Annotated in this window: 54 protein-coding genes, 4 tRNA genes, 1 other RNA gene and 1 pseudogene; 31 read left to right on the top strand and 29 right to left on the bottom strand. The window is 73.2% G+C overall.

Annotated elements, in window-relative coordinates; all coding sequences use genetic code 11:
* The first annotated feature begins 718 nt into the window (after positions 1-718).
* Positions 719-1,054, top strand: coding sequence for a cyclic-phosphate processing receiver domain-containing protein (locus ADL34_RS23340; RefSeq protein WP_062665785.1), 336 nt, complete (start codon positions 719-721; stop codon positions 1,052-1,054).
* Here the strand turns inward: ADL34_RS23340 and ADL34_RS37135 are convergent.
* From ADL34_RS37135 to ADL34_RS23325, 4 genes are all read right to left on the bottom strand, one after another.
* Positions 1,051-1,242 (bottom strand): DUF6578 domain-containing protein, encoded by a 192-nt coding sequence (locus ADL34_RS37135; protein ID WP_324610555.1) that lies wholly within the window; start codon positions 1,240-1,242, stop codon positions 1,051-1,053. The genes ADL34_RS23340 and ADL34_RS37135 overlap by 4 nt on opposite strands.
* Positions 1,243-1,280: 38 nt before the next feature.
* Complete coding sequence (locus ADL34_RS23335; RefSeq protein ID WP_062665783.1) at positions 1,281-1,628, bottom strand: MerR family transcriptional regulator; 348 nt, start codon at positions 1,626-1,628, stop codon at positions 1,281-1,283.
* Positions 1,629-1,651: 23 nt separating this feature from the next.
* Positions 1,652-2,602, bottom strand: a complete 951-nt coding sequence (locus ADL34_RS23330) for an aldo/keto reductase (RefSeq protein ID WP_199835618.1) — start codon at positions 2,600-2,602, stop codon at positions 1,652-1,654.
* A gap of 535 nt (positions 2,603-3,137) precedes the next feature.
* The gene (locus ADL34_RS23325; RefSeq protein WP_062665781.1) at positions 3,138-4,004 is read right to left on the bottom strand and encodes a bifunctional DNA primase/polymerase; all 867 of its coding nucleotides are present in this window, start codon (positions 4,002-4,004) and stop codon (positions 3,138-3,140) included.
* 375 nt (positions 4,005-4,379) lie between these two features.
* Here ADL34_RS23325 and ADL34_RS23320 point away from each other — a divergent pair, with 375 nt between their 5' ends.
* The 6 genes and pseudogenes from ADL34_RS23320 (at position 4,380) to ADL34_RS23295 (ending at position 10,334) form a co-directional block, all read left to right on the top strand.
* Positions 4,380-4,706: a hypothetical protein gene (locus tag ADL34_RS23320; protein WP_062665779.1), complete on the top strand. Its 327-nt coding sequence runs from the start codon at positions 4,380-4,382 to the stop codon at positions 4,704-4,706.
* Between the two features lie 257 nt (positions 4,707-4,963).
* A pseudogene (locus ADL34_RS36790) lies at positions 4,964-5,872 on the top strand (bifunctional MaoC family dehydratase N-terminal/OB-fold nucleic acid binding domain-containing protein); the annotation flags it as partial.
* Positions 5,873-5,947: 75 nt separating this feature from the next.
* Positions 5,948-6,388, top strand: coding sequence for a MaoC/PaaZ C-terminal domain-containing protein (locus tag ADL34_RS36785; protein ID WP_234375086.1), 441 nt, complete (start codon positions 5,948-5,950; stop codon positions 6,386-6,388).
* The gene (locus tag ADL34_RS23310) at positions 6,385-7,551 is read left to right on the top strand and encodes a lipid-transfer protein (protein WP_062665777.1); all 1,167 of its coding nucleotides are present in this window, start codon (positions 6,385-6,387) and stop codon (positions 7,549-7,551) included. Before ADL34_RS36785 ends, ADL34_RS23310 begins: the two co-directional genes overlap by 4 nt.
* 191 nt (positions 7,552-7,742) lie before the next feature.
* Positions 7,743-8,303, top strand: coding sequence for a SigE family RNA polymerase sigma factor (locus tag ADL34_RS23305; RefSeq protein ID WP_062665775.1), 561 nt, complete (start codon positions 7,743-7,745; stop codon positions 8,301-8,303).
* Positions 8,304-8,690: 387 nt separating this feature from the next.
* A complete protein-coding gene (locus ADL34_RS23295) occupies positions 8,691-10,334 on the top strand; it encodes a long-chain fatty acid--CoA ligase (RefSeq protein ID WP_062665797.1) in 1,644 nt (547 codons plus the stop codon).
* Positions 10,335-10,496: 162 nt separating this feature from the next.
* Here ADL34_RS23295 and ADL34_RS23290 read toward each other — a convergent pair whose 3' ends face one another.
* Both ADL34_RS23290 and ADL34_RS23285 read right to left on the bottom strand, forming a co-directional pair.
* Entirely contained in the window at positions 10,497-14,642 is a 4,146-nt protein-coding gene (locus tag ADL34_RS23290; RefSeq protein ID WP_079034048.1) for a PAS domain-containing protein, read from the bottom strand.
* 302 nt (positions 14,643-14,944) lie between these two features.
* A complete protein-coding gene (locus ADL34_RS23285) occupies positions 14,945-15,409 on the bottom strand; it encodes an SSI family serine proteinase inhibitor (protein WP_062665770.1) in 465 nt (154 codons plus the stop codon).
* Positions 15,410-15,575: 166 nt separating this feature from the next.
* On the opposite strand from ADL34_RS23285, the gene ADL34_RS23280 reads away from it, so the two are divergent.
* The 4 genes from ADL34_RS23280 (at position 15,576) to ADL34_RS23265 (ending at position 17,204) form a co-directional block, all read left to right on the top strand.
* A tRNA-Ser gene (locus ADL34_RS23280) sits at positions 15,576-15,666 on the top strand.
* Positions 15,667-15,873: 207 nt separating this feature from the next.
* Positions 15,874-15,946, top strand: a tRNA-Arg gene (locus ADL34_RS23275).
* Between the two features lie 123 nt (positions 15,947-16,069).
* Positions 16,070-16,486, top strand: a complete 417-nt coding sequence (locus tag ADL34_RS23270) for a DUF6234 family protein (protein WP_062665768.1) — start codon at positions 16,070-16,072, stop codon at positions 16,484-16,486.
* 49 nt (positions 16,487-16,535) lie between these two features.
* The gene (locus ADL34_RS23265; RefSeq protein ID WP_062665766.1) at positions 16,536-17,204 is read left to right on the top strand and encodes a Type 1 glutamine amidotransferase-like domain-containing protein; all 669 of its coding nucleotides are present in this window, start codon (positions 16,536-16,538) and stop codon (positions 17,202-17,204) included.
* A 50-nt stretch (positions 17,205-17,254) separates the two neighbouring features.
* On the opposite strand, the gene ADL34_RS23260 is transcribed toward ADL34_RS23265, so the two are convergent.
* Complete coding sequence (locus ADL34_RS23260; protein WP_062665764.1) at positions 17,255-18,499, bottom strand: MFS transporter; 1,245 nt, start codon at positions 18,497-18,499, stop codon at positions 17,255-17,257.
* Between the two features lie 91 nt (positions 18,500-18,590).
* Here ADL34_RS23260 and ADL34_RS23255 point away from each other — a divergent pair, with 91 nt between their 5' ends.
* A complete protein-coding gene (locus ADL34_RS23255) occupies positions 18,591-19,352 on the top strand; it encodes a DeoR/GlpR family DNA-binding transcription regulator (protein ID WP_062665762.1) in 762 nt (253 codons plus the stop codon).
* A gap of 39 nt (positions 19,353-19,391) precedes the next feature.
* Here ADL34_RS23255 and ADL34_RS23250 read toward each other — a convergent pair whose 3' ends face one another.
* Positions 19,392-19,898: a hypothetical protein gene (locus tag ADL34_RS23250; protein WP_062665760.1), complete on the bottom strand. Its 507-nt coding sequence runs from the start codon at positions 19,896-19,898 to the stop codon at positions 19,392-19,394.
* A gap of 109 nt (positions 19,899-20,007) precedes the next feature.
* Positions 20,008-20,490, bottom strand: a complete 483-nt coding sequence (locus ADL34_RS23245; protein WP_062665758.1) for a MarR family transcriptional regulator — start codon at positions 20,488-20,490, stop codon at positions 20,008-20,010.
* 140 nt (positions 20,491-20,630) lie between these two features.
* On the opposite strand from ADL34_RS23245, the gene ADL34_RS23240 reads away from it, so the two are divergent.
* From ADL34_RS23240 to ADL34_RS23220, 5 genes are all read left to right on the top strand, one after another.
* Complete coding sequence (locus ADL34_RS23240; protein ID WP_062665751.1) at positions 20,631-21,050, top strand: HGxxPAAW family protein; 420 nt, start codon at positions 20,631-20,633, stop codon at positions 21,048-21,050.
* A 73-nt stretch (positions 21,051-21,123) separates the two neighbouring features.
* The gene (locus ADL34_RS23235) at positions 21,124-22,002 is read left to right on the top strand and encodes a DUF2797 domain-containing protein (protein ID WP_062665749.1); all 879 of its coding nucleotides are present in this window, start codon (positions 21,124-21,126) and stop codon (positions 22,000-22,002) included.
* A gap of 197 nt (positions 22,003-22,199) precedes the next feature.
* Positions 22,200-22,940, top strand: coding sequence for a response regulator transcription factor (locus tag ADL34_RS23230; protein WP_062665747.1), 741 nt, complete (start codon positions 22,200-22,202; stop codon positions 22,938-22,940).
* Positions 22,941-23,118: 178 nt separating this feature from the next.
* Positions 23,119-24,627, top strand: a complete 1,509-nt coding sequence (locus ADL34_RS23225) for an MFS transporter (RefSeq protein WP_062665745.1) — start codon at positions 23,119-23,121, stop codon at positions 24,625-24,627.
* An 82-nt stretch (positions 24,628-24,709) separates the two neighbouring features.
* Positions 24,710-25,510, top strand: coding sequence for a TetR/AcrR family transcriptional regulator (locus tag ADL34_RS23220; RefSeq protein WP_062739813.1), 801 nt, complete (start codon positions 24,710-24,712; stop codon positions 25,508-25,510).
* Between the two features lie 133 nt (positions 25,511-25,643).
* Here the strand turns inward: ADL34_RS23220 and ADL34_RS23215 are convergent, their stop codons facing one another.
* From ADL34_RS23215 to ADL34_RS23200, 4 genes are all read right to left on the bottom strand, one after another.
* A complete protein-coding gene (locus tag ADL34_RS23215) occupies positions 25,644-26,114 on the bottom strand; it encodes a PPOX class F420-dependent oxidoreductase (RefSeq protein WP_062665741.1) in 471 nt (156 codons plus the stop codon).
* Between the two features lie 49 nt (positions 26,115-26,163).
* On the bottom strand, positions 26,164-26,988 hold the full coding sequence (locus tag ADL34_RS23210) for a YceI family protein (protein WP_062665740.1): 825 nt from the start codon (positions 26,986-26,988) through the stop codon (positions 26,164-26,166).
* Positions 26,989-27,082: 94 nt separating this feature from the next.
* The gene (locus tag ADL34_RS23205) at positions 27,083-29,596 is read right to left on the bottom strand and encodes an MFS transporter (protein ID WP_107115578.1); all 2,514 of its coding nucleotides are present in this window, start codon (positions 29,594-29,596) and stop codon (positions 27,083-27,085) included.
* 13 nt (positions 29,597-29,609) lie between these two features.
* On the bottom strand, positions 29,610-30,059 hold the full coding sequence (locus tag ADL34_RS23200; RefSeq protein ID WP_062665735.1) for a MarR family winged helix-turn-helix transcriptional regulator: 450 nt from the start codon (positions 30,057-30,059) through the stop codon (positions 29,610-29,612).
* 206 nt (positions 30,060-30,265) lie between these two features.
* Here ADL34_RS23200 and ADL34_RS34425 point away from each other — a divergent pair, with 206 nt between their 5' ends.
* Positions 30,266-30,463 (top strand): hypothetical protein, encoded by a 198-nt coding sequence (locus tag ADL34_RS34425; RefSeq protein ID WP_063892356.1) that lies wholly within the window; start codon positions 30,266-30,268, stop codon positions 30,461-30,463.
* A gap of 591 nt (positions 30,464-31,054) precedes the next feature.
* On the opposite strand, the gene ADL34_RS23195 is transcribed toward ADL34_RS34425, so the two are convergent.
* From ADL34_RS23195 to ADL34_RS23160, 8 genes are all read right to left on the bottom strand, one after another.
* Entirely contained in the window at positions 31,055-31,960 is a 906-nt protein-coding gene (locus ADL34_RS23195) for an RNA polymerase sigma factor SigF (RefSeq protein WP_062665734.1), read from the bottom strand.
* Between the two features lie 268 nt (positions 31,961-32,228).
* On the bottom strand, positions 32,229-33,080 hold the full coding sequence (locus ADL34_RS23190) for an RNA polymerase sigma factor SigF (protein ID WP_179199572.1): 852 nt from the start codon (positions 33,078-33,080) through the stop codon (positions 32,229-32,231).
* 164 nt (positions 33,081-33,244) lie between these two features.
* Positions 33,245-33,538 carry a Dabb family protein gene (locus ADL34_RS23185; protein WP_062665732.1) on the bottom strand — a complete coding sequence of 98 codons (294 nt, stop codon included), beginning with the start codon at positions 33,536-33,538 and terminating at the stop codon, positions 33,245-33,247.
* Positions 33,535-33,714 carry a hypothetical protein gene (locus ADL34_RS23180; protein ID WP_055625257.1) on the bottom strand — a complete coding sequence of 60 codons (180 nt, stop codon included), beginning with the start codon at positions 33,712-33,714 and terminating at the stop codon, positions 33,535-33,537. Before ADL34_RS23180 ends, ADL34_RS23185 begins: the two co-directional genes overlap by 4 nt.
* Before the next feature lie 162 nt (positions 33,715-33,876).
* A tRNA-Ser gene (locus ADL34_RS23175) sits at positions 33,877-33,961 on the bottom strand.
* 56 nt (positions 33,962-34,017) lie between these two features.
* Positions 34,018-34,449, bottom strand: coding sequence for a tRNA adenosine(34) deaminase TadA (tadA, locus tag ADL34_RS23170; protein ID WP_062665729.1), 432 nt, complete (start codon positions 34,447-34,449; stop codon positions 34,018-34,020).
* Between the two features lie 38 nt (positions 34,450-34,487).
* Entirely contained in the window at positions 34,488-35,015 is a 528-nt protein-coding gene (locus ADL34_RS23165; protein WP_062665727.1) for a hypothetical protein, read from the bottom strand.
* A 312-nt stretch (positions 35,016-35,327) separates the two neighbouring features.
* Positions 35,328-35,522 (bottom strand): hypothetical protein, encoded by a 195-nt coding sequence (locus tag ADL34_RS23160; RefSeq protein ID WP_062665725.1) that lies wholly within the window; start codon positions 35,520-35,522, stop codon positions 35,328-35,330.
* A gap of 137 nt (positions 35,523-35,659) precedes the next feature.
* Between ADL34_RS23160 and upp the strand changes: the two genes are divergently transcribed.
* On the top strand, positions 35,660-36,295 hold the full coding sequence (gene upp / locus ADL34_RS23155) for a uracil phosphoribosyltransferase (protein WP_062665723.1): 636 nt from the start codon (positions 35,660-35,662) through the stop codon (positions 36,293-36,295).
* A 15-nt stretch (positions 36,296-36,310) separates the two neighbouring features.
* Here the strand turns inward: upp and ADL34_RS23150 are convergent, their stop codons facing one another.
* Positions 36,311-36,934, bottom strand: coding sequence for a LytR C-terminal domain-containing protein (locus ADL34_RS23150; protein WP_062665721.1), 624 nt, complete (start codon positions 36,932-36,934; stop codon positions 36,311-36,313).
* Positions 36,935-37,070: 136 nt separating this feature from the next.
* Positions 37,071-37,367 carry a type II toxin-antitoxin system VapB family antitoxin gene (locus ADL34_RS23145; protein WP_003999914.1) on the bottom strand — a complete coding sequence of 99 codons (297 nt, stop codon included), beginning with the start codon at positions 37,365-37,367 and terminating at the stop codon, positions 37,071-37,073.
* 113 nt (positions 37,368-37,480) lie between these two features.
* On the opposite strand from ADL34_RS23145, the gene ADL34_RS23140 reads away from it, so the two are divergent.
* Complete coding sequence (locus tag ADL34_RS23140) at positions 37,481-39,169, top strand: helicase HerA-like domain-containing protein (protein WP_062665719.1); 1,689 nt, start codon at positions 37,481-37,483, stop codon at positions 39,167-39,169.
* A 31-nt stretch (positions 39,170-39,200) separates the two neighbouring features.
* On the opposite strand, the gene ADL34_RS37060 is transcribed toward ADL34_RS23140, so the two are convergent.
* The 4 genes from ADL34_RS37060 to ADL34_RS23125 all read right to left on the bottom strand — a co-directional run bounded on the left by ADL34_RS37060 (position 39,201) and on the right by ADL34_RS23125 (position 41,172).
* Positions 39,201-39,326 (bottom strand): hypothetical protein, encoded by a 126-nt coding sequence (locus ADL34_RS37060; protein ID WP_267891470.1) that lies wholly within the window; start codon positions 39,324-39,326, stop codon positions 39,201-39,203.
* A 47-nt stretch (positions 39,327-39,373) separates the two neighbouring features.
* Positions 39,374-39,706 carry a hypothetical protein gene (locus tag ADL34_RS35780; protein ID WP_063892355.1) on the bottom strand — a complete coding sequence of 111 codons (333 nt, stop codon included), beginning with the start codon at positions 39,704-39,706 and terminating at the stop codon, positions 39,374-39,376.
* A 97-nt stretch (positions 39,707-39,803) separates the two neighbouring features.
* Positions 39,804-40,397 carry an HhH-GPD-type base excision DNA repair protein gene (locus tag ADL34_RS23130; protein WP_062665718.1) on the bottom strand — a complete coding sequence of 198 codons (594 nt, stop codon included), beginning with the start codon at positions 40,395-40,397 and terminating at the stop codon, positions 39,804-39,806.
* A gap of 55 nt (positions 40,398-40,452) precedes the next feature.
* Positions 40,453-41,172 (bottom strand): siderophore-interacting protein, encoded by a 720-nt coding sequence (locus ADL34_RS23125; RefSeq protein ID WP_062665716.1) that lies wholly within the window; start codon positions 41,170-41,172, stop codon positions 40,453-40,455.
* Positions 41,173-41,252: 80 nt separating this feature from the next.
* On the opposite strand from ADL34_RS23125, the gene ADL34_RS23120 reads away from it, so the two are divergent.
* From ADL34_RS23120 to ADL34_RS23080, 9 genes are all read left to right on the top strand, one after another.
* Complete coding sequence (locus tag ADL34_RS23120) at positions 41,253-43,355, top strand: penicillin acylase family protein (RefSeq protein WP_062665794.1); 2,103 nt, start codon at positions 41,253-41,255, stop codon at positions 43,353-43,355.
* A complete protein-coding gene (locus ADL34_RS23115) occupies positions 43,348-43,962 on the top strand; it encodes a GNAT family N-acetyltransferase (protein ID WP_062665714.1) in 615 nt (204 codons plus the stop codon). The genes ADL34_RS23120 and ADL34_RS23115 overlap by 8 nt, the downstream gene beginning before the upstream one ends.
* Entirely contained in the window at positions 43,959-44,432 is a 474-nt protein-coding gene (locus tag ADL34_RS23110) for a cupin domain-containing protein (RefSeq protein ID WP_062665713.1), read from the top strand. The genes ADL34_RS23115 and ADL34_RS23110 overlap by 4 nt, the downstream gene beginning before the upstream one ends.
* Entirely contained in the window at positions 44,429-45,187 is a 759-nt protein-coding gene (locus ADL34_RS23105; protein ID WP_062665711.1) for an SDR family NAD(P)-dependent oxidoreductase, read from the top strand. Before ADL34_RS23110 ends, ADL34_RS23105 begins: the two co-directional genes overlap by 4 nt.
* A gap of 63 nt (positions 45,188-45,250) precedes the next feature.
* Entirely contained in the window at positions 45,251-47,113 is a 1,863-nt protein-coding gene (locus ADL34_RS23100) for a copper resistance CopC/CopD family protein (protein ID WP_234375084.1), read from the top strand.
* 90 nt (positions 47,114-47,203) lie between these two features.
* Positions 47,204-48,016, top strand: a complete 813-nt coding sequence (locus ADL34_RS23095; RefSeq protein WP_062665709.1) for an Fpg/Nei family DNA glycosylase — start codon at positions 47,204-47,206, stop codon at positions 48,014-48,016.
* Positions 48,017-48,102: 86 nt separating this feature from the next.
* Positions 48,103-50,574: an ATP-binding SpoIIE family protein phosphatase gene (locus ADL34_RS23090; RefSeq protein ID WP_062665707.1), complete on the top strand. Its 2,472-nt coding sequence runs from the start codon at positions 48,103-48,105 to the stop codon at positions 50,572-50,574.
* Positions 50,575-50,849: 275 nt separating this feature from the next.
* On the top strand, positions 50,850-52,136 hold the full coding sequence (locus ADL34_RS23085; RefSeq protein ID WP_079034045.1) for a phosphatase PAP2 family protein: 1,287 nt from the start codon (positions 50,850-50,852) through the stop codon (positions 52,134-52,136).
* 135 nt (positions 52,137-52,271) lie between these two features.
* The gene (locus ADL34_RS23080; RefSeq protein WP_234375083.1) at positions 52,272-52,775 is read left to right on the top strand and encodes a hypothetical protein; all 504 of its coding nucleotides are present in this window, start codon (positions 52,272-52,274) and stop codon (positions 52,773-52,775) included.
* 9 nt (positions 52,776-52,784) lie between these two features.
* Here ADL34_RS23080 and ADL34_RS23075 read toward each other — a convergent pair whose 3' ends face one another.
* Positions 52,785-53,360: a DUF6529 family protein gene (locus ADL34_RS23075; protein ID WP_062665704.1), complete on the bottom strand. Its 576-nt coding sequence runs from the start codon at positions 53,358-53,360 to the stop codon at positions 52,785-52,787.
* A gap of 217 nt (positions 53,361-53,577) precedes the next feature.
* Positions 53,578-53,665 (bottom strand) — tRNA-Ser (locus ADL34_RS23070).
* Positions 53,666-53,738: 73 nt separating this feature from the next.
* On the opposite strand from ADL34_RS23070, the gene ffs reads away from it, so the two are divergent.
* Positions 53,739-53,833: signal recognition particle sRNA small type (ffs, locus tag ADL34_RS23065), an RNA gene on the top strand.
* 51 nt (positions 53,834-53,884) lie between these two features.
* Positions 53,885-55,271, top strand: a 1,387-nt coding sequence (locus tag ADL34_RS23060; RefSeq protein WP_159038970.1) for a DNA polymerase III subunit gamma and tau, incomplete at its 3' end; no start/stop codon positions are given.

The raw sequence follows: 55,271 nt of genomic DNA, 5'->3' as shown, positions 1-55,271 counted from the left end.
CAACCTGTCCCCTCACGCGCCGATTTGTATTCGCCGTAGGCCGCCTTCCCGACCCCCCGTGGGTTCAGATCCCACACCTGTCGTGGCTGCTCAGGGGCGGGCGGAGCGGGGAGCGGGCCCGGCGGAGGGGAGACGCGACCGGAGCCCGATTGCGTACCCCAGTGAAGGCCCTCACTGTCCTGGTCTTTGTCGAGCGCGCGGATGGCCGTTGGCGTTCATTGCTGTACGGGCACCCCGTCTGATGCCGCGTGAAAGCCTACGACCGATCCCGAACGGCCATGCGGACAGTTGGAAAGCGTATCGGGGACAACCGCTTTGCCTCTCCCTTGATCAAACAAGAGGCGCTGCCACCGACTCGCAGGAGGCCGAAGGGCGGCACCCTGAATGTATGTGGGCCATGTGTGGGCCAGCAAGCTGGAGTTCCGGAGCATCTTCGACATCTGTGCAGGTCAGGCTAGATGCCGACAGTGATGGCGCGACGCTCTTGAAAACCGTCGTGGCGGCGACGTCACCGTGGGTTCAAATCCCACACCCACCGCGCTGGAAGCAGTACGAACGGCCCCTGACCTGTGTTGATCGGTCGGGGGCCGTTCGCATGTCGCCGCGGGCGCCGGAACCGGTCAGCAGTCGAAGGGAGCGGCCGTCTGGTTGGCCCAGAACGCGAGCTGGCCGCTAGCGCAGCTCTGACCCTTGTTCGGTCAGCGGTGATGATGGCCCCATGACAGAACAGTCGCGTGTCCCGCCGGTCATCCTCGGTATAGACGATCTCCGGCCACTGCCGTGGACCACGCGGATCGCGCGCAGCAGCGCCGAAGGTGTCAGGCTCCTGCAGGAGCACCGCGACACGGCGATCGATGAACTCTGGCTCGACCACGACCTCGGCGGCGACGACAGCATCCTGCCCGTGGTGACCCTCCTGGAAGAGGCGGCTTTCGACGGGCGGCCCTTCCAGATCGGCACGGTCTACGTGCACAGCGCCAACCCCATCGGCGCCGAGACCGTCGTCCGGTCGCTCACACGCTGGAACTACCAGGTCCGGCGGGCGACCATCTAGGACTCCGTCCGCTTCGACGGCGGAACGTCCTGTGCTGTGGCAGCGCTGTCGCCGGGACGAAGATTCCGAAGAGCGTGATCGGTGCCGGTCCGACCGGCTTCACGCAGGAGCGGCCACGAGACCGCGTCGCCCGGGGCGAAGCTCTCGCCGCAGCACTGCACCTGCCAGCCGTCGACCCAGATCGTCACCGTCGTCACGCCGCCAGTGTCCTACAACTGGCCCGCGCTCAGCTGTAGTAGGCGATCTTGTCGTCCAGGACGTCGATGGCCCGGCGCAGGGCGTCCACGCGTTGTTCCAGGGCCGCGCGGCGGTCGCGGAGGAAGGTGACGCGGTGGTGCGGGGGGTGGTCGGCGCGGAGCATCGCGACGAACTCCCGCAGGTCCGCGATGCCGAGGCCCGCGTCGCGGAAGCAGGTGACCATGCCGATCCAGAACAGGTCGTCCTCGGTGTACTCCCGGTGCCCGCCTGCGGAGCGCCGGATCGGTCCGATGAGTCCTTCGCGCTCGTAGTACCGGAGGGTGTCGAGGGAGACGCCGGTGCGTTCGGCGGCCGTCGCCGGGCTGACGGTGGTCATGGGGGGCTGGCTCCTCGGGTGGGTTACCGGGCTTCCTCGAAGCGCGTCATGTGTGCGTCGGTGAGGCTTACTTGGCGGGCCGTCAGAGCTTCCTCGAGCTGTTCCACCCGGCTCACGCCGACGATCGGATCGATGCCCTGCCGCATCAGCCACGCCAGGACGACCTGGTTCCGCGTGGCCCGCAGATCCGCGGCGACCTCGTCCAGGACGGCCAGCACCCGGGCCGTGCCGGGGTGATCGTAGGCGGTCGGCAGCGGCTTGTCCGGGCGTACGTAGGACCCCCAGATCAGCGCGCTGTACGCCCACACGGCAAGCCCTTCGGAGCGCGCGAGGTCCAGGTCCTCGGCGGTGAGCAGGCGGTGGCCCGCCTCCGGGAGCGGGGTGTAGGGGCGGGGCTGCACGAGGGAGTGGCGCAGTTGCAGGGCCGTGTACGGCTCCACGCGCTGTTCCCGCGCCAGGGACCGGGCGCGTTCGACCCGCCAGGCGGCGTGGTTCGCGGCCCCGACCCGCAGGGCGGCCCCCTTGGCGACGAGCTCGCCGAAGGCGCCCACCGTCTCCTCCAGCGGTACGTCGCGGTCCTCGGCGTGCGCCCACAGCAGGTCGACGTGGTCGACGCCCAGCCGCGCCAGGCTCTCCTCCACCCCGGCGTGGACGGCCCGTGCGGACAGCCCTTCGGCGCTCTGCGGCCAGGAGTGCGGGACGAGCGGATTCTGTCGGACCTTGGTCGCGATACGCACCGCGTCGCGTGTGCCCGGGCGGGCCCGCAGCCACGCCCCGATCACCCGCTCGCTCGCGCCGCCGACACCGCTGGGGTCGTTCCAGAAGGAGTAGCAGTTCGCCGTGTCCAGCCAGACGCCACCGCCGGCGACGAAGCAGTCGAGGATCGCGAAGGCCCTGCCGGTGTCGACGCGGGTGCCGAAGTCCATGGTGCCCAGAATGAGTTGGCGGTCACTGGTCGTCGTCATGCCGTTCATGCTGGTATCTGGAGCGCGCTCCAGGTCAAGAGCGTTCCCGCCCGTCCTACAACTCGAAGTCCTCCGCCAGCCCTCCCAGTCGATCCCCCGCAACGCCTCCTCGCCGTCCTCGCCGGACGGCACCCGGGGCGTCGGCTGGAACCAGACGACCGTGAGGGACGAGCGGTGCAGAACCGGGTCGTGGGCGGGGTCGAGGGCTGTCGAGCGGAACGAGCCGACGCAGGCCACGGGCGGCAGGATCTCGACCGGGCCGAAGGGGCCCGCCTGCTGGTCGGGGCGGTCCAGGTGAGGGGGGACGAGGTGGACCGGCGATGAAGGGCGGGTCTGCCGGGCGGTGTTCAGGAGGCCGTGGATCGCCATGTCGTTGACGAGCTTGCAGGGGTAGCCCTCGAGCATGCCGCCGTATGTCGACGTCATCCGGAGTTCGGTGAGGTCGAGGGCGCGGCCGGACGTGAGGATCACACGGGTCAGGGACATGGCGGCACTGTAGGGCGGGCGTGCGGGGCGGGTCGCCCGGGTTTTCCCGGTGACGGTGTCAGGGGTGGTGGCCCGTGAGGCGGGCCGCCGAGGCCAGCGTGGCGCGGGCCTCCCGTTCGGTCAGGCCGGTGTCGAGAGCCGCCTCGACGAGGGGTTCGACCAGGGCGGGCCCGATGCCGTCCTCGTAGGCCCGGCAGGCCGCCCAGAACAGGCGGGTGTTGCGCTGGCCCTCGTGGGCAGCCAGCACGAACTGGACGAGGCCCTGCCCGTGGCCGCCGGCCGACGAGGGCGTGGGGTGGTGTGTGCGCGGCGGCGGGAGCAGCAGGCGCAGCAGCGCGCGCGGGCAGGGTGCCGGGCCGATGTGGGCGGTGCCCGGGGCGGTGCGGTAGACGCCGTGCTCGGTGCGGGAGCCGGGGCCGACCAGGTAGCCGCCGGCGCCGCGGATGTCGATGCCGGGCGCGAGCCGGCCCGCGGAGTTCGGCACGATCACGTCCGGCGGGCCGGTCAGCCACAGGTGCCGGCCGCCGCTCGGCGTCAGGACGACGACGGTGGGCGGGATCGTGAACAGGTGCCGCAGCGCCAGTTCGCGCAGGGCGGCCGAGGAGTCCGCGTCGGACTTGGTGTCCAGGTCGACGCCGATCAGATGGTGCGGCGGCAGTCCGCAGGCAATGCCGTAGCCGGTGGCCCAGGGGGCGGCGGCGAAGAGCTCGCGGATGCGGGCGGGGTCGGTGGAGGCGTCGTAGACGCCGTGGCCGGGGCGGCCGCACTCGCCGTGGCAGGGCGTGGGCGCGGGGTCGTCGCGGTGCGGGGAGCGCAGGGCCGGGAGCTTCGTCCGGGACAGGGGGATGACGGCCAGTCCGCGTTCGGCGGCTGACAGGGCGTGTGCGAGGGCCAGCGTCGTGGCCTGCCGGTCGGTGGTGGCCATGCCTCTATGTTCGTACGAGTGTTCGAAAAAGGGAAGAGGGGGCGGTGGGTGCCGGCGGGTGACACGCCGGTCGTGGCGAGTGGTCCGAGCGACTGATGGAACCTTTCGTCCCTTGCGGGGCTTGAGGCCGGACTGTCCTGACTGTCCCGAGTGGTGGCTAAGTGTGGCGAAAGGGGTTTATCGACTTGTCATCACGCTTGAGGGCGAATAGGGCCGTCCGGGGTGGTTCGCCGGGGTTCCGGTGGGCAACTCTGATCTCGCGACGTCGTGCAGGACTCCGGGGCGGTCGGCCAACTGCCTGGAGAGAAGCAGTACTTCTCGCACCACCAATGCGTCCGGCGGGGAGCCTGGGCGCACCTGTTCTGGAGGAACAACATGGCAAGCATCCGTACCGCCCGCGTCGTCGCGGCCCTCACCGCACTCCCGCTCGCCGCCGCCCTGTTCGCCGGGGTGGCCAGCGCGGACAACGGCGCATTCGCGGACGACGGATCCAGCGCGGCCGTCTCGACCGCCGTCCAGGGCCTCCTCGGCAGCGGGGTCGGGGGCGACAACTTCGGCACCTCGTCGACCACCCAGCAGCAGGCGACCGGGTCCGGGGCCTCGAACCAGAGCAACACCGCCCAGGTCAACGGCTCCGCGTTCACCTCGGTCAACCAGGGCAACGACAACACGTCCGTCGCCTTCACCCCGCTCTGGTGGTGAGCTGAGAAGGCCGGTGCCCAGGTGCTCAGGCACCGGCCCTCTCTGTCCGTGGGTGTGCTTGTGGGGTTTCACATGGCTGCGCGGCGGTGCTCCGGCATCGCCGCGCAGGCGTGTCCGCACCCCGACGCATGTCGCGCAGTCGCGTGTCCGCACCCTCCGGCGCATCGCCCTGCCCTTGACGGCTCCCGCAATCTGACGGACAGTCAGAAACCGGCGGAAGCCTCGGCGGAGGACCAGGAGGCGCGGTGGGCGGCGACGTGACGGCGCGGCTGGAGGCGTACGACCTGGCGGCGCGGCTGAAGGCGTACGAGGGGCGGCCCGCCGCCACCGCGCGTGCCGGCAAGGACCCCGTGAACGCGCCCATGATCCGGCACTGGTGCGAGGCGATGGGGGACACGCATCCCGCCTACACCGGCCCGGACGCGATCGCCCCGCCCACCATGCTCCAGGTGTGGACCATGGGCGGCCTCTCCGGCCACGGCGGCCGGGCGCACGCGTACGACGAACTGCTCGCCCTGCTCGACGAGTCGGGCTGCACCTCGGTCGTCGCCACCGACTGCGAACAGGAGTACCTGCGCCCGCTGCGGCCCGGCGACGAGATCACCTACGACTCGGTCGTCGAGTCCGTGTCGGAGCGCAAGACGACCCGGCTCGGCACCGGTTACTTCGTGACGACCCGCACCGACGTCCGCGCGGGCGGCGCCCTCGCCGGCACCCACCGCTTCCGCATCCTCAAGTACGCGCCGGCGCGGCCCGGGGGCGGCACGGGACGGGGCACCCGTCCACGGCCCGTCGTCAACCGCGACAACGCCGGGTTCTGGGAGGGCGTACGGCGGCACACCCTGCTCGTCCAGCGCTGCACCGGCTGCGGCACCCTCCGCCACCCCTGGCTGCCGGGCTGCACCGCGTGCGGCTGCCCGGACTGGGACACCGTCGAGGCGTCCGGCGAGGGCAGGGTCCACTCGTACGTCGTGGTGCACCATCCGCCCTTCCCCGTCTTCGACCCGCCCTACGCGGTCGGACTGGTCGAGCTGGCCGAGGGGGTGCGGATGATCGGGAACGTCGTGGGCGTGCCGTACGACAAGGTCCGCATCGGGCTTCCCGTACGGCTCGAATTCCGCACGTACGACGAGGAGTTGACCCTGCCCGTCTGGCGCGCGCGGGAAAGCGTCCCGGGCCCGGCGGAACCCGGGGAACCCGGGGGACCCGCGGAGCCCGCCGACCGCGCGGAACCTCCGGACGTGCCGGTCCACGCCCTGCCGCCGCTGGAGATCCCCGTCACCCGCACGCTGATCGTCGCCGGTGCCCTCGCCTCACGGGACTACCAGGACGTCCACCACGATCCCGAGCTGGCCCGCCGCCGGGGCTCGCCCGACATCTTCATGAACATCCTGACGACCAACGGCCTGGTCGGCCGCTACGTCACCGACCAGTTCGGCCCGGCCTCCGTCCTGCGCAAGGTCGCCATCCGGCTCGGCGCGCCCTGCCACCCCGGCGACACCCTGGTGCTGACGGGCACGGTCGAGTCCGTCGCCGGCGACACGGCGACCGTGCGCGTGACCGGCACGAACCGCGCGGGCCGGCATGTGACCGGCACCGTGACGGTCACCGTCCCCGGGGAGGACCCGAGTGAGGCCCTGAGTGACGACCCGAGGGAGGACCCGAGTGAGGACCCCTCATGAGCGCGAAGGGAAGGGGCCTGCTGTCCGGGCGGGCGGCCGTCGCCGGGATCGGGGCCACCGAGTTCTCCAAGGACTCGGGCCGCAGCGAGCTCCGGCTCGCCGTCGAGGCCGTACGGGCCGCCCTTGACGACGCGGGTCTGATGCCGGGGGACGTGGACGGGCTGGTGACGTTCACGATGGACACCAGCCCGGAGATCACGGTGGCCCAGGCGTGCGGGATGGGCGAGCTGTCCTTCTTCTCCCGCGTCCACTACGGCGGCGGCGCGGCCTGCGCCACCGTCCTCCAGGCGGCCCTCGCGGTGGCGGCGGGCGTCGCGGAGGTGGTCGTCTGCTACCGGGCGTTCAACGAGCGCTCGGGCCGGCGCTTCGGCGCGGGAGTCCAGCACCGCGAACCGTCGGCGGAGGGCGTGGCCCTCGGCTGGGCGCTGCCGTTCGGGCTGCTCACCCCGGCGTCCTGGGTGGCGATGGCCGCCCAGCGCTATCTGCACCGGTACGGGCTGGCCCCGGAGGCGTTCGGGCACGTGGCCGTGGCCGGCCGCCGGTACGCGGCGACCAACCCGGCCGCGTACTTCCGCGGGCGCCCCATCACCCTCGCCGACCACGCGGCCTCCCGGTGGATCGTCGAACCGCTGCGCCTGCTGGACTGCTGCCAGGAGACGGACGGCGGCCAGGCCCTCGTCGTCACGTCCGTGGAGCGCGCCCGGGACCTGCCGCACCCGCCGGCCGTCATCGCGGCGGCCGCCCAAGGGGCCGGCCGGGGCCAGGAGCAGATGACCGGCTTCTACCGGGACGACCTCGGCGGCCTGCCCGAGGCGGGCGTCGTGGCACGCCGGCTGTGGCGGACGTCCGGGCTCGGCCCGGGGGACGTCGACGTGGGCATCCTCTACGACCACTTCACGCCCTTCGTGCTGATGCAGCTGGAGGAGTTCGGCTTCTGCGGCCGCGGGGAGGCCCCGGACTTCGTCGCGGAGGGGCACCTGCCCCTCAACACCCACGGGGGTCAGCTCGGCGAGGCGTACCTGCACGGGATGAACGGCATCGCGGAAGGCGTACGGCAGGTGCGGGGCACGTCCGTGAACCAGGTGCCGGGGGCCTCGCGGGTGCTCGTGACGGCCGGGACGGGGGTGCCGACCTCGGGGCTCGTCCTCACGGCCGACGGATGACCGGCGGTTGCCCGGCGGTTGCCCGGGAGATGCCCGGCGGGGCGTCCATAAGGGACATCCCTCAGTGGGAGGGCGGGCGTTCGTCCACCTTCAGGAGGTGGAGCAGACCCCACCCCTACAACCTGAGGCGGACGCGGCTTCGGCACCTGCGGCCGATCCGCCGGAGCGGGGTCCGCTCATAGCGTGGAGCCATGACCCCACCCGTCTGCACCAGCGCCTCCGACGCCGCGACGCGGTCCCTGCCGAACGCGACGTACCCCTCCTTCTCGTCGTACGTACGGGCCCGCCAACCGGTGCTGCTGCGTACCGCCCGCTCGCTCACCGCGAACCCGAGCGACGCCGAGGACCTGCTGCAGACGGCGCTGACCAAGACGTACGTGGCCTGGGAGCGCATCGAGGACCACCGGGCGCTCGACGGCTATGTGCGCCGGGCCCTGCTGAACACGCGCACCTCGCAGTGGCGCAAGCGCAAGGTCGACGAGTTCGCCTGCGACGAGCTGCCCGAGCCGGAGCCCCTGCCCGGCCACCACGACGACCCGGCGGAGCGGCAGGCGCTGCGCGACGCCATGTGGCGCGCGATCATGCGGCTCCCGGCGCGGCAGCGGGCGATGGTCGTCCTGCGGTACTACGAGGACCTCAGCGAGGTCCAGACGGCCGAGGTGCTCGGGGTCTCGGTCGGCACGGTGAAGTCGGCGGTGTCGCGGGCGCTCGGCAAGCTGCGCGAGGACCCGGAGCTGGTGCCGGTCCGCTGACCGGGTGCGGTCCGGTGACCGGGTGCCGGTCCGGTGACCGTCACGAGGGGCCGGACGCCCGTGACTGTCACGAGGGGCCAGACGCCCGTGACCGTCACGAGGGGCCAGACGCCCGTGACCGTCACGAGGGGCCGGACGCCCGTGACCGTCACGAGGGGCCGGACGCCCGTGACCGTCACGAGGGGCCGGACGCCCGTGACCGTCACGAGGGGCCGACGCCGGTGAGATCCTCCCTCTCACCCGTAGCCGCAGAGTCCCGTGAACGCAACGTGACATGATCGATCACCCGGGCCTAGTGACATACCGCGCGGTATGCGCGCAGAATCTCCGCAACCCTTACCACCGCGTAGGCAATGTCGCCCCCGGGAGGACGCCGTGCTGAGCACCATGCAGGACGTACCGCTGCTGATCTCGAGGATCCTGGCCCACGGGTCGACGATCCACGGCACATCGCAGGTCATCACCTGGACAGGCGAGGCCGAACCGCACCGCCGCTCCTTCGCCGAGGTCGGAGCCCGCGCCGCCCAGCTGGCGCACGCCCTGCGTGACGAGCTGGGCGTGACCGACGACGAGCGGGTCGCGACCCTCATGTGGAACAACGCCGAGCACGTCGAGGCGTACTACGCGACCCCCTCCATGGGCGCGGTCCTGCACACCCTGAACCTGCGCCTGCCGACCGAGCAGCTGGCCTGGATCGTCAACCACGCGGCCGACCGGGTGGTCATCGCCAACGGTTCGCTCCTCCCCCTGCTCGCCCCGCTGCTGCCGCACCTGAAGACGGTCGAGCACGTCGTGGTGTCGGGCCCCGGCGACCGCTCCGCCCTCGCGGACGCCTCCGTCCAGGTGCACGAGTACGAGGAGCTGATCGCCGGCAGGCCGACGGCGTACGACTGGCCCGCGCTGGACGAGACCCAGGCCGCCGCCATGTGCTACACCTCCGGCACGACGGGCGACCCCAAGGGCGTCGTCTACTCGCACCGCTCGATCTACCTGCACTCCATGCAGGTCAACATGACCCAGTCCATGGGGCTGACCGACCAGGACACCTCGCTGGTCGTGGTCCCCCAGTTCCACGTCAACGCGTGGGGCCTGCCGCACGCCACCTTCATGACCGGCGTCAACATGCTGATGCCGGACCGCTTCCTGCAGCCCGCGCCCCTCGCCGAGATGATCGAGCGGGTGAGGCCGACGCACGCGGCGGCCGTGCCCACCATCTGGCAGGGCCTGCTCGCCGAGCTGACGGCCAAGCCCCGCGACGTCTCCTCCCTGACCCAGGTCACCATCGGCGGCTCCGCCTGCCCGCCCTCGCTCATGGAGGCGTTCGACGAGCTGGGCATGCGGGTCTGCCACGCGTGGGGCATGACGGAGACCTCGCCGCTCGGCACGGTCGCCCGTCCCCCGGCCCACGCCGTCGGCACCGACGAGGAGTTCGCCTACCGGCTCACCCAGGGCCGCTTCCCGGCGGGCGTCGAGGCCCGGCTCACCGGCCCCGGCGGCGAGCGCCTGCCCTGGGACGGCGAGTCGGCGGGCGAGCTGGAGGTGCGCGGACCCTGGATCGCGGGCGCCTACTACAACGGCCCGGACACCGAGCCGCTGCGCCCCGCCGACAAGTTCAGCGAGGACGGCTGGCTGAAGACCGGTGACGTGGGCACCATCTCCCCCGACGGCTTCCTCACCCTCACCGACCGCGCCAAGGACGTCATCAAGTCCGGCGGCGAGTGGATCTCCTCGGTCGACCTGGAGAACGCGCTGATGTCCCACCCGGACGTCGCCGAGGCGGCCGTGGTCGCCGTCCCCGACGACAAGTGGGGCGAGCGCCCGCTCGCCACGGTCGTCCTCAAGGAGGGCGCCACCGCCGACTTCACGACCCTGCGCGCCTTCCTCGCGGAGGAGGGCCGGATCGCCAAGTGGCAGCTTCCGGAGCGGTGGACGGTGATCGAGGCGGTGCCGAAGACGAGCGTGGGCAAGTTCGACAAGAAGGTGCTGCGCAGGCAGTACGCCGAAGGTGGGTTGGACGTCACCCGGCTCTGACGGGGGCCTTTTGAGCGGGGGACTGTTGTCGGTCGGCTGCGGGTTCGCCGTGGCCGGTCGCGCAGTTCCCCGCGCCCCTTTGGGGGTGCGCTGTCGTCGGCCGGGTGCGGGTTCGTCGTGGCCGGTCGCGCGGTTCCCCGCGCCCCTTCCTGGGGCGCGGGGTCAGTTCGTTCCGATTCTCGACAGCAGGTCCACGATGCGGGTCTGGACCTCGGGGCTCGTGGAACGCTCCGCCAGGAACAGGACCGTCTCGCCCGAGGCCAGGCTCGGCAGGTCCGCCTGGTCGACGGCGGCCGTGTAGACGACCAGCGGTGTGCGGTTGAGCTGCCCGTTGGCACGCAGCCAGTCCACGATCCCGGCCCGGCGCCGGTGCACCTGCAGCAGGTCCATCACGACCAGGTTCGGCCGGAAGTCCCCGGCCAGCGCCACCGCGTCGGCGTCGCTCGCGGCACGGGCGACCTGCATGCCCCGCCGCTCCAGCGTCGCCGTCAGCGCCAGCGCGATCTCAGCGTGCTCCTCGATCAGCAGCACCCGCGGCGGATGCTGCTCGCTGTCCCGGGGCGCCAGCGCCTTGAGCAGGACGGCGGGGTCGGCGCCGTACGCGGCCTCCCGCGACGCCTGCCCGAGTCCCGCCGTCACCATCACCGGCACGGACGCGGCGACCGCCGCCTGCCGCAGCGACTGGAGCGCGGTCCGGGTGATCGGGCCGGTCAGCGGGTCGACGAACAGCGCGGCGGGGAACGCGGCGATCTGCGCGTCCACCTCCTCGCGGGAGTGCACCACCACCGGCCGGTAGCCGCGGTCGCTCAGCGCCTGCTGGGTCGTCACGTCCGGCGCGGGCCACACCAGCAGCCGCCGCGGGTTGTCCAGCGGCTCCGGGGGCAGCTCGTCGTCCATGGGCTGCGGGCGCGGGGGATCGGCGACCTCGACGGCGCCGCCCGGCCCGTCCAGCGGTTCGGGTCCTTCGGCGGCGTTCTCGTCCGGGGCGCCTATGGCGTACGACCGGCCGGCCGCCTCCGCCACCGGCGCGAGCCGGGTCTGTCCGGCGCCCGACGGCGGGGAGGACTGCGGCTGGGGCGCGGCGGGCGCCGCCTGCTCGACGGCCGGCGGATGCGGACGCGCGGGCTGCTCGGCGGCCGCACCGGCCCGCGCGGCGGGATCGGGCGGCGTGCCCAGCTTGCGGCGCCGTCCGCCGTTCGTCTGGTGCGGCGGGGGTGTGGCCGGCACGGGCTGCTGGACCTGCGCCGCCTGCCGGGTGAAGGGCACGCCCTGCCCCAGCGTGCGCACGCTGATCGCGCGCCCCTGGGTCGAGTTGGGGTCGACGGGGGCGCCGGGCGCCTCGGCGGGCAAGGGCTGCGCGGCCCGCTGCGGCCGCCCGGCCGCGGCCTCCGGCGGCATCGGCGTCCCGGGCGCGGGGGTGCCCTGCGGCACCTGCGGCCGCGCCGGCTGCGGAACGGCCTGCGGCGGTACGGCGCCACCCCCGGCGGTGCCGTCGGCGGCGGGCCACTGCTGCGGAACCTGCGCGGCGGCACCGTGCGCCGGGACGCCCTGCGCGGGGGTGCCGTGTGCCGGGGCGCCCTGCGCGGGGGTGCCGTGTGCCGGGGTGCCCTGACCCGACGGCGCCTCGGCCGGGAGCGGGCCCCCGGGAGCGGCGGCGGGGGGCACGGGCTGGGCCGGAGCCGCCTGGGCGGCCGGGGCGGTGACGGGAGCGGGAGCGGCGGCCGGGACGGGCTGTGCCTGCGGCACGCCCTGCTGCGCCGGAACGGGAGCGGCCACCGGCACGTCCGGTGCGGCCTCCTCCGGCGGGCGGGCCACGGCGCGCCGGCGCCGTCCGGTCGGCGCGGTCGTGGGGTGCGGCTGCGGCGGGGTGTGGTCCTCGGCCGGATCGTGCGCGACGGCGTGCCCCTCGTCCGGGGTGGCCTCCGGCACGGCGGCCTGCGCTACGGCGGCCGGCTCCGCACCGGTGCCGGGCGCGCGGTCCGCGTCGGCCGGAGGCAGCGCGAACACCTGGCGGGGCCCGGCCTCCTGGGCCTGCGCGGCGGCGGCCCGTTCGGCCGCGGCGGCCAGCGCACGGCGGCGCCGCCCGGTCGGCTGGGGGGCGTCACCCGGCGCGGCGGCGTCCGGCGCCGCGGGCTGCTGGGCCTGAGCGGCGTCACCGGCCGCCGGAAGCGCGGGTGCGGGCGCGGGCGCCAGCGCCTGCTGCTGCCCGCCGTCGCGCCGGGCACGGCGTCCGCCGGACGAGGGCACGCCCTGCGGCGGCACGGTCCCGCCCAGGTTGTTCCCGGCGGCGGCGGTGCCCGCGGACTGCTCGCCGGCCATGACGACGGCACCCTCGGACACGGCGTCCGTACCGGCCTCGGCCGGGCGTCCACGGCGCCGTCCGGTGCCGCCGGAGACCTCGGGCGCGTTCTCCGTGGCGGCGGCCTGGGGGAGCGCGGGCGCGGCGGCCCGCCTCCGGCGCCGTCCGGTCGGCGCGGCACCCTCCGCACCGGCCTCGGCCTCGGCCTCGGGGGCGTCGCTCTCCAGGAACGCGTCGACGGAGGACCGCCGGGCCCGCCGCCGGCCGCCGCCACCGGTCTGCCCGGCGTCGTCGGAGCCGGCCGGTTCCTCGGCGGGCGCCTCCGCGGGAGCGGCGGGAACGGCTCCCGCACCGCCCCCGATGGGCACTTCGAGGACGAACGCGCTGCCGCTCATCCCCGGCACCTCGTGCGTCTGCAGGACACCGCCGTGCGCGCGGACGATCCCGCGCACGATCGGCTCGTGCACCGGGTCTCCCCCGGCGTACGGCCCGCGCACCTCGATGCGGACGACCTCGCCGCGCTGCGCCGCCGCGACGACGACCGTGTTGTCCAGGTAACCGCCCGCCGACACCGGTGAGTTGCCGGTGGCGTCCACCCCGGCGACGTCCGCGACGAGATGCGCGAGCGCGGTCGCCAGGCGCTGCGGGTCCACCTCGGCCTCGATGGGCGGCGCGTGCACGGCGAACTGCACACGGCCCGGCCCGATCAGCTCGACGGCCCCGTCGACGCCCGCCGCGACGACCGCGTCGAGCATCACCTTCGTCCGCTGGATCCCGTCGGCCCCGGCGTCGAGACGCTGGTAGCCGAGGACGTTGTCGATCAGGGTCGTGATCCGTGAGTAGCCCGCCGACAGGTGGTGCAGCACCTGGTTGGCCTCGGGCCACAACTGCCCCGCGTCGTCGGCCGCCAGGGCCGCCAGCTCGCGGCGCAGCTCGTCCAGCGGGCCGCGCAGGGAACCCCCGAGCAGCGTCAGCAGCTGCTCGTGCCGCATGGCCAGCGCCTCGAGCCGGTCCTTCTCGCGCTCACCGAGGGCGGCGTACCGCTCCTCACCGGCGGCGAGTTCCTCCGCGTGCCGCTCCTCGAGCTCCTCGATCTCGGCGACGTGCTTCTGGCGCAGCGCGGTCAGCTCGGAGGCGTGCTCCTCGGTGAGGCGCTCCAGCTCCTCCTCGTGCTGCCGCTGCGCGGCCTCCTTCTCCTCGGCGAGGGCGTCGTAGGACCGCCGGTCGGTGAAGGTCATCACGGCGCCGACGAGCTGGTCGCCGTCGCGTACGGGTGCCGTCGTCAGGTCGACGGACACCTGGTCGCCGCTCTTGGACCACAGCACCTGCCCGCGCACCCGGTGCTTGCGCCCGGAGCGCAGGGTGTCGGCGAGCGGGGACTCCTGGTACGGGAAGGGGGAGCCGTCGGCGCGGGAGTGCGCCACCAGCGTGTGCAGCTCGCGGCCGCCGAGGTCGCTGGCCCGGTATCCGAGGATCTGCGCGGCGGCCGGGTTGACGAGGACGATCCGCCCGTCGGTGTCGGTGCCGACGACGCCCTCGGAGGCGGCCCGCAGGATCATCTCCGTCTGCCGCTGCGAACGCGCCAGCTCGGCCTCGGTGTCGACGGTGCCGGTCAGGTCCCGGACGACGAGCATGAGCAGCTCGTCGCCGCTGTAGCCATACCCGTCGTAGGCCTGCTGGCCGTTCTCCAGATTCGCGGACGTGACCTCGACCGGGAACTCGGTGCCGTCGGTGCGGCGGGCCGTCATCCGGGTCGGCTTGGTCCGGCCCTGCGGGTCCATGTGGTCGGGCCGGCGCATCGAGCCGGGGATCAGCTTGGAGTCGAACTGCGGCAGCAGGTCGAGCAGCCCGCGTCCCACCAGCGCGGTGCCCGGCGCCTCGAAGGCCTCCAGGGCGATGGTGTTCGCGTTGACGACGGTCCCATTGGCGTTGACCAGCACCAACGCATCGGGAAGCGCGTCGAGTATGGCTGCGAGGCGAGCAGCGCCTCGGGATGGCCTGCTGCTCACGAGACGCTTCCTCCCTGTTACCGCACCTAGCCGACCGCTCCGGCCATCTTGCCAATCGGTCCGCAGCGTGTCACGCGAGGGAGTCTAAGGGCTGGGGTTGCGCTCGCGACGCCGGATGAGAGCGAGGTCGCACCAGGCGGTGACGTAGAACGTATGACCGCCCGGCCCTCCGCCCCTCCGGCCTGCGCCCCTTGTCCCACGGGGCTTCGCGACACCTTCGCGGGACCTTTACGGACCCGTTGCCTCCGGTGTACGGACCCGGTGCCTGCGGTATGCGGAAGCCGCGCGGGTCGTAGGCCGCTCTACGCTCCCAGCCCCTGCGCCCGGACGTCGGGGAGGAGCGGCACGAACCGGTTCCACCGCGCGATCGCGCAACCGTCGCCCCGGTCGAACCGGGCGTCGACCGGACGCCCGGCCCACCTCCCGGTGACATGCGCGGTGGCCGGTCCGCCGTACTGCATGGTGCACAGGCCGCCGGGCGCGTCGGGGGCGAAGAGGTCCCGGCCCCACCGGGTCCCGCCGTCGAGCGCGGCGCAGGCGCCGGCGGCGTCGGGGTGATCACCGCCGGCCGGGTGGCAGGTCAGCTCGTGGGTGCCGTCGCCGGCACCGGTGCCGCGGACCGTGACGGTGAGGTGATCACCGGAGCGGGCGAGGACCGGGCTCTGCGCCTGTGCTGCGGCGGGCACGACGGTCCCGGAGGCGACGGCGACGAGGGAGCCGGCCGCGAGGAGCAGCCGGGCGGGGACGGAACGGATGACCTGCGACATGCCCTGCCTAACGCCGAGCCCGGCCGGACGTTGCGCGCGCAGCACGCCGGGAAGAGCTTTGCCCTGCGGGCTCTCCGCCTAGTACCGTGGAGGTCGATTGGTGACAGCACGCTCGACTGTGTCATCATCTGCACGCACCGAACGCGCTCGCGCGGGCGGTTGTGCTGGAGGCGTCGCCTAGTCCGGTCTATGGCGCCGCACTGCTAATGCGGTTTGGGCCTTAAAGCCCATCGAGGGTTCAAATCCCTCCGCCTCCGCCCTCCGACAGGGAGCCCGGCTGATCTCAGCCAGGCTCCCTGTCCGCGTTCGGGGCCCCGTGTGTCCGCAGGACCCCCTGCGGCGCGTTTCCGCAGCTCACAAGGGGTGCGGCAAACGGATTTCACATGGCGGCGGCAGTCATGTAATGTTCTTCCTGTCGCCGCGAGCGGGCCGGAAGGGCCGGGAGCGGCGAAAAAACAGAACAAGCACTCGTAGCTTAACGGATAGAGCATCTGACTACGGATCAGAAGGTTGCAGGTTCGAATCCTGCCGAGTGCACATCGGACCAGAGGCCCTGTGGAGAGATCCACAGGGCCTCTGGTCTTTTCGCGTAGCTGAGTACGCGTGTCTGAGTAGGTGTACTCATGCGCCGGTCCGGCGGGGGCGAGCAAGGTCGGGGGTATGGATCTGCCCTCCGCGCCGCCCGCCTTCGATGCCACCCGAGGTCCTGGGCCGCGGCGTCGTGCGGATCGGGGTGCCGATGTCGGGGCCGGGTGTGGGCTTGTGCTGTTGGAGCTGGTCAGCCTTGTGGTGATCTTCGGGCTCTGGTTCCTGTCCGGGTTCCATCTCGATCCGGCGGACAGCGCCTCGACCGATCCGCTGTGGACCTACCTGGCCGGTGCCGGGGCGGTCGGGGTCCTCGCCGTGGTGGCGGCCGCCGTGGCCGCGCGGGCGGGGGCCGTCGTGACCGTTGTCAGCCAGGCGGTCATGGCCCTCCTGATCTGCCTCGTCGTCTTCGGCGGTGTCGCCGTCCAGTCCCACCAGGATCAGCGATGCCGTGACGTGCCGTCAGCGACGGGGTGCGGGGACGCCGGCTAGGCCGCCTTATGCGTTGCACGGGGCTTGTGCGACGTGTTTGGGTCGGGGGATGAAGTGTCTGTTGACGGCCGCCGGCCTGCGGAACGAGACGTTGCGGGACGCCCTGCGGGACATGCTCGGCAAGCCGTTCGGGGAGGCGAACGTCGTGTACGTCCCCACGGCGTCGACCGCCGAGGCGGGGGACCACGGATGGCTCCTCGCCGACATGAACCGGGTGCACGCCCTCGGCTGGCGGGAGTTCGACGTCCTGGAGCTGAACGGGCTGCCACCGGAGACGGTGCTCGACCGGGTGCGCCGCGCCGACGTCGTGTACGTCAGCGGCGGCAACCAGTACCACCTCGCGCGCAGCATCACCCGCAACGGGCTGGCCGGCGGCTTCCTGGAGGCGCTGGAGAGCCGGGTGTACGTGGGGTTCAGCGCCGGGTCGATGCTCTTCAGCCGGTATCTCGACGCGCACTCGGCCGACGTCATCGGGGACAGTCGGGACCTGCACGCGCTCGGGGCGACCACCCTGGAGCCGCCGTTCGGGCTCTTCGACTGGTACCTCAAGCCGCACCTGTACTCGCCGGACTTCCCCGAGCGGGACGACGCCTGGGCCGACCGCATCGCCGAGCGGGCGGACTTCCCCGTCTACTTCATCGACGACGAGACGGCCGTACGGGTCAGGGACGGTGAGGTGGACGTCGTCACCGAGGGGCGGTGGCGTCTTCATCGGTGACGCCGGTTGCCTGTGCGGCACGGGGGTCAGGCCCGTGCCGCACAAGCGGTTCAGTGGCCGGTGTCCGCCAACTCGGACCGGGGGGAGGGGGTGGACGCCGTACGCAGGACCCCGGCGCCCACCGCCGTCGTCACGCACAGCAAGGTCAGCAGGACGAAGGCGTGGTTCAGGGCGACGACGTGGGTCAGCCAGCCGATGACGGCGGGCCCGGCGAGCATGCCGACGTAGCCGAGCCCGGCGACACGGGAGACGTTCGCGCCGGCCGCCGCGGGGTCGGCGTGCCCGGCCGCGCTGAACAGCTGCGGGACACAGCCGGACAGGCCCAGGCCGAACAGGGCCCAGCCCGCGAACGCCGTCCACAGCCACGGACCGAAGGCCACGAGCGTGATGCCGACGCCGGCCATGGCCGCGCCGTACCGCAGGATCGCCATGGAGCCGAAGCGGGCGGCGAGCCGGTCGGCCAGCAGACGGCCGATGGTCATGGCCGCCGCGAACGTGCCGTAGCCGAAGGCGGCCGTACTGGTGGACGCCCCGAGGACGTCCTTCAGGTGCAGGGCGCTCCAGTCGTTGGCGGCGCCCTCGCACAGCATGACCATGAGCGCCAGGACGGCGAGGAGCCAGACGCGCCCGGCGGTGGCGCGTCGTGCGGAGGCCGGTGACGTCTTCTCGCCAACCGTCTCCCCGCCACCCGTCTCCCCGGCAACCGTCTCCCCGGCAACCGTCTCCCCGGCGGCGGGGGTGGCCGGCATCAGGACGCGCGCGGACGCCAACGCGATCACGATGCTCACCGCGCCGACCCCGGCCAGGGTCACGACCGGCTCGGCACCGGCGGCGGTCGCCCCCGCCGCCACGAGCGCGGCGAGCACCCCGCCGACGGAGAACGTGGCGTGGAAGCCCGACATCACCGGGCGGCCGTACGCCTTCTCCACGTGCACGGCGTGGGCGTTCATGCTCACGTCCAGGCCGCCGTTGCAGAAGCCGAAGACCAGCAGGGCGCCCGCCAGCGTCCACGGATCGTGAGCGAGGCCCGGCAGTACGAGGGCCGCGCCGCACAGCACGCCGGTGGCGGGGACGACGACGCGTGCGCCGAGGCGGTCGGTCAGCGGGCCGGCCACCTGCATCCCGGCGAAGGCGCCGAGGCCGAGCAGCACCAGCAGCCCGCCCAGCGTCGCGTGGCTGACGCCCACCCGCTCCTCGACGGCCGGGATGTGCACCACCCAGGCGCCCATCAGCGTGCCGCAGAGGACGAAGTAGACATAGGTCGCCACACGGGCGCCGAAGAGCGAGCGTTCCATGGCTCGCCACCGTAACGAACAAAGTGTGTGTTTGAAAGGGCTCCTAACGAACGCCTTGCGTGTGCGTTTTCGCGTGGTGTTCAATCCCCGTATGAGCAACGCAGACCGGCACGGGCTGATCGCGAAGGCCGTCAGGGACTCCGGCGGTGCCACGGTCCAGGAGCTCGCCGAGCTGACCGGCGCCTCGGAGATGACCATCCGGCGCGACCTCGACACCCTGGCCACGCAGGGCGTCCTCGAACGGGTCCGCGGAGGCGCCCGCACCCTGCTGCTCCGGGGCGAGGAGCCGCCGTTCGCGCTGCGCGCCCACGAGGCGGTCGAGGCCAAGCGCCGGATCGCCGCCGAGGTCTCCTCCCTCGTCGCCGACGGGGAGAGCGTCGTGCTGGACAGCGGCACCACCTGCCTGGAGGTCGCCCGGCTCCTGCGCGAGCGGCCCGTCACCGTGATGCCGTTGTCCCTCCAGGCCGTCCACCTGTTCGGTGAGGCGCCCGGACCGGCCACGCTGGTGGTGCCCGGCGGCCAGCCCCGCGCCGCCGAGGGAGCCCTCACCGGCCCCCTGACCCTCGCGTCCCTCGCCGCCCTGCGCTTCGACACGGCCGTCATCGGCTGCTGCGGCCTGAGCGCGGCCGACGGCCTGACCGCCTACGACCTCGACGACGCCGCGGTGAAGAAGGCGGCCATCGCCTCCGCCCGCCGTGTCGTCGTCGCCTCGGACGGCGGCAAGCTCGGCCGCACCGCCTACGCGTACGTCGGCCCCTCCGCCGGTCTGCACACGCTCGTGACCGACGGCACCGCACCCGCCGGCGAGGTGGCCGCGATCGAGAGCGCCGGCACGGTCGTCAAGACCGTCTGACCGGGCCGGGGCGGGCGGCGCGCGGCGGCCTCCGGTCCGTCAGGCGTACTTCCAGCGCCATGCGTTCGCGCTGTACACGCATCTGATCCGGGCGCCGCTCGCCGTCGTCGTGGTGGCGCCGTGGTGGCTGTTGCGGCAGAACTGGCCCGCCGAGTAGCAGTTGCCCGAGTTGGAGACGATCGAGCAGGTGCCGGTGCTGTCCCCGCCGCCGCTGCTCCCCCCGCTGCCGCTGTCGGTGCCGGCCGCCGCCACGGTGGCCGTCCTCGTGACCGTGACCGTGGGGCCGGGCTTGGCCTTGGCCTTGACCGTCTCGGTGACCGTCGGGCCGGGCTCGGGCGTGGTCGTCACGGTCGCCGTGACGGTCGGACCCGCCTTCAGTTTCGTCTGGACGGGCTGCTGTTCGTCGCCGTTGCCCGGGGCGGCGATCAGGAGGCCCGCCAGGAACAGGCCCGAGCCGCCGAGCCAGACGCGCTTGCGCCGGCGCAGCGGGCGGGTGTCCGGCGGGCGCGGTGCCGGTGGCGGCGGTGTGGTGTACGGGTTGGCCATCTCGTCCCCCCAGAGCGATACGGATGGGGCGACGGTAAGGCTCCGCGAGCCAGGATGTGAAGAGGATGTGAAGGGCGTGACTGTCTTGTGACGGGCTAGCTCAGGCCCGTCAGGTCCGGTCCCGCTCCCGGAGTTCGTCGATGTACGTCTGCGCGAGCCCGGTGGCGCGGGTGAACCAGTCCGTGAGGACGGCGATCTCGTCCGCCGAGTAGGAGGCGAACAGCTCGATGAGGCGGACGTAGTAGGGGCCGTAGAGCTCCTCGACCCGGGTCAGCGCGTCGGGGACGGCGGCCACCCGGACGCGGCGCCGGTCGCCCGGGTCCGGCCGGCGGGTGACGAAGCCGGCGCGCTCCAGGCGGTTGAGAATGCCGGTCATCGCGCCGGTCGTGACGTGCACCTGCTCCGCGAGGGTCCCGGCGCCGAGCAGGTCGTCGCCGGCCTTCACGACGAAGCCGAAGCAGAGCAGGTCGGTGATGTTCAGGCCGAGCCGCTGGGCCATCTCCTGCTGCCCGAGCAGATGGGCGGCGATGAGCGAGTCCATCGCCTCCAAGGCCTGGGCGGGGCTGGCGGTGGGGCGTGGCGTGGCTGGCATCTTCCCTTTTACCTTAGCGCGTGAGAGATTTAGCTACTGAAAGTCTTGCGTCGTAAGGGATTCGGGGTCCCTTCGACGTGCCGGGTTCCGCTGCCCTCGAACGGAGTGGGAGTGGAGGAAGAGCGGGAGGAGCGGGCGGCATGAGCCAGTATGACGAGGGGCACACGCTTGCCGGGTGGATCGGGGTCGCCGTCGCGACCGTCGGATGTTCGGTGCTGGGCGCGGGGATCTGCGTCCACTCGGCCGCGCTGATCGTGGCCGGGCTCGCCGTCACGGTGGCGAGCGTCCTCGTGACCTGGACCCTCCATCTGACCGGTTGGGGCAAGCCGTCGGGGATCCGGCCACGCGACCAGTGGGGGATGCGCGTGCGGGACCTGAGCGCGCTCGAAGGGCACCCCGACTGCTGGGGATGCCGGCTGGCCGGGCGCGGAAGCGGGCGCGGACGAGGACGGCGTACGGCCGAGTCGGAGGCGCCGGTGGGCCAGGCGGCGGCGCCGGTGGGCGGGGCGGCCGGGGCGGCCGGGGAACGGGAGCCCGTCGCCGTCGGGGCCGAGCGGTAGGCCGAGCGGTGGCAGCCGAGGGGCCCCTCGCCCTCGGCCGCGTTGTCAGTGCCGCCCCCTACCCTCGACGGTGATGGCACAGGCATGGAGATGCTCGGGTCTGCGCTGGTCGGCGGACGGGCCCGAGCTGGTCTGGGACGGCGGGCGGCGGTCGGCGCTGACCTGGGGGAAACGGGTGGCCTTCGCGGTCGCGGAAGGGGGAGTGCGGACATGCGTGGGAGCCCGGCGGCATCCCTGTCCGACGCGCGCGGCCGTCCCCGGGCGGGGCACGGGGGCGCGGTGCGAGGAGTGCGCGCGGCTGGACCGGGCGCACTCGGTGGCCGCGGACACGCTGGCCGACGACCCGCGGCCGTACCACGTATATCTGGCGTGGTTCGGGCCCGGCATGACCAAGGTCGGCATCACCGCCGTCGAGCGGGGTCCGGCGCGGCTGCTGGAGCAGGGGGCGGTCTGCTTCGGCTGGCTGGGCGCGGGCCCGTTGATGGCGGCCCGGCGCACGGAGGAGTTGCTGCGGGCGGCCCTGGGTGTGCCGGACCGCATCCCGTACGCCGCCAAGCGGGCCGTGCGCTCCGCGCTGCCCCCGTCGGCGGCCGAGCGGGCGGCCGAAGTGGCGGAGCTGCACGCCCGGGCCGTGGCGCTCGACGGCTGGCCCGAGTCGCTGACCCCCGAGTCGTGCCGGCCCGTCGACCACGCGGAGGTGTTCGGGCTCGCCGGGCTGCCGCCCGCGGCCGGCGCGGTGGGTGAACTCGTCGCGGGCGGGGCGGTGAGCGGGGAGCTGATGGCGGCCGCGGGTCCGGACCTGCATCTGCGGACGGACCGCGGGGTGGTGGTCGTCGACACACGGCTGATGACGGGGTGGGAACTGGTGGCCGCGGGCGCGGACGCCGGACTGACCGTCCCGGTGGTGGAGTTCGGGGAGAGTGAGGGGAGCGTGCAGGACGGACTGTTCTGACGAACCGACGAACGCCGAACAACGAGGTGGCGAACCGGCGCCCTGACGAACTGGCGCCCCGGCGCACTGACGAATTGACGAACCGGCGATCTCGCAGGCCGCACCCAGGTGCCGCCTGAGAGGAACCCGTGCGTTTCTCAGATGATTCACAGGTTGGGGAAAGGGTCTTCTCAGGGGCCGTGGACAGGGTGTGCCCCATGACCACGACCTCGCCCCAGGGGCGTACCGAAGTGCTGAGGGCGGACGGGAGCCCCGTCCGCGTGCTGGTGGTGGACGACGAGCAGTCGATCACCGAACTGCTGTCGATGGCCCTGCGCTACGAGGGCTGGCGGATCCGCAGTGCCGGGGACGGCGCGGACGCGCTGCGGGCCGCGCGGGAGTTCCGGCCCGACGCCGTCGTCCTCGACATGATGCTGCCGGACATGGACGGGCTGACCGTCCTCGGGCGGCTGCGCCGGGAACTGCCGGACGTGCCGGTGCTCTTCCTGACCGCGAAGGACGTCGTCGAGGACCGGATCGCCGGGCTCACGGCGGGCGGGGACGACTACGTCACCAAGCCGTTCGGCCTGGAGGAGGTCGTCGCGCGGCTGCGGGGGCTCATCCGCCGCTCCGGCGCGGCCGACCGGCGGGCCGAGTCGGTGCTGGTCGTCGGTGACCTCACCCTGGACGAGGACAGCCACGAGGTCACGCGGGCTGGGGACGACATCCACCTCACCGCGACCGAGTTCGAGCTGCTGCGCTTCCTGATGCGCAACCCGCGGCGCGTGCTCAGCAAGGCGCAGATCCTCGATCGCGTGTGGTCGTACGACTTCGGCGGCCAGGCCAACGTCGTCGAGCTGTACATCTCCTACCTGCGCCGGAAGATCGACGCCGGACGGGAGCCGATGATCCACACGCGACGCGGCGCCGGGTACCTGATCAAGTCGGCCGTGTCGTGACAGGGCGGCGAGGGCGTGGACGCGGCGGGCGGGCCGGCCGCGCACGCCGCGGTCCCGGGACGGCGTCGCTCAGTCACGGCCGCCTTCAACCGGGGGCCGAGCCCGCGAGCGCAAGCTGAGGGGGGCGGCGCCGCTATTCCGTTGTACGGTGTACAGGGACTGTTCTACGGTGTAGAACATGACGACGTCCCCCCAGGAACAGGCCGCGGCCCGGCCGCAGTCGCCGCAGGCACCAGGCGGTCACCCCCAGCGCTGGCTGATCCTCGGCGTCCTCTGTCTCGCCGTGCTCACCGTCGTGCTGGACAACACCGTCCTCAACGTGGCCATCCCGTCCCTCACCCGTGAACTGGACGCGTCCACCTCGGACATCCAGTGGATGATCAACGCCTACTCGCTCGTCCAGTCGGGGCTGCTGCTCACGGCCGGCAGCGCGGCCGACCGCTACGGCCGCAAGAAGATGCTGGCCGTGGGCCTGGCCCTGTTCGGCACCGGTTCGCTGGTGGCCGGACTGGCCGGATCCACGGGCCAGTTGATCGCGGCCCGGGCCGGCATGGGGATCGGCGGCGCGCTGCTGATGACGACCGTCCTGGCCGTGGCGATCCAGATCTTCACGCCCGAGGAGCAGCCGAAGGCCATCGGCATCTGGGCGGCGGTGAACTCGCTGGGCTTCGCGGCCGGACCGCTCCTCGGCGGATTCCTGCTCGACCACTTCTGGTGGGGCGCGATCTTCCTGGTCAACCTGCCGGTCGCGGCGCTCGCCCTGGTCGCGGTCGTGACCCTCGTCCCGGAGTCCAAGAACCCGCAGGGGGACCGCCCCGACGTCCTGGGCGCCGTGCTCTCCACGGTCGGCATGGCCGCGCTGGTGTTCGCGATCATCTCCGGCCCCGAGCACGGCTGGACGTCCGGCCGAGTCCTGCTGACGGCGGCCGTGGCCGTCGTGGTGCTGGCCGCCTTCGCCGCCTGGGAGCGCAGAATCCCGTACCCCATGATCGACATGCACTTCTTCCACGACCGAAGGTTCACCGGCGCGGTCTCCGGCGGGGTGCTCATCACCTTCGGCATGGGCGGTTCGCTCTTCCTGCTCACGCAGCACATGCAGTTCGTGCTCGGCTACGAGCCCCTGGAGGCCGGTCTGCGCACGGCACCGCTCGCCCTGATGATCGTGGCGCTCAACTTAACCGGTCTGGCCGCGAAGTGGGCGGCCCGGCTGGGGACGCCGCTCGCCATCGGGCTGGGCATGCTGGTGATGGCGGCCGGCCTGGCGTCCGTGGCCACGGTCGCCCCCGGCGGCTACACCGGGACCCTGCTCGGGCTCGTGCTCATCGGCACCGGCGCCGCGGTGGCGAGCCCCGCGATGTCGCACGCCATCATGAGCGCGATCCCGCCGGAGCGGGCCGGCGTCGGAGGCGGAGTCAACGGCACGGTCGCCGAGTTCGGCACCGGCCTCGGAGTCGCCGTGCTGGGCGCCCTGCTCAACGCCCGGTTCGCGGCGCTGATCCCGATGGCGGCCGCCTCCCTGCCGATGGCGCTGGCCCAGGCGGACGGCGCGGCCGAGCGGGGACGGGTCCTGGACGCCTTCTCGTCCGGGCTGGAGACGAGTCTTCTGGTGGGCGCGGCGGCCGTCCTGCTCGGCGGACTGGTCGCGGGGGCGTTGCTGCGGCGGGCGGAGAGGGCAGACAAGAGCTGAGTGCTGCTCGGGTGGCTCCCCGGGCCCCGGGGGTCACCTGGCATCCTGAGCAGCCGATGACGGAGTCGGAGGAAGGTGCGCCATGCCCAGGGCAGCCCGGCGGTCCCCGCGGACCAGTGTCTGGCTGGAGGACAAGCCCCGCCGTGGCGCCCGTGGCGGCGGGGGCCAGCCCTCCGGCCTCGACCGGGACCGGATCACCGAGGCGACCGTACGGCTGCTGGACGCCGAGGGGCTGGCCAAGTTCTCGATGCGCCGGCTCGCCGCCGAGCTGAACGTCACCGCGATGTCCGTGTACTGGTACGTGGACACCAAGGACGACCTTCTCGAACTCGCCCTGGACGCGGCCTTCGGCGAACTCGACCTTCCGGACGCCGACGCCGCCGAGGACACGGGAACCGGCGGCGGCGAGGGCTGGCGCGACGAGCTGCGCGCGCTGGCCCGCGCCTACCGGGGACTGCTGGTGCGCCACCCGTGGCTGTCCCCGCTGATCGGCACCTACGTCAACATCGGCCCCAACAGCCTCCGGTTCTCCCGGCAGGTGCAGCGCATCGTGCGCCGCACCGGCCTGCCCGCACACGGCCTGGTGGCGGCGATCTCCGCCGTCTTCCAGTTCGTGTACGGCTTCGGCACGATCGAGGGGCACTTCATCGCCCGCAGCGCGGCGTTCGGCATGAGCCCGGACGACTACTTCCGGCACGCGATGAGCTCGGTGACCGGCTCCGCCGAGGCCGCCGACATCGTCCAGGACTCCGCCGAGCTCATGGCGGCCCGCGGCGGCGACACCGTCGAGGAGATGTGGGAGCGGGACTTCGACTTCGCCCTCGACCTGCTCGTGGCCGGTATCGAGGCGATGGTCGACCGGGCCGGCCCGGCACCCTCCTAGGGGGTGTCTTGTCGATCGGGCCGGGTCGGGAGGGAGTCGATGCGGCGCATCGGCGACCGACGACAACGCGGCGAGGCGCGGTGCCAGGCGCCGGGAGCCCGGCCTGATCGGCAAGACACCCCCTAGGGCCGCGTCAGTCGCCCTCGACGAGCCGCGCCGGGAAGCCGCCCGTCGCCACCGGGCCCCACCGCTCGGGCGTGACCCGGATGATCGACTTGCCCTGCTTCACCATCGCCGCCCGGTACTCGTCCCAGTCCGGGTGCTCCCCGGCGATGTTCCGGTAGTACTCGACGAGCGGCTCCACGGAGTCCGGCGTGTCGACGACCTCCGCGGTCCCGTCGATCTGCACCCAGGGCCCGTTCCAGTCGTCGCTGAGCACGACCAGGCTCACCCGCGGGTCCCGCTTGGCGTTGCGCGTCTTGGCCCGTTCCGGGTACGTGGAGACCACGATCCGTCCCGAGTCGTCCACCCCGCACGTCAGCGGACTGGCCTGCGGGCCGCCGTCGGACCGGCGGGTCAGCAGCAGGGCCCGGTGCCGGGGCCGCACGAAATCGAGCAACTCTTCGAGGGAGACGCGGGTGTTGGTCGCGATGTTCGGTGCCATGGGACGAGCCTAGGCGCCCTCCGCCCGGTTCTGCCTGACCCTGCCGGGCTCAGGCTTGCGGGAGTGTCCCGCCCTGCACGGCCTGGATGTCGAGCTCCACCTTCAGCGTCGTGCCGATGGCGGCGATGCCCGCCTGCACGACCTGGTTGTAGTTCATGGCGAAGTCGTCGCGGCGCAGTTCGGCCGTCGCCCGGAACGCGGCGCGGGTGCCGCCCCACGGGTCGGCGCCGGTGCCGAGATAGGCCAGGTCCAGGTCCACGGGACGCACGACCCCGCGCATCTCCAGCTCGCCGTGCACGGTCCAGCGGTCGGTGCCGCCGGCCGCCGTGACGCCCGTCGAGCGGTAGACGATCTCCGGGTGCCGCTCCACGTCCAGGAAGTCCGGCGACCGCAGGTGCCCGTCGCGCATGTCGTTCCCGGTGTCGATCGAGGCGGCCTCGATCACCGCCTCCACCCGGGACTTGGTGACGTCGTCCGGTGCGATCTCGACGGCGCCGGAGAACCGCGCGAACCGGCCGTGCACGCTGGAGATCCCCAGGTGCTGGGCGACCGCGGCGACCGTGGAGTGCGCCGGGTCGACGGTCCACGGTCCGGGCGGCGGCAGTTCCGTGCCGCCCTGGCGGGCCAGCGTGACCGTGCCGACCTCGGCCCGTCCGCTCGCGGTCACCAGCGCGCTCGCGGCGGCCGGCGCGTAGCCGACGGCCGTGACGATGACGGTGTACGCCCCCGGCGGCAGCGGCTCCGCGTCGCGGACCGCGCCCTCCGGGTCGGCCTCCAGCCGCAGCACCTGCGCCCCGGTCATGTCCGTCACCGTGACGACCGCGTGCGGCACGGCCCATCCGTCCCGCGTGCGGACCCTCGCGGTCAGTCCCATCTCACGTACTCCTCGGAAGTCCTTGAAGAGAACCGGCCCGTGGCGGCGGCACGCCTCCGCTCGGAGCGCGCTCGCCACCACGGGCCGGGTCGGGTCACTCGCCGGGGTGGGCGAGTTCGATGTCGTGGCCGTCGGTGCCGCGGCCGGTGACCGTCAGCGCCGTCGCGACCGGCGGGTAGCCCGTCGCGATGACCGTGTACTCGCCGCCGTCCAGGTCGGTGAAGGCGTACGCCCCGTCCGTCCCGGTCGTGGCCGTGCCGACGACGTTGCCGGCCGCGTCGACCAGCGTCACGCGGGCGTCGGCCAGCGGGCCGTGCGGCGCCCGGACGACGCCCTGGACCTGTGCCCCGGCGTCCAGCTCGACCTCGATCCGGGTGACCCCGGTGCCGGCGACCTCGACGGGCAGGGCGCGCGGCCGGTAGCCGTCGGCGTTGACCGCGACGGTCACGGCGCCGGGCACCAGCTCGGCGAAGCTGAACTCGCCCTGCTCACCGGTGGCGGCGGTGGCCAGCAGGTCCCCGCGGACGTCGGTCACGATCACCATGGCGCCGGTGACCGGCTCCGCGCCCTGCGCGGCGCGCACGACACCGCTCAGGCCGCTGGTGCCGCTGAGCAGGATGTCGTAGGCCACCGGCTCGTCGCCGTCGACGACGATCGTGGAGGCCTGCGGCTGGAAACCGTCGGCGGAGGCGATCAGGACGTACGAGCCCGCGCCCGGCGCGTCCACCGCGTAGGCGCCGTCGGCCTGCGCGACCGAGCGGCCCAGCTGCCGTCCGGCCAGGGAGATCAGCGTGACGGCGGCCTGCGGGACCGGCGCGCTCTCGGCGCCCCGGACGAAGCCGCGCACCGGGACCCCGCCGGAGGCGGCGCTCCCGTTCGCCTCGGCGTCGGCCACGGTGGCCACGGCCGCGAGGGCCTGGGCGGTGCCGGGGGCGGTCTCGGCCTGCGCGGTGACCGCGGTGGACGGCTCCGGGGTGGCCTCGCCGGCGACTGCGGCGGCGGCCGGCGTCTCGGCCGGGGCCGGGTTCTCGTCCTCGGCTGCCTGGGCCAGGGCTCCCTTGGTCTTCAGCGGGACCTCCTTGATGAACACGGCGAACACCAGGGCGAGCAGGGCGATCGGCGCCGCGTACAGGAAGACGTCGGCGACACCGTGGCCGTACGCGCTCTCGACGACCGTGCGGACCGGCGCGGGAAGGGAGTCCAGGTCGGGGATCTCACCGTGGCCGGAGGACGAGCCCCGCACCCCGAGCTCGGCCAGGCCGTCCTGGACGTAGTGGGTGATCCGGTGGCTGAGGACCGCGCCGAGCGCCGAGACGCCCATGGCACCGCCGAGGGACCGGAAGAAGTTCACGACGGAACTCGCGGCGCCCAGGTCGCTCGGGTCGACCTGGTTCTGCGTGGCGAGGACCAGGTTCTGCATCATCATGCCGACGCCGAGGCCCAGCAGCGCCATGAAGATCGCGACGTGCCAGTACGCCGTGTCGTAGCGGATGGTGCCGAGCAGGCCGAGGCCCGCCGTGACCAGCACACCACCGCCCAGCAGCCAGGCCTTCCAGCGGCCGGTGCGGGTGATCACCTGGCCGGAGACCGTCGAGGAGACGAACAGGCCGAGGATCATCGGGATGGTCAGGACGCCGGACATGGTCGGCGACTCGCCCCGGGCGAGCTGGAAGTACTGGCTGAAGAAGATCGTGCCCGCGAACATCGCGATGCCGACGAACAGCGAGGCCAGCGACGCGAGGGTGATGGTGCGGTTGCGGAACAGCCGCAGCGGGACGATCGGCTCGCTCGCCCTGGACTCGACGAATACGAAGATCAGCAGCAGCGCGAGCGCGCCACCGGTCATCGCACCGGTCTGCCAGGACATCCAGTCGTACTTGTCACCGGCGAAGGTCACCCAGACGAGCAGCAGGCAGACCGCCGCGGTGATGAAGAAGGCGCCGGCCCAGTCGACCTTGACCTTCCGCTTCACGACGGGCAGGTGCAGGGTGCGCTGCAGCACGATCAGGGCCACGACGGCGAAGGGCACGCCGACGTAGAAGCACCAGCGCCAGCCGAGCCAGTCGGTGTCGGTGATGACGCCGCCGATCAGCGGGCCGCCGACCATCGCGGTGGCGAAGGTCGCGCCGAGGTAGCCGTTGTACCGGCCGCGCTCGCGCGGCGAGATCATCGCCGCGAGGATGATCTGGGCCAGCGAGGACAGGCCGCCCATGCCGATGCCCTGGACCACGCGGAAGGTGATCAGCATGGCCGGGTTCTGCGACAGACCGGCCAGCGCGGAGCCGGCCACGAAGACCACCAGGGCCAGCTGTATCAGCAGCTTCTTGGAGAACAGGTCGGCGAGCTTGCCCCACAGCGGTGTGGACGCGGTCATCGCCAGCAGCGACGCGGTCACCACCCAGGTGTAGGCGCTCTGACCGCCGCCGAGGTCCTTGATGATGTCGGGCAGGGCGTTGGAGACGATCGTCGACGACAGGATCGCGACGAACATGCCGAGCAGCAGCCCGGTCAGGGCCTCCATGATCTGCCGGTGGGACATGGGAGCGCCGGCCGGGGCTCCCGAATGCCTGGCGTGGGCCCGCACACCGGCTGGTGTGGTCGTTGCCATGAACTTCCTTCTCTTACTGGGTGATCGCGGGTGTACGGCAGTCGTCGAAGCTGGCCCGCAGCCGGGCCATGAGCCGGATGAGCGAGGCGATGTCGTCGTCGGACCAGTCGCTCAGGCGCTCCTCGAGCAGCCGTGTGGTCCGGTGGGACATCTCCCGCACCCTCTCCTCGCCGCTCGGGGTGAGGCGCACGATGCGGCTTCGCTTGTCCGCCGGGTCGGGGGAGCGCTCGATCCAGCCGCGCTCGGCCACATGGGCGACATGCCGGCTCGTGACCGACATGTCCACGGCGAGCAGCTCGGCGAGCTTGCTCATGCGCATCTCTCCGTGGCGGACCAGCAACGTGAGGACGGCGGCGGATCCGGAGGGGCAGTCGGACGGCAGGGTGCGTCCCATCTCCCGCTTCACGGCGCCGAAGGCACTGAACTGGCGGACCAGCTCCTCGTACTGTGCCGTTTCGGCCATCACACCTCCCGTGTTTGTTGCTCAGGGCAACTATAGACAGTGCTTGGTTGCTACAGGCAAACAAATCCGGGGATGCCGCCGCAAAAAGTTGGCAAAGGCAAGTATTGCGACCGTAAATGTGCAGGTGGAGTGGGGTGTGTGGACCTGTGTGCGGAGCGGCGTCCCCCACTTGGGCCTCACCGGCTCATTCGCTAGGGTCTCGGGCCATGGCTAACACCCAGGGCCCTCAGGGCAACCACGACCCCGCAGGCAGCACCCAGATGTTCCGCGCCTTCGTCGACGAGGGTCCGCAGGGCGGCGGACGGCAGCAGGCGGCCTCCTCCGGCCCCCGCATCGGCCTGATCGTCGGTGTGATCGCCGCCGTCGTGATCGTCGCCGCGGTCGCCTGGCTCGCGCTGAAGTAATACCGCGGGCCGCGGCGGCGATACGGCCCACCGGCTCACCGCCGACGAGCCGCGCCCGCGGGACGGGGCCGGGTACGCCGGGGGAGCCGGGGTCGCCGAACCCGGTGCGTTCGCGGTGAGGGTCGCCCGGCCGGGGGCCCTCGACGGCACCGGACCGGGACCGTCCGTCGCGCCCGCCTGATCCGCACCCGCGGACGGGGCACGCCCCCGCGTCCGCCTGATCCGTACCCGCGGGCGGGGCGCGCCCCCGCCCCGCCCCTGACCCGCCGCCCGCCCGGCGGAGCCGCCCTCCGCGCCACCCGGCCGCTCGGCCGAGTCGCTCTGCGCGCCGCCCGGCCCCCGGAGGGCAGCGGCACCCGCGTCACCGTGCCGGTCGGGCCGGCCGCCGGGACCTGGGACGGGCCGCCCGCCGGCCCCGTCGCGACGAACTCCTCACCACCGGACCGCCCCCGCACGAGGCCGGGACGGCCCCCAGGACGACGACGGCCGCCGACGCGCCCCACAGGGCGCACCGACGGCCGGGTGTCGAGGTCGTCCACCTCGCGCGGAGCAGCGGGCCGTGATGGCCGGCCCTCCGTCAGGCACGAGGAGTCAGTCGGAGATCAGGCCCTCGCGCAGCTGGGCCAGGGTCCGGGTCAGCAGCCGGGAGACGTGCATCTGGGAGATGCCGACCTCCTCGCCGATCTGCGACTGCGTCATGTTGGCGAAGAAGCGCAGCATGATGATGCGGCGCTCGCGGGGCGGCAGCTTGGCCAGCAGCGGCTTCAGCGACTCCCGGTACTCCACGCCCTCCAGCGCGGTGTCCTCGTAGCCGAGCCGGTCGGCGAGCGAGCCCTCCCCGCCGTCGTCCTCCGGGGCCGGCGAGTCCAGCGAGGAGGCGGTGTAGGCATTGCCCACCGCGAGGCCGTCGACGACGTCCTCCTCGGACACGCCGAGCACGGCGGCGAGTTCGGTGACGGTCGGCGAGCGGTCCAGCTTCTGGGACAGCTCGTCGCTGGCCTTGGTCAGCGCCAGGCGCAGCTCCTGGAGGCGGCGCGGGACGCGCACCGACCAGGACGTGTCACGGAAGAACCGCTTGATCTCGCCGACCACCGTCGGCATCGCGAAGGTCGGGAACTCCACGCCCCGCTCGCAGTCGAAGCGGTCGATCGCCTTGATCAGGCCGATGGTGCCGACCTGGACGATGTCCTCCATCGGCTCGTTGCGCGAGCGGAAGCGGGCCGCCGCGTAGCGCACGAGGGGGAGGTTGAGCTCGATCAGGGTGTCCCGGACGTACGCGCGCTCGGGGCTGTTCTCGTCCAGCGCGGCGAGCCGCAGGAACAGGGAGCGGGACAGGGTGCGGGTGTCGATGTCCGCCGAAGCCGGGACGGCTGTGATGTCGGATGCCGGAAGAGCCGGGGCCGGAACGGCCTCGAGAGCCGAAACGTCGAGCGCGGCGTCGGGCGACTCGCTCTTCATGAGCGTGAGCACCTTCGAGCTGCCCTGGTCTGCGGACATGCCACCCCCTCTGGGTCGCGGGACGGTCGTGGCGAACGCTCCGAACGAGGAACGCCAGCCTTCACCTGAATACCGGAGCCGAAGCCGCGGCAAACGCGCTGGCGAAAGAATGTCACATGTCGGCAACGCGCTGTAGTGACATGTCGACATGTGAGATCCGAATCCGCCCTGCTTACAGGGGGTCTGACGGTGTTTCGGCTCTCAACTGTCGGCATCCGCCCTGGTGAGCGATTCGCTCTCGCAGGTTATGGCTCGCTCATGCTTGCGGTTATGCGTCGATCCGGTTCGCCGAGCGGAGCCGCTGGAAGCTACGGGCCAGTAGCCTCGAGACGTGCATCTGGGAGACCCCGAGTTCCGCACTGATCTGCGACTGGGTGAGATTGCTGTAGTAGCGCAGCAGCAGGATTCTCTGTTCCCGCTCGGGCAGTTGCACGAGGAGGTGGCGGACCAGGTCCCGGTGCTCCACGCCGTCCAGGGCGGGGTCCTCGTAGCCGAGCCGGTCCAGGAGTCCGGGCAGCCCGTCGCCCTCCTGGGCGGCCTCCAGCGAGGTGGCGTGGTACGACCGCCCGGCCTCGATGCAGGACAGGACCTCGTCCTCGGTGATGCGCAGCCGCTCGGCGATCTCGGAGGTGGTGGGGGTGCGCCCGAAGGCGGTCGTGAGGTCCTCGGTGGCGCTGTTCACCTGGACCCACAGCTCGTGCAGCCGGCGCGGCACATGGACCGTGCGCACGTTGTCGCGGAAGTACCGCTTGATCTCGCCGACCACCGTCGGCATCGCGAAGGTCGGGAACTGCACGCCCCGGTCCGGGTCGAAGCGGTCGATGGCGTTGATGAGGCCGATCGTGCCGACCTGGATCACGTCCTCCATCGGCTCGTTGCGGGAGCGGAAACGGGCGGCCGCGTAGCGCACGAGCGGGAGGTTCGCCTCGATGAGCGCCGCGCGCACGCGGTTGTGCTCCGGCGTACCCGGCTGGAGCTCCTTCAGCTCCCCGAAGAGGACCTGGGTGAGGGCCCGGGTGTCGGCGCCACGGCTGCGCGGCGGGGACGCGGGAGTTTCCTCCTGCGTCGGGGCTTGAGGCGCAGTACTGGCCGGCACGGTCAACTCCACCTCGTGATCCATCAACTCATCCGTCAAAAGCGGTCATAGCATCACAAGACAGTTCATTGTGTTCAAGTACCGTCTAATCCCGTGTTGAGGGCCCGTCACCCCTGCGGACACGCGAAAGCCCCCCGCCGGAGGGCGGAGGGCTCGGGTCGGGACGGGGCGCCCGGGGGCGCCGCGCCTCAGAATTCGTAGTCGGCGATCACCCAGCTGCTGAACTCGCGCCACAGGCCGACGCCCGCCTGGTGCTCGGGGTGGTCCACGTAGGTGCGCAGGGCGGCCGGGTCCTCGAAGGCCGAGTTGATGGCGAAGTCGTAGGCGATGGGGCGGTCGCTGAGGTTCCAGCCCAGCTCCCAGTACCGGATCTCGGGGATCTTGCCCTCCAGTGCGCGGAAGGCCTCGACGCCCTCCACCACGCGGGGGTCGTCGCGCTCGACGCCCTCGTCGAGCTTGAACAGGACGAGGTGGCGGATCATGAGTCTCCTCCGTTGGCGATCCAGGTCATGAACTCCCCGACGGCCTGGGCGGCGTCCGAGATGCCCTCGAAGCCGACCTGGACGTAGTCGGCGGCCTTCGCCGGATCGGTGATGATCACATAGAGCGCGAAGACCACGACCAGGTAGACGGCGATCTTCTTGCCATTCACCGCCATCGCGGCCTCCCCTGTGGCTGCTGTGTCTGCCGTGGCTGCTGTGCCCAGTGCGTCGAAAGAGCCCGGAAAGGCCCCGTGTTTCCGGCGGTGAGTGTAGCGGCCACGCCTCCGCGGAGATCAACAGCACGAAGGGCCCCGTCGTGAGACGGGGCCCTTCCAGAGCGGTAGCGGAGGGATTTGAACCCTCGGTGACTTGCGCCACACTCGCTTTCGAGGCGAGCTCCTTCGGCCGCTCGGACACGCTACCGAGGGAGACCTTACAGCACGCCGGGCCGTGCTTCGAAATCGATAAGCGGCCCCGGTTCAGCGGGCCCGGAAGAACTCCGTGAGCAGGCGCGCGCAGTCCTCGGCGAGGACGCCCTCGATCACCTCGGGCCGGTGGTTCAGCCGCCGGTCGCGTACGACGTCCCACAGGGAACCCGCCGCGCCGGCCTTGTCGTCGCGGGCGCCGTAGACGACCCGGTCCACCCGGGACTGCACGAGGGCACCCGCGCACATCGTGCACGGTTCCAGGGTGACGACGAGCGTGCACCCCGTCAGCCGCCACTCACCGAGCGCGGCGGCGGCCCGGCGGATGGCCAGCACCTCCGCGTGCGCGGTCGGATCCCCGGTCGCCTCCCGCTCGTTGTGCCCGGCGCCGAGCACCCGGGTGCCGTCGGCGGACAGCACGACCGCGCCGACGGGAACGTCCCCGCCCCGGACGGCCTCCTCGGCCTCTCCCAGGGCGAGCCTCATCGCCGCCCGCCAGCGGTCGCGTACGGGGTCGGGTGAGGTCAGCGGACCGTCTCCAGGACCTCCGAGGCACCCAGCGCGTCGGCGATCGCGCCGAGGGCGTCCTCGGCGTCCAGGGACTTCAGCTCCTTCTCGCCGACGCCGAGGTCGTCGAGGATCTCGCTGTCGCCGACCGGGCTGTGCGGAACAGCGTCCCCGCTCCCGCCCTCCTCGTCGTCGGAGTCGCCGTCCGGCTCCTCCGTGCCGTCGAGGTCGAGGGAGTCCAGGTCGGCGCCGTCGTCGCCGGGCTCCCTGCCGAGCAGTTCGTCGGTGAGCAGGATCTCGCCGTAGCTGCTGCGGGCGGCCGCGGCGGCGTCCGACACGTAGATGCGGGGGTCGTCCTCACCGTCGATGCGGACGACGCCGAACCAGGCGTCCTCCTGCTCGATGAGAACCAGCACCGTGTCGTCCTCGGGCGAGGCTTCACGGGCCAGGTCGGCCAGATCCGACAGGGTCTCCACATCGTCGAGCTCTGTGTCGCTCGCTTCCCACCCGTCTTCGGTGCGCGCGAGCAGTGCGGCGAAGTACACCGTGACTCTCCCACTGGTCTGAGGCGTGCCGGTTGGGGGTCCCCCCGGCGGAGGTTACGGGCGGGACGGCTCGGGGTCCGAGCCCCACCCACTCGGAATCGTGGCAGAAACGAGGCGTCCAGGGGACGTCTTCGGCTCCCTGTGTCCGGCTGTTTTGATCGCCGTGGCCCGAGGGGGTCCGCGAGCGCGTCCGCGAAGGACTCACCAGCGCACTCGTTGCCGCCACCTGCGGATCGTACGCGGCTTTCCCGGGTGTTCCGGCACGCCCCGGCCCCAACTGAGCCCGGCGCGGCCGGTGCTCACGGCGCCGCGCTACCAGCGGAACGTGCGCATACGCATGGCGTGGCGCAGCCGGGCCGCCTTCGCCCGGCGCGGCTGGACCCGGTCGCGCAGCGCGCGGGCCTCGGCGAGTTCCCGCAGGAACTGGGCGCGCCGCCGGCGCCGGGCGGCGTCGCTCGTGTCCGGCGCGTCCGGTGCGGGATCCGCAGGCGATTCGGCGTTCGGCATAGGCTCACCCCCAGGTCGCGTCCCTCCCACTTTCCCTCCGACGGACGGTTTGATGCCAGCGCGAGGGTGAACGGCGCAGCGAGGGCTTGCCGTGTGCGGGGGCGCCGGGCATATCGGGCCCGGTTACTGTTGTGGACATGCGTCTCCACGTCGTCGACCACCCCCTGGTCGCCCACAAGCTCACCACGCTGCGCGACCGGCGCACCGACTCCGCGACCTTCCGGCGGCTCGCCGACGAACTGGTCACCCTGCTCGCCTACGAGGCCACGCGGGACGTGCGGACCGAAGCGGTCGACATCTCGACCCCCGTCACCGACACCACCGGTGTGAAGCTCTCCCACCCGCGCCCGCTCGTGGTGCCGATCCTGCGGGCCGGACTCGGCATGCTGGACGGCATGGTCCGGCTGCTGCCGACCGCCGAGGTGGGCTTCCTGGGCATGATCCGCAACGAGGAGACGCTCCAGGCGTCCACGTACGCCTCGCGCATGCCCGAGGACCTCTCCGGGCGTCAGGTGTACGTCCTCGACCCGATGCTGGCCACCGGCGGCACCCTGGTCGCCGCGATCCAGGAGCTGATCAAGCGCGGCGCCGACGACGTGACCGCCGTGGTGCTCCTCGCCGCGCCCGAGGGCGTGGAGCTGATGGAGCGCGAGCTGGCGGGCACGCCGGTGACCGTCGTGACGGCCGCCGTGGACGACCACCTCAACGAGAGCGGGTACATCGTGCCCGGCCTGGGCGACGCGGGCGACCGCCTGTACGGCGCCGCCGAATAGGCGCAGCGGCGCCCCTCAGCACCCCTTCTTCGACGAGGCGGGCGTCGGCTCGGGCTCGGCCAGCGCGGCCAGGGCCTTGTCGGCGTCCGCCTTCTTCGTCAGCTCCTTGAACCTGTCGCCGATGACCAGGTCCACGGCGGTGCCCTTGCGGGCCGCGTCGGTGCGGCGCTCGGCGGCGGTCAGCTGGGTCGCGAGGACCGGCAGCGAGGTGTTCAGCGAGGAGGCCGGGCCGAGCAGCAGCCCGGTGCCCTTGACCTTCTTGTCGTACTCCTTGCTCGCGTTGCCCACGTCACCGATCTTGAAGCCGCGCTTCTTCAGCTCGTCCGCGGTCTTCTTCGCCAGCCCGCCGCGCGTGGTGGCGTTGAGGACGTTGACGGTGATTGCGCCCGGCTCAGGCGGCTTCGGCGCGGCGGACGGCGAGGCCTTCGCCTTCGCCTTCGTCGCGCAGCCGCTCCCGGCCCCGGCCGCGGAGGCCGTGCCGCCGCCGCCCGTGAAGACGTCGACGAGCTGGAGCGTGCCCCAGCCGGCCAGGCCGAGGCCGGCGAGCGAGGCCGCGCCGAGCAGGACGAGCCTGCCGCGCGCTCGACGACGCCGCATCCGTGGGTACTTGTCCCCCTTGATCCGGTATTGGCCACCCATGCCGGGGGGAGTCAGCATGCTCATGGGCGCAGCGTAGTGCGCCCGGGCGGCAATGCCTACTAGATGATCATTCGCAGCCGCACGGTCCAACCCGAAAGGGTCAATGCGGACGAGGCCCGGCCGCGTCAGCCCGGACTCAGTCCAGTTCCAGCACTCTCGCGTGCAGCACCTGGCGCTGCTGGAGTGCCGCGCGGACCGCGCGGTGCAGGCCGTCCTCGAGATACAGGTCGCCCTGCCACTTCACGACGTGCGCGAAGAGGTCGCCGTAGAACGTGGAGTCCTCGGCGAGCAGGGTCTCCAGGTCGAGTTGGCCCTTGGTCGTCACGAGCTGATCGAGGCGGACCGGGCGCGGAGCGACGTCCGCCCACTGCCGGGTGCTTTCCCGGCCGTGGTCGGGGTACGGCCGGCCGTTTCCGATGCGCTTGAAGATCACACGGAAAGCCTACCGGTCGAGACGTTCCGGGCGCAGCCATGGCGGCGGAGTGCGACGCTGGAAAAGATCGGGCAGAACATGACGAAACGGCGAAGGCCGTGGGGAGAGCGGACATGAGCGACCGCAAGAGCACCCCCGGAACCGGGGCCGCGCCCCCGGCGCCCGGGACCCGGACCGGTGCCCCCGCACTCCCGCGCGAGGCCCTGGAGATCGCCGCCGGATACGCCTTCCCCGGCCCCGCCCTCGACCTCGGCGCCCTGCTGTGGGACGGCGCCTGCCTGCCCGACGCCCAGATCAGGGTGCCGCTGTCCATGCTCAACCGGCACGGTCTGGTCGCGGGCGCCACCGGCACCGGCAAGACCAAGACGCTCCAGCTGATCGCCGAACAACTGTCCGCGCAGGGCGTCCCCGTGTTCCTCGCCGACGTCAAGGGCGACCTGTCGGGGATCGCGGCGCCGGGGCAGCAGAACGACAAGGTGCGGTCGCGCGCCGCCGAGGTCCACCAGCGGTGGACCGGCACCGGTTTCCCCGCCGAGTTCCTCGCGCTGGGCGGCATCGGGCACGGCGTCCCGGTGCGCGCCACGATCACCAGTTTCGGCCCGGTGCTGCTGTCCAAGGTCCTCCAGCTCAACCGGACCCAGGAGCAGTCGCTCGGCCTGATCTTCCACTACGCCGACACCAAGGGCCTGGAACTGGTCGACCTCAAGGACCTGCGGGCGGTCGTCGCCTTCCTCACCTCCGAGGAGGGCAGGACGGAGCTGAAGGACATCGGTGGTCTGTCGACCGCCACCGCCGGGGTGATCCTGCGCTCCCTGACCGCCTTCGAGGCGGAGGGCATGGGCGACTTCTTCGGGGAGCCGGAGTTCGACACGGCCGAGCTGCTGCGGACGGCACCGGACGGGCGGGGCCTGGTGTCGGTCCTCGAACTGTCCGCCGTCCAGGACCGGCCCCGGCTGTTCTCCACCTTCCTGATCTGGCTGCTCGCCGACCTCTTCCACGACCTGCCCGAGGTCGGGGACGCCGACCGGCCGAAGCTGGTGTTCTTCTTCGACGAGGCGCACCTGCTGTTCGACGAGGCGTCCAAGGCGTTCCTGGAAGCGATCACCCGGACCGTACGGCTCATTCGCTCGAAAGGGGTCGGGGTCTTCTTCGTGACCCAGACCCCGAAGGACGTACCGGCCGAGGTGCTCGGCCAGCTCGGCAACCGCGTCCAGCACGCGCTGCGCGCCTTCACCCCCGACGACCAGAAGGCGCTCGGGGCCACGGTGAAGACGTTCCCGGACTCGCCGTACGACCTGGAGGAGCTGCTCACCGGGCTGGGCACCGGGGAGGCCGTGGTGACCGTCCTGAGCGAGAAGGGTGCCCCGACCCCCGTCGCCGCGACCCGGCTGCGGGCCCCCGAGTCGCTGATGGGCCCGATCGCGGCGGAGGAGCTGGACCGGGCCGTGACCGCGTCCGCGCTGCACGAGCGGTATGCACAGGCTGTGGACAGGGAGTCCGCGTACGAGAGGCTCCAGGAGCCCAGGGGCGGCAAGGGCCCGGACGAGACCAACGGGGAGCGGCGTCCGGGGAAGGGCCCCGACGAGATCGCCGGGGAGCCCCGGCGTGGCAAGGGCCCCGACGAGATCACCGGCGCGGGCGGGCGCGGCACCTCGTCGCGCGGCAAGGCGGAGAAGGACGAGTCCGTCGTCGAGCAGGTCGTCGGCAGCGGCATGTTCAAGTCCCTGGCCCGGTCGGTCGGCACGCAGATCGGACGGGAGATCACCCGGTCCCTGTTCGGGACGGCGCGGCGGAGGCGGTGACCCGGAGAAGTCCGCCCCCGCCGCGCCGGTCTCAGCCGCGCTCCCGTTCCTCGCGGGGACGCGGCGGCTCCTTCTTCCGGGCCCCGGGCTTCGGGGCGCTGCGCGCCGCCTCCGCGCGCAGCAGGGCGCGCAGGACGGCGTAGGGGTCGGCGGGCATGGCTGTGCTCCTCCTGTCGTGCTGACGGGGCCTCCTGGCGGGGGCGGTCAGCAGCGCAGGACGACGGTGCGCAGCAGGGGCGGGACGCTCGGGGCCGCGGCCGGACGGTCCGTCCGGGGGGTGGCGGGGGCGAGGGGCGGCCGGTGGGGCGGGCCCGCGCAGCGCCGTACGGAGCGACGGGTGCCGGCGCGGCGCTCGGAGCGGGCCGCCGGCCGCACGGTGGCGTCGAGGGTGTCGTGCTCGACGGCCTCGGCCCCTGCCGTCACGGCCACCGGCAGGGCGTGCGCGTGGGCGTCCGCTCCCGGTACGAGCAGCGCGAGCAGCAGCACGACGACCCGCAGCCAGACCCGGCTGCGCGATCCACTGCGTGCGGTGCTCACGGAAGGTCATGTCCCCCCGCACCGTCCGATGTTCATCACGCCTGACGCCGGAAACCCCCGCACGGGCTAAGAAAGGTCAGGTGCGGGACGAGGAAGGTCAGGCGCGGGACGCCTTCGCCGCCTTCGCGGCCGCCTTCATCTCCTGCTTGTGCGCCCGCACCTTGGCCAGCGACTCCGGTCCGGTGATGTCGGCGACGGACCGGAAGGACTCGGTCTCGCCGTACGCGCCGGCGGCCTCCCGCCACCCCTGCGGCCGCACGCCGAGCTGCTTGCCGAGCAGGGCGAGGAAGATCTGCGCCTTCTGCTTGCCGAACCCGGGCAGCTCCTGGAGCCGGCGCAGCAGTTCACGGCCGTCGTCGACGCCCTTCCAGACCAGCCCGGCCTCGCCGTCGTAGTGCTCGACCAGGTACTGGCACAGCTGCTGGATCCGCTTGGCCATGGAGCCCGGGTAGCGGTGCACGGCCGGCTTCTCGGAGAGCAGGGCCACGAACGCCTCGGGGTCCTGGGCGGCGATGTCGTGCGCGTCGAGGTCGTCCGCGCCGAGCCGGTCCGCGATCGTGCGCGGCCCCTTGAACGCCCACTCCATCGGCACCTGCTGGTCCAGCAGCATGCCGACCAGCGCGGCGAGCGGGCTGCGGCCGAGGAGCGCGTCGGCCTCCGGGTCCTGGGCGAGATGCAGGGTGACGTCCATGCCCCCGATCATGCCGCGCGGGCCGCCGGGCCGCGCGCGGGGGCGGCCCGGCCGGTCAGGGGCGCCAGTAGCCCAGGGCGTTCACCCGCTGCTTGGGCAGCCCGAGCTCCTTGCGGACGTACGCGGTCAGCGCACGGGTCGTCGCCGTGTCGCAGGCGATCCAGACGTACGGGTCCGGGGTCTGCCGCAGCAGGCCGGGCAGAGCCTCCTTCACGGCGGTGACGAGGTGGGCGCCCGCTTCGCGCCGCGGCACGGTCCGTACGTCGTGGCGGGCGGGGTCCGTGCGGAAGGGCAGGCCGTCGCGCTCGCCCTCGAACCACACGGTGGCCGGTGTCCCGCCGAGCGTGCCGACGAGGGAGTTCAGGGCGGGCAGGGAGGCGGCGTCGGCGACGGCGAAGACGTGCGTGGGCGCCGGGTCGGGGTCGGTGAAGCCGGTGCCGTGCACGGTCGCCTCGACGGTGTCGCCCGGCTTCGCGCGCCGGGCCCAGTCGCTGGCCACGCCCTCGTGCAGGGCGAACTCCAGGCTGAAGGTGCCGGCCGCCGGGTCGGGGTCGACCAGGGTGTAGGCGCGCTGGTGCGGCCTGCCCGCGTCGTCGAACCAGAGGCGGACCCACATGGTCGGGTGGACGCCGGTCGCCGCGAGCATGCCGCCGTCGGTGAGGCGCACCCGGCGGTAGTGCGCGGTGACGTCCTCGGCGCCCGTCACCGTGAACGTGAAGTCCTTGGCGCGCAGCAGTTTCAGGACCGCGCCCTCCCAGCCGTGCCCCTGCCCCATGTCCCGCGCCCCGTTCCCGTACTATTCCGGCACCGATGATGACTTAGGCAAGGCTAACCTAAAGCAAGGGAGGGGTGCAGGTGGCCGGCGAGATCTTCCGTGACGCCTGGGGCATTCCGCATCTGCGGGCGGACGGCGTGGACGAACTCGCCCGCACCCAGGGCCGGGTCACCGCCCTCGACCGGGCCTGGCAGCTCGAGGTGGAACGGCACCGGGCGCGCGGCACCTCCGCGTCCTTCCTCGGCGCCGAGTCCCTCTCCTGGGACGTCCTGGTGCGACGGGTCCGCCTCGACGACACGGCGAGACGCTGCTTCGAGGCCCTGGAACGACAGGACCCCGAGACCGCGCGGTGGGTGCGGGCGTACGTCGACGGGGTGAACGAGGGACTGGCCGAAGGCGCCCGCCGCACACCGGAGTTCGCGCGGACCGGGCTTGCCCCCGGGCGCTGGGAGCCCTGGACGCCGTTCGGGATCTGGCTGGGCGTCCACCTGCTGTTCGCGGGCTTCCCCGCCAAGCTCTGGCGCGAACAGGTGCGGCGGCACCTCGGCCCCGGGGCGGTCGGCCTGTTCGCCACGGACGGACCGGGCACCTCCGGCAGCAACGGCTGGCTCGTGAGCGGCGAACGGACCCTCACCGGGCAGGCGATCATCGCCGGCGACCCGCACCGCTTCATCGAGGAACCCGGCGTCTACCAGCAGATCCACCTGTCCTGCCCGGAGTTCGACGTCGTCGGCCTCGCCGTCCCCGGCGTCCCCGGCATCGCCCACTTCGGACACACCGGCTCCGTCGCCTGGGCCATCACCAACGCCATGGCCGACTACCAGGACCTCTACCGCGAGCGGCTGCGGCGGACCGGCGCGGGCGTCGAGGCACTGGACCCGGACGGGGTGTGGCGGCGCGCCACCCGGCACACCGAGACCGTCGAGGTCGCGGGGGAGGAGCCGGTCGAGGCCGAGGTGATCGAGACCGCGCGCGGACCGGTGATCGTCGGCGGTCCGGAGGGGCTGCCCGACGGGACCACGGGCGGTGACAGGGAGGACCCGCCCCTCGCGCTCGCCCTGCGCCACCCGCCCCGCGTCACCGGCGACCTCGGCTTCGGCGCCCTCCTGCCGCTGCTGCGGGCCCGCCGGGTCGCCGACGTCGACCGCGCCCTCGACGCGTGGACGGAGCCCGTCAACGCCGTCCAGGCCGCCGACACCGAGGGCGGCCTGCTGCACCGCGTCGCCGGGAAGGTGCCCGTGCGCTCCACGGCCAACCGCCTCCACCCGGTGCCCGCCTGGGAACCCGGACACGAGTGGCGGGGCTGGCACGAGACGCCCCGCGGCGGCCTCACCGACGGCGTCGCCGCCATGGCCAACCAGCGCGGACTCGCCACGCCCCTGGGCGTCGAGTTCGCCGCCCCGCACCGCGCCGACCGCATCACCGCCCTGCTCGCGGAGAAGGAACGCTGGTCCGCCGCCGACATGCCGGCGATCCACAGGGACACCCATCTGGCCTCGGCGGCCCCCCTGCTGGACCTCCTGGCCGGCCTCGGCGGCCTCGGCACCGCCGCCGAGCGCGTCCGCCGCACGCTGCTCGCCTGGGACCGCCGTATGGACGCGGACAGCACGGACGCCGCCCTCTACGCCCGGGTGCGGGGCGCCGTCGTCCGCCGGCTCGCCGCGCACCCCGCCTTCGCCGCGCTGGCCGTCCCGCCCGCCCACCCCGACGTCCTGCTCCCCTGGCTGGCCCTGCTCCCCCGCGTCGCCTTCGCCCTCGAACACCTGCTGCGCGCCGACGACCTGTACTGCGTCGACCGCGCGGAGCTGGTGCGGGCGGCCGTCGAGGAGGTCGCCGAGGACACCGCCGCGCCCGCGCCCACCTGGGGCGACACCCACCGGCTCGCCCCCTGGCGGGCCCTGCCGGACCCGGCGTCCGCGGAACCCGGCCTGTCCGGCGACCACGACTGCCTGCTCTGCACGTCCGCCGTGCCCGGACTCACCGACCTGAGCGCGCGCGGCCCCGCCGCCCGCTACGTCTGGGACCTGGCCGACCGCGAGGAGAGCCGCTGGGTCGTCCCGCTCGGGGCGTCCGGCGTCCCCGGCTCGCCCCACCACCGCGACCAGCTCCCGCTGTGGCTGCGCGGCGAGCTGGTCCCGGTCGTCACCGACTTCACCGCGTTCGAGAAGGAGACCGATGTCTGACCAGCCCACGGCCGCCCCCGCCGACCCCGTCCACGAGCAGACCGTCGACGGCATCGGCACCGTCACCGTCCGCCCCCTCGACCCGCACGCCGACGCCGGGACCGTGCACACCTGGGCGAGCGAGGAACGTGCCGTCTTCTGGGGCATGAACGGCCTGACACGGGACCAGATCGCCGAGATCTACGCCCACATGGCCACCCTCGACACCCATCACGCCTTCCTCGTCGAACGCGACGGCGACCCGGTCGCGCTCCTCCAGACCTACGAGCCCGACGCCGACCGGGTCGGCGAGTGCTACGACGTCCGGCCCGGCGACATCGGCGTGCACCTGATGCTCGCCCCCGCCGCCCCGGGCGGCGAGCGGCCCGGCTGGACCTCCGCGCTGCTCACGGTCGTCGCCGCGTACGTCTTCCGCACCCTGGGGCGCTCGCGGGTGGTCGTCGACCCCGACGTGCGCAACGAGAAGGCCGTGGCCCGCTTCCTCAGGCAGGGCTTCACCGCCGGACCGGCCGTCGTGCTGCCCGAGGTCGACCTGCCCGACGTGTACCTCCCGCGCAAGGAAGCCCAACTCGCCTTCCTCACCCGCGAGGTAGCTTGTGGGGGATGACGCCCGAGGAACTCGTCGCGCACTACCGCCTGGAGCCGATCCCGCGTGAGGGCGGGCTGTTCCGCCGCACCTGGGCCGGACCCGAACGGCCCGACGGGCGGCCGCAGGGCACCGCGATCGTCGTCCTGCTCACCGCCGACGACTACTCCGCCCTGCACCGCCTGCCGTCCGACGAGGTCTGGCACTTCTACCTCGGCGACCCCCTGGAGCTGCTGCTCCTCGCCCCGGACGGCACCTCCCGCACCGCCGTCCTGGGCCCCGGCATAACGCGCGGCCAGCACCTCCAGCTCACCGTGCCCGCCGGGACCTGGATGGGGGCCCGGGTGGCGGCCGGGGGCTCCTGGGCCTTCTTCGGCTGCACGATGACCCCCGGCTTCACCTACGAGGACTACGAGCACGGCGACCTGGCGGACCTCACGGCGCGCTATCCCCACGAGGCCGCCCGGATCGCGGAACTGTGCCGTCCATGAGCGGACTTCTCGACGGACAGGTCGCCCTCGTCACGGGCGCGGGCGGCGGCATCGGACAGGGCATCGCGGCCCGCTTCGCCGAGGAGGGCGCGGCGGTCGCCCTGCACTGCCGCACCGCGCGCGAGGCGGCCGACCGGCTCGCCGGGCGCATCCGCGAGGCGGGCGGCCGGGCTGTCGTCCTGACGGCCGACCTGACCGACGAGGACGCGTGCGGGCGGCTCGTCGCCGAGGCCGCCGCCTGGGGCGGCGGCCTGACCGCCCTGGTGAACAACGCGGGCGTGCAGCCCACCCGGGACCTGGCGGCGATGACCGCGGCCGACTGGCGGGCCGTGGTGGACGCCAACCTGTCCGGCGTCTTCGCCTGCACCCGCGCCGCGGCGGAGGCCATGCGGCCCGCCGGCGGTTCGGTCACGCACATCGCCTCCGTCGAGGCGGCCCGCCCGGCCCCGCTGCACGCCCACTACGGCGCCTCGAAGGCGGCGGTGGTGGCCCACGCCCGCACGGCCGCCCAGGAGTACGGCCCGCACGGCGTCCGCGTCAACACCGTCTCGCCCGGCCTGATCCACCGGGAGGGGCTGGCGCAGGCGTGGCCGGACGGAGTGGCACGATGGCGGGCGGCGACGCCCCTGGGACGGCTCGGGCGGCCGCGGGACGTGGGCGACGCCTGCGTGTTCCTGGCCTCCGCACTGGCGTCCTGGATCACCGGGCACGACCTCGTGGTGGACGGCGGGGTGTCCGCGCGGCCCGGCTGGTGAGCACACGGGCCCCCGCGTCCGTATGTACCCCGAGGCGGTGCGGACCGAAGGCGGAGATGCGGCGTGAGGTGTGCGGACGGACGACCGGGACGACGGGGGCCACTGCGGCTGCTCCTGCTGGGCCCGTTGCTGGTCCTGCTCCTGCTCGGCGGCACCGGGTCCGCGTCCGCGCACGCCGTGCTGCGCGACTCCGACCCCGGCGACGGCGCCGTCCTGAAGTCGGCGCCCCAGCACCTCACCCTGACCTTCAGCGAGTCCGTCGCCCTGCTCGACGACTCCTTCCGCGTCCTCGACCCCGACGGCCGCCGACTGCGTGTCGGCGAGCCGCGGAACGGCCCGGACGGCGCCGACACCGCCCGGGTGACCCTCCCCGCCGGGCTGGAGCAGGGCACCTACACCGTGGCCTGGCGGGTGGTGTCGGCCGACAGCCACCCGGTGTCCGGCGCGTTCACCTTCTCCGTAGGCAAGGCCACCGTCTCCACGGCCGCCGCCGCCCTGGCCACCGGCCCCACCGAGGACCCGGTGACCAAGGCCCTGCACACCATCGCCCGCTACCTCGCCTACCTCTCCGTCGCCGTGCTGATCGGCACCGCCGCCTTCGTCGCGGTCTGCCGCCCGCCCCACGTCCCGCTGCACGAGAAGCTGTCGCGGGCCTCCTGGTGGGCGCTGCTCGCCGCCACGCTCGTCCTGCTGGTGCTGCGGGCCCCGTACGAGACGGGGGAGGGGCCGCTCGGCGCGTTCGACGCCGACGCCGCGGGCCGCGCCCTCACCGGCCGCCCCGGCATCGTCCTGCTGGCCCGGCTCGCCCTCGTCCTGGCCGCCGGCGCCTACCTGCTGCGCATGGCCCGCCGGCGCAGGCGGTACGGCTGGACCGGCGCCGCCCTCGCGGCGGGACTCGCGGCGACCTGGGCGGCCGGCGAGCACGCCTCCGCCGGTCTGCAGGTGCCGGTGGCCATGACCTCCTCGGCGCTGCACCTGCTCGCCACGGCCGTCTGGCTGGGCGGTCTGGCGGCCCTGCTCGCCGCCCTCCACCAGGCCGCGCTGTCCGCTCAGGCGGTGCGCCGCTTCTCCCGGGTGGCGTTCGCGTCCGTCACCGTCCTCGTCGTGACCGGCGTCTACCAGTCCTGGCGCGGCCTCGGCGGCTGGGACGCGCTCGCCGACACGACGTACGGCAGGCTCCTCGCCATCAAGCTGATGGCGGTCGTCGTGCTCCTCGCCGCGGCGGCCGTCTCCCGCCGCTGGACGGCCCTGCAGACGACGCCCGCCGTGGCGGAGCCGTCCGGTGACCGGTCCGAGGAGCGGGCGGTGCGGACGAAGGTGGCGGCGGCCGTGGGCGGCCCGTCCGGGCCACCGGCCTCCACGTCGGTGCCTGCCTCCCCGCCGGAGTCGCCCTCCCCGTCGGATCCGCCCGGACCGGACCCCTCCGCCGAGGGGGGACCCGACCCCGCGCACCGGCGGGCGCTGCGCCGCTCGGTGCTCACCGAGGTCGCCGTCGGCGCGGCCGTGCTGGCCGTCACCACGCTGCTGACCAGCACGCTTCCGGGCCGGGCCGAGGCCGAGGCGGCCACCGCCGCGCCCGCGGTGGTCGGCGCCTCCGTCACCGACGTGCCGTTCGACGTCGGCACGCCCGGCGGGCGCGGCACGGCGCAGATCACCATCGACCCCGCCCGCGTCGGCGACAACTCGATCGAGGCGGTCGTCTACGGCCCCGACGGCGGCATCTCCTCCGTCCCCGAACTGCGGATCTCCTTCACCCACCCCGGCCAGGACATCGGCCCGCTCGACGCCGGGCTCACCGACCGGGGCGGCTACTGGGGCAACAGCTTCCTCAACCTGCCCGTCGCCGGGACGTGGGAGATGAAGGTGACCGTGCGCACCTCGGACGTGGACCAGATCACCGAGACCCGGGCGGTGACGATCCGCTAGGGCGTTTCGAGGGCTCCTCAAAGGTGAGAGTCCGGGAGGAAACGGGCACATCATAAGAAGTGCGGCATCCATCCGAGGAGGCCGTCCGCCATGCCCGAACTGCCGGACGTCGAGGGATTCCGGGGCGTGCTCCGTTCCTGCGCGCAGGGCCGGACCGTGCGCCGGATCGAGGTGCGCGACGCGGGTGTGCTCCACGGCGTGAGCGCGCGGCGGCTGCGCGAGGCGTTGGAGGGGCGGCGGATCACCCGGGCCGAGCGGCACGGCAAGTGGCTGCTCGCCCGCACCGGCGGCCCCACCCTCGCCCTGCACTTCGGTATGACCGGCTCCCTCGTGTGCGCCGGTCCGGACGACCCCGTGGCGCCGCACGACCGTGTGCTGTTCACCCTGTCCGGCGACCGGAGCCTCCGCTACCGCGACCAGCGCAAGCTCCAGGGCCTGTGGCTCGCCGAGGACGACGACGCCGTCGCCCGCCTGCTGGCCGGGCAGGGCCCCGACGCCCTGGACGTGGACAGGGAGCGGTTCGACGAGGCCCTGCGCGGGCGCCGGGGCGCCGTCAAGGGCGTGCTGCTCGACCAGTCCGCGGTGGCCGGCCTTGGGAACCTGCTCGCCGACGAGATCCTGTGGCGGGCCCGGCTGAGCCCCGCCCGCCGGGCGAGCGACCTGACCGACGCCGACCGCAGGGGCCTGTACCGCCAGATGCGCCGCACCCTGCGCTCCGCGGTCCCCACCGGACGCGTCCCGCCCCGCCCCTCCTGGCTGACGGGCCGCCGGGACACCCCGGACCCGCACTGCCCGCGCTGCCACGCCCCGCTGCGCCGGACCCGTGTGGCCGGCCGTACGACCGTGTGGTGCCCCGCCTGCCAGCCCGCCACCTCCGGCACCGCCACCGGATCGCGCCGATGACGGGGCACGGCGCGCCGAGGGCGGCGGGGCCCGGGGCGGCGGAGTGCGGGCCGGCCGGAATCCCCCCGAGAGCGAGATGAGCGATCATGCACGAGCCCGCCGTCGGCGCCCGGGCCAGGTCCGACCTCGACGACCTGGTCGGCGCGGACCTGACCGCCCGGGTCACCGTCGACGAACACGGCACCGTCACCGGCTGGAACGCGGGCGCCGAGCGGCTCCTCGGGTACCCGGCCGGCGAGATCGTGGGCCGTCCGGCGGCCGGTCTGCTGGCGGAACCGCCGCGCGGGCGGGACCTGCCCCCGTTCCCGAGGCTGCGGCGCTGGCACGGCACGGTCGGTCTCCGGCACCGCGACGGCCGCACCCTCCCCGTCAAGGTCCTGGCGCACCACCGCACCCACGAGAACGGGCGGCGCGAATGGTTCTGCGTCTGCGCGCCGACCGCCCGCCAGGCACCGCCCGAGCGGCGCGACGAGCCGTTCGTGAGCTGGAGCTTCGCCCAGTCCCCCTCCTGCGCCACGGCCCTGTACGACACCCGGCTGCGGCTGCGCCGGGCCAACCGGGCCATGGAACGGGCCGTCGCCCTCACCGAGGCCGACATGCTGGGGCTGCGCGTCGAGGAGATCGTGGACGAACCGGCCGGGCGGCGCGCGGAGGAGAGCATGGCCCTGGTGCTGCGCACCGGGGAGACCCAGGTCAACGAGGACTTCCTGCCCGCGGCGGGAGAGACCCGGGCGCACGCCTGGTCGCTGCTGATGTCCCCGCTGCGGGACGCCGCGGGCGCCGTCCGGGGCGTCTGCCTCACCGCGCACGACATGACCGAACAGCACTGGGCCCGCCGGCGCCTCCAGCTGATCGCCGAGGCGGGCCGGCGCATCGGCACCACCCTCGACGTGATGCGTACCGCCCAGGAACTGGCCGACGTCGTCGTGCCCGAGCTGGCCGACTTCGTCTCCATCGACCTGCTGAGCGCCGTCGACGACCCGCCGGACACCTCCCGGCGCGGCGGCCCGCCGCCCGGCCCGCTGGAACTGCTCCGGGCCGCCCACCAGTCGGTGACCCCGGGCGTCCCGGAGGCGGTCACCGCGCTCGGCGCCCTGGACCGGTACGCCGACGGCTCGGCGCCGGTGGAGACGCTGCGCTCCGGCCGGGCCACGGTGTACGAGATGACGCATCCGGCGATCACCGCGCTCGTGGCGCACGACCCGGTCCGGGCCGCCCGCGTCCGGGAGTTCGGCATCCACTCGGTGATGACGGTGCCGCTGACGGCGCGCGGCACCACCCTGGGTGTCGCCGTCCTCGCCCGCCACCGCCACCCCGAGATCTTCCAGCAGGACGACGTGGTGCTGGCCGAGGAGCTGGCGGCCCGCGCGGCCGTCTGCATGGACAACGCCCGCCGCTACACCCGTGAACGCGACCGGGCGGTCACCCTGCAGCGCAGCCTGCTGCCGCAGCGGCTGCCCGAGCAGGCGGCCGTGGAGGTCGCCACCCGCTACCTGCCGGCGGGCGCGCACACCGGGGTCGGCGGCGACTGGTTCGACGTGATCCCGCTGTCCGGGGCACGGGTGGCCCTGGTCGTCGGGGACGTCGTCGGGCGCGGCATCCACGCCTCCGCCACCATGGGCCGGCTGCGGACGGCCGTACGCACCCTCGCCGACATCGACCTGGCTCCCGACGAACTGCTCACCCACCTCGACGACCTGGTGTCCCGGCTGTCCACCGAGCGGGACGGCGGCCGGACGCGCGAGCGCCACCCCGAGTGCGAGGGGGAGGTCGGCGCGACCTGCCTGTACGCCGTCTACGACCCGATCTCCCGGCGCTGCTCCCTGGCCCGCGCCGGGCATCCGCCGCCGGTGGTGGTCGTTCCCGGAGGCAGCGCCGAGCGCGTCGACCTGCCGCCCGGACCGCCGCTGGGCGTGGGCGGCCTGCCCTTCGAGGCCGCTGAGATCGAGCTGCCCGAGGGCAGCCTGCTCGCCCTCTACACCGACGGCCTGATCACGCCCGGCGGCCGGTCCCGCCCCGGGGACGCCGAGGCGGACGTCAGCCGGCTGAGCCGCCTCCTCACCGGTCCCGAGCCGACCCTGGACGCCCTGTGCGACCGGATCCTCACCGACCTGCTGCCGCCCCGGCCGCCCGACGACGTCGCCCTGCTCGTCGCCCGCACCCGCGCGCTGGACGCCTCCCAGGTCGCCACCTGGCAGGTGCCGGCCACGCCGTCCGCCGTGGCCCAGGCCCGCAAGGACGCGCTCGCCCAGCTCGACGCGTGGGACCTGGAGGACGCCGCGTTCGTCACGGAACTGGTCGTCAGCGAACTGGTCACCAACGCCATCCGGCACGCCCAGCCGCCCGTCCAGCTGCGCCTGATCCATCTGACCCACGAGGACTCCCTCATCTGCGAGGTGTCCGACGGCGACAGCACGGCCCCTCATCTGCGCCGGGCCCGCACCTACGACGAGGGCGGCCGGGGGCTGCTGCTGGTGGCGCAGCTCACCCGGCGCTGGGGCACCCGCCAGTCGGCCAACGGCAAGACGATCTGGGCGGAACAGCCGCTGGACGCCTGACCCCGGACCGGCGCCCGACCCCGGACGGCGCCTGACCCCCTGACCCCCGGACCGGCGCCCGACCCCGGACCGGCGGCAACGCACCGGCCGTCTTTCGCGTCTTCGTCGGCGGAGGGGGCCCCCGAGCAGCGCCAAAATCCCCCTTGCCCCGCTCCGATACCATGCTCGAACTCACGAACGAGTGCTGACGACCGCCCCTCACACATCGGCCGAGACAATTGATATCCGAGACATCGCAGACGTCCGCGCGAATAGGCAGCCGGCAGCGGGCGCTGATGTGGTCCGCCGTGGGCGTGGTCGCCCTCGGGTTCCTGATCGCCCTGGAGGTGGCCGCCCGCCACTACGGTGAGCCGGGCCCCCTCACCAACCAGGTCCGCGAGATCGCCTTCCCGCCCAAGTCCGGCTTCCTGCTGTACGCCGGCATGGGCCTGATGATGGTCGTCCTCACCTGGCGGGAGCGCCTCGTCGCCTTCGGCGCCGCCCTCGGCATCGACCTCGTGATCGTCGCCGTCCGCTGGGCCACCGGCACCCTCCCGGCCCTCGGCGGGGGGCACCCCTTCGGCAACGGCGCGCTGTGCGTCGTCCTGGCGTGCGCGGTCGTCGCCGTCACCCGCCGCACCGGCGCCGAACGCCTCCTGCTCCTCAAGGGCGTCGGACTGGCCCTGCTCCTGGTGGCCGGCCGCAAGACGGGCGACACCTGGCTGCTGATCACGTCGAAGACCCAGCCGCAGGTCCTCGACCCGTACGTCGCCATCGCCGACAAGGCGCTCGGCAACCCCTCCTGGGTCGTCGGCCGGATCGTCGAGGCCACCGGGCCGGTCGGCGCCCATGTGCTCGACTACGTCTACGTCCAGCTCGCGGTCGCCGCCGTCCTCGTCTCGGTCCACCAGCTGCGCCACGTGGCGGCCGAGCGCCGCTTCCCCAGCCACCACCTGGTGCGCACGTTCCTCGTGATCGGCCTGCTCGGCCCCGGCATCTACATGATCTTCCCCGTGGTCGGCCCGGTCTTCGCCTACGGCCCCGACGGCGGCCACTGGGCCACGGCCGACATCTGGCCCCAGACGGCACCGGCGCTCGCCGCCCCGCACCCCATGCCGTTCGACGGGATCACCCCGCGCAACTGCATGCCCAGCCTGCACACGGCATGGGCCACCGCGATCTTCATCCACTCCCGCCGCGGACCGCGCCTCCTGCGCTACGCGGGCACGTTCTGGCTGGTCGCCACACTCGGCGCGACCCTCGGCTTCGGCTACCACTACGGCGTGGACCTCGTGGCCGGTGTGGTCTTCACCCTCACCATCGAGGGGGCCCTGCGCGCGACGTCCCGCGGCTGGGACCGGGCGGGTGCCCGCCTGGTCGTCCACGGCGCCCTGGTGTTCACCGCGCTCCTGCTGTCGTACCGCTTCCTGCCGCTGGAGATGGCCCGCCACCCCTGGCTGTACGGCCCGCTGCTGCTCGCGGCGATGGGCTCGGTGATCTACGGCTACCTCCGTACGACCCGCGTCTGGGACCCGAAGCCCACCCCGGCCCTGCGCCCGGAGCCGCGGCCCGAGATGGCCTGACCGGGCGGCCGCGGCGGACGGCGCCGAGCGCGCGCCGTCCGCTGTGGCTGGGCTGTCCGCTTTGTTGTCTACTGGGACTCATGTGACGCGCGCGCCGAGAGCGGAAGCCGTACCCGATTCTGCGAGGCGATTCTCGTGAACCTTCAGCCCCGAGCACTTGTCGCTGTCACCGGAACAGCCCTGCTGCTGTCCGGGACGACCGTCGCCCACGCCGCCGGCGCCCCGTCGGCGACCGAGGCCAAAGCGGCGTCCTCCGTGACGGTGACCACCAAGAACACGTCACTGGGGAAGATCCTCGTCAACGAGAAGGGGCACACCCTCTACCTGTTCGAGTCCGACAAGAAGGACAAGTCCACCTGCAACGACGCCTGCGCCGAGGCATGGCCGCCGCTGAAGGGGGACGGCAAGCTCGTCGCCAAGGGCGGCGTGGACAGCAAGCTGCTCGACACCATCAAGCGCAGCGACGGTTCGAAGCAGGTGACGTACAAGGGGCAGCCCCTCTACACGTTCGCCGACGACACCAAGGCCGGGCAGACCAACGGGCAGGGCGTCGACGCCTTCGGCGCCAAGTGGTTCGTGCTGGGCACCGACGGCAAGAAGATCACCAAGCAGCCCGCGTCCCAGAACGGCGGCTACTGACCGTCCGCGTCACGTCAGCCCAGGCGTGTCGAACCCGTTGAGCTGCCACAGCGCGGCGGTGTACCAGAGCAGGGCGATCGCGCAGAAGAGCAGACCGCCCACGAGAGGCAGCGTCCACCCCGGGAACCGATGGCTGCGCACCACGAGCACCTTCGCGGCGAAGGCGCCGTACAGGACGCAGCCGGTGACCGAGTGGATCGACACCCGTGGCGAGGTCGTCTCGACGCCGTACGCGCTCAGGCAGTGGTAGGCGATCGGCACCGAGAGCAGGAAGGCGAGCAGTCCGGTCACCCGGTGCGTGAGGGGGACGGCGCGCGGTGCCGACTTCGACCCGGGCAGCAGGCCGTACATCCAGGCGGCGAGCAGCAACTGGACCAGTGCGAGACCCAGCAGGGCGCTCCCCAGCCGGGCCTTGAGCTCCATGGCCTCGTTGTACCGGGCGCCGAACAGGCTGCTGTTCGGGTCGGGCGTCAGGCCCCGCCCCACGAACCAGATGCCCAGGCCCACGGCCACGGGGATCAGCAGCAGGACCGCGGCACGCCCCTTGCCCGTCGCGCCGCGGGAGGAGGCGGGTTGCTGTTCCACGAGGGCTCCGTAAGAAGGGCGACGACCGGAACCCTCACCATGGCCCCGCCCCCGCCCGCCGCCCGGCCGACCGCTCCGCCACCCCACCGGGAATCACCCGATGGACGGCCCATGTCCGTGTGTGACGGACACCACGCCGGCCGCGGGGTCCCCGGACAACGTCGAAGGGCCCCACCGCGAACGGTGGGGCCCTTCGACATCGTGCCCGGTGAGGCACTGGCGGAGGATACGAGATTCGAACTCGTGAGGGGTTGCCCCCAACACGCTTTCCAAGCGTGCGCCCTAGGCCTCTAGGCGAATCCTCCGCCGCAAACAATACAAGACGTTGAGGAGTGCTCGCGAACTCGTTCCCCGCCGCCGTCATCAGGTACTGTTTGGGCAGCCCCTCACGCGGCGCTATCTGACTGAACTCCCCCAGGGCCGGAAGGCAGCAAGGGTAGGTCGGCTCTGGCGGGTGCGTGGGGGGCGTTCGCGTGCTCCGGGGGCGGGACCCGATGTCAGTGCGCGCCTATAACCTCGTAGGCGTGTCGTCTCTCGCGCTGTACCGCCGCTATCGCCCGGAGTCGTTCGCCGAGGTCATCGGGCAGGAGCATGTCACCGACCCGTTGCAGCAGGCGCTGCGGAACAACCGGGTCAATCACGCGTACCTGTTCAGCGGTCCGCGCGGATGCGGCAAGACGACCAGCGCCCGGATCCTCGCCCGCTGTCTGAACTGCGAACAGGGCCCCACCCCGACCCCCTGCGGCCAGTGCCAGTCCTGCCAGGACCTCGCGCGCAACGGCCCGGGCTCCATCGACGTCATCGAGATCGACGCGGCCTCGCACGGTGGTGTGGACGACGCCCGTGAGCTGCGCGAGAAGGCGTTCTTCGGACCGGCCGCCAGCCGTTACAAGATCTACATCATCGACGAGGCCCACATGGTCACGTCGGCCGGCTTCAACGCCCTGCTGAAGGTCGTCGAGGAGCCGCCGGAGCACCTGAAGTTCATCTTCGCGACGACCGAGCCCGAGAAGGTCATCGGGACGATCCGCTCGCGCACCCACCACTACCCGTTCCGGCTGGTCCCGCCGGGCACCCTGCGGGACTACCTCGCCGACGTCTGCCGCCGCGAGGACATCCCCGTCGAGGACGGCGTGCTCCCGCTCGTCGTCCGCGCCGGCCAGGGCTCCGTGCGTGACTCCATGTCCGTGATGGACCAGCTGCTCGCCGGGGCCAAGGAGGAGGGTGTGACGTATGCCATGGCCACCTCCCTCCTCGGCTACACCGACGGCTCGCTGCTCGACTCCGTCGTGGAGGCCTTCGCGACCGGTGACGGCGCCGCCGCCTTCGAGGTCGTGGACCGGATCATCGAGGGCGGCAACGACCCGCGGCGGTTCGTCGCCGACCTGCTGGAGCGGCTGCGGGACCTCGTGATCCTGGCCGCCGTGCCGGACGCCGCCGAGAAGGGGCTCATCGACGCCCCCGCCGACGTCCTGGAGCGGATGCAGGCCCAGGCCGGCACCTTCGGCGCCGCCGAGCTCAGCCGCGCCGCCGACCTGGTCAACGAGGGGCTGACCGAGATGCGCGGCGCCACCTCGCCCCGGCTCCAGCTCGAACTGATCTGCGCGCGGGTGCTCCTGCCCGCCACCTACGGCGACGAGCGGTCCCTCATGGCCCGGCTCGACCGGCTGGAGCGGGGCGTGAGCTTCTCCGGGGGCGCCGGCGCCCCCGCGATGGGGTACGCCCCCGGTCCCGAGGCCCACGCCGCCCCCGCGCCCCCGCAGGCCGTCGCCCCGCAGGCCGCCGCCCCGCCGGTGCCGCCCGGCGGAGGGCTCGCCGCCGCCCGCGCGGCCGTACGGGGTCCGGGCGCCCCCGCTCCGGAGGCACCGCCCGCGGAGGCTCCGCCGGCCGCCGCGGCCCCCACCCCTCCCG

It is taken from the genome of Streptomyces sp. NRRL WC-3605 (assembly GCF_001509795.1).
Taxonomy (GTDB): domain Bacteria; phylum Actinomycetota; class Actinomycetes; order Streptomycetales; family Streptomycetaceae; genus Streptomyces; species Streptomyces viridochromogenes.
This window is presented reverse-complemented; position numbering and strand designations above follow the sequence as displayed.

Bases quoted from the DNA above. Each gene is read 5' to 3' on its own strand.
- ADL34_RS23340 (WP_062665785.1), top strand. From the start codon at position 719: ATGACAGAACAGTCGCGTGTCCCGCCGGTCATCCTCGGTATAGACGAT.
- ADL34_RS23335 (WP_062665783.1), bottom strand. From the start codon at position 1,628: ATGACCACCGTCAGCCCGGCGACGGCCGCCGAACGCACCGGCGTCTCC.
- ADL34_RS23330 (WP_199835618.1), bottom strand. From the start codon at position 2,602: ATGAACGGCATGACGACGACCAGTGACCGCCAACTCATTCTGGGCACC.
- ADL34_RS23325 (WP_062665781.1), bottom strand. From the start codon at position 4,004: ATGGCCACCACCGACCGGCAGGCCACGACGCTGGCCCTCGCACACGCC.
- ADL34_RS23320 (WP_062665779.1), top strand. From the start codon at position 4,380: ATGGCAAGCATCCGTACCGCCCGCGTCGTCGCGGCCCTCACCGCACTC.
- ADL34_RS23310 (WP_062665777.1), top strand. From the start codon at position 6,385: ATGAGCGCGAAGGGAAGGGGCCTGCTGTCCGGGCGGGCGGCCGTCGCC.
- ADL34_RS23305 (WP_062665775.1), top strand. From the start codon at position 7,743: ATGACCCCACCCGTCTGCACCAGCGCCTCCGACGCCGCGACGCGGTCC.
- ADL34_RS23295 (WP_062665797.1), top strand. From the start codon at position 8,691: ATGCAGGACGTACCGCTGCTGATCTCGAGGATCCTGGCCCACGGGTCG.
- ADL34_RS23285 (WP_062665770.1), bottom strand. From the start codon at position 15,409: ATGTCGCAGGTCATCCGTTCCGTCCCCGCCCGGCTGCTCCTCGCGGCC.
- ADL34_RS23270 (WP_062665768.1), top strand. From the start codon at position 16,070: ATGGATCTGCCCTCCGCGCCGCCCGCCTTCGATGCCACCCGAGGTCCT.
- ADL34_RS23265 (WP_062665766.1), top strand. From the start codon at position 16,536: ATGAAGTGTCTGTTGACGGCCGCCGGCCTGCGGAACGAGACGTTGCGG.
- ADL34_RS23260 (WP_062665764.1), bottom strand. From the start codon at position 18,499: ATGGAACGCTCGCTCTTCGGCGCCCGTGTGGCGACCTATGTCTACTTC.
- ADL34_RS23255 (WP_062665762.1), top strand. From the start codon at position 18,591: ATGAGCAACGCAGACCGGCACGGGCTGATCGCGAAGGCCGTCAGGGAC.
- ADL34_RS23250 (WP_062665760.1), bottom strand. From the start codon at position 19,898: ATGGCCAACCCGTACACCACACCGCCGCCACCGGCACCGCGCCCGCCG.
- ADL34_RS23245 (WP_062665758.1), bottom strand. From the start codon at position 20,490: ATGCCAGCCACGCCACGCCCCACCGCCAGCCCCGCCCAGGCCTTGGAG.
- ADL34_RS23240 (WP_062665751.1), top strand. From the start codon at position 20,631: ATGAGCCAGTATGACGAGGGGCACACGCTTGCCGGGTGGATCGGGGTC.
- ADL34_RS23235 (WP_062665749.1), top strand. From the start codon at position 21,124: ATGGCACAGGCATGGAGATGCTCGGGTCTGCGCTGGTCGGCGGACGGG.
- ADL34_RS23230 (WP_062665747.1), top strand. From the start codon at position 22,200: ATGACCACGACCTCGCCCCAGGGGCGTACCGAAGTGCTGAGGGCGGAC.
- ADL34_RS23225 (WP_062665745.1), top strand. From the start codon at position 23,119: ATGACGACGTCCCCCCAGGAACAGGCCGCGGCCCGGCCGCAGTCGCCG.
- ADL34_RS23220 (WP_062739813.1), top strand. From the start codon at position 24,710: ATGCCCAGGGCAGCCCGGCGGTCCCCGCGGACCAGTGTCTGGCTGGAG.
- ADL34_RS23215 (WP_062665741.1), bottom strand. From the start codon at position 26,114: ATGGCACCGAACATCGCGACCAACACCCGCGTCTCCCTCGAAGAGTTG.
- ADL34_RS23210 (WP_062665740.1), bottom strand. From the start codon at position 26,988: ATGGGACTGACCGCGAGGGTCCGCACGCGGGACGGATGGGCCGTGCCG.
- ADL34_RS23205 (WP_107115578.1), bottom strand. From the start codon at position 29,596: ATGGCAACGACCACACCAGCCGGTGTGCGGGCCCACGCCAGGCATTCG.
- ADL34_RS23200 (WP_062665735.1), bottom strand. From the start codon at position 30,059: ATGGCCGAAACGGCACAGTACGAGGAGCTGGTCCGCCAGTTCAGTGCC.
- ADL34_RS34425 (WP_063892356.1), top strand. From the start codon at position 30,266: ATGGCTAACACCCAGGGCCCTCAGGGCAACCACGACCCCGCAGGCAGC.
- ADL34_RS23195 (WP_062665734.1), bottom strand. From the start codon at position 31,960: ATGTCCGCAGACCAGGGCAGCTCGAAGGTGCTCACGCTCATGAAGAGC.
- ADL34_RS23190 (WP_179199572.1), bottom strand. From the start codon at position 33,080: ATGGATCACGAGGTGGAGTTGACCGTGCCGGCCAGTACTGCGCCTCAA.
- ADL34_RS23185 (WP_062665732.1), bottom strand. From the start codon at position 33,538: ATGATCCGCCACCTCGTCCTGTTCAAGCTCGACGAGGGCGTCGAGCGC.
- ADL34_RS23180 (WP_055625257.1), bottom strand. From the start codon at position 33,714: ATGGCGGTGAATGGCAAGAAGATCGCCGTCTACCTGGTCGTGGTCTTC.
- tadA (WP_062665729.1), bottom strand. From the start codon at position 34,449: ATGAGGCTCGCCCTGGGAGAGGCCGAGGAGGCCGTCCGGGGCGGGGAC.
- ADL34_RS23160 (WP_062665725.1), bottom strand. From the start codon at position 35,522: ATGCCGAACGCCGAATCGCCTGCGGATCCCGCACCGGACGCGCCGGAC.
- upp (WP_062665723.1), top strand. From the start codon at position 35,660: ATGCGTCTCCACGTCGTCGACCACCCCCTGGTCGCCCACAAGCTCACC.
- ADL34_RS23150 (WP_062665721.1), bottom strand. From the start codon at position 36,934: ATGGGTGGCCAATACCGGATCAAGGGGGACAAGTACCCACGGATGCGG.
- ADL34_RS23140 (WP_062665719.1), top strand. From the start codon at position 37,481: ATGAGCGACCGCAAGAGCACCCCCGGAACCGGGGCCGCGCCCCCGGCG.
- ADL34_RS37060 (WP_267891470.1), bottom strand. From the start codon at position 39,326: ATGCCCGCCGACCCCTACGCCGTCCTGCGCGCCCTGCTGCGCGCGGAG.
- ADL34_RS23130 (WP_062665718.1), bottom strand. From the start codon at position 40,397: ATGGACGTCACCCTGCATCTCGCCCAGGACCCGGAGGCCGACGCGCTC.
- ADL34_RS23125 (WP_062665716.1), bottom strand. From the start codon at position 41,172: ATGGGGCAGGGGCACGGCTGGGAGGGCGCGGTCCTGAAACTGCTGCGC.
- ADL34_RS23115 (WP_062665714.1), top strand. From the start codon at position 43,348: ATGTCTGACCAGCCCACGGCCGCCCCCGCCGACCCCGTCCACGAGCAG.
- ADL34_RS23110 (WP_062665713.1), top strand. From the start codon at position 43,959: ATGACGCCCGAGGAACTCGTCGCGCACTACCGCCTGGAGCCGATCCCG.
- ADL34_RS23105 (WP_062665711.1), top strand. From the start codon at position 44,429: ATGAGCGGACTTCTCGACGGACAGGTCGCCCTCGTCACGGGCGCGGGC.
- ADL34_RS23095 (WP_062665709.1), top strand. From the start codon at position 47,204: ATGCCCGAACTGCCGGACGTCGAGGGATTCCGGGGCGTGCTCCGTTCC.
- ADL34_RS23090 (WP_062665707.1), top strand. From the start codon at position 48,103: ATGCACGAGCCCGCCGTCGGCGCCCGGGCCAGGTCCGACCTCGACGAC.
- ADL34_RS23085 (WP_079034045.1), top strand. From the start codon at position 50,850: ATGTGGTCCGCCGTGGGCGTGGTCGCCCTCGGGTTCCTGATCGCCCTG.